This is a genomic window from Bradyrhizobium sp. SZCCHNR1002 (assembly GCF_032381435.1).
Classification (GTDB): Bacteria; Pseudomonadota; Alphaproteobacteria; order Rhizobiales; family Xanthobacteraceae; genus Bradyrhizobium; species Bradyrhizobium aeschynomenes.
Map to the genome: position 1 here is coordinate 571062 of NZ_JAUHIS010000003.1, position 55351 is coordinate 626412.

The following is a 55351-nucleotide window of genomic DNA, read 5'->3' on the forward strand; positions in this document are numbered from 1 at the left end:
CACTACGATTTTGCCGATGTCGACATCTGCCTGATGTCCGCGGGCGGCTCGGTCTCGAAGGAATGGTCGCCGAAGATCGGCGCCGCCGGGTGTGTCGTGATCGACAATTCCTCGGCCTGGCGCATGGACCCGGACGTGCCGCTGATCGTGCCGGAGGTGAATGCCGACGCGGCCGCGGGCTTCAACAAGAAGAACATCATCGCCAACCCGAACTGCTCGACTGCGCAGCTCGTGGTCGCGCTGAAGCCGCTGCACGACAAGGCCACGATCAAGCGCGTCGTGGTCTCGACCTATCAGTCGGTGTCCGGCGCCGGCAAGGATGCGATGGACGAATTGTTCTCGCAGACCAAGGCCGTCTACACCAACGACGAACTCGTCAACAACAAGTTCCCCAAGCGCATCGCCTTCAACGTCATTCCGCAGATCGACGTCTTCATGGAAGACGGCTTCACCAAGGAAGAGTGGAAGATGATGGCGGAGACCAAGAAGATCCTCGATCCGAAGATCAAGCTGACCGCGACCTGCGTGCGCGTGCCGGTGTTCGTCGGCCACTCCGAGGCGGTCAATGTCGAGTTCGAGAATCCGATCACCGCTGACGAGGCGCGCAACATCCTGCGCAACGCGCCGGGCTGTCTCGTGATCGACAAGCACGAGCCGGGCGGCTACGTGACGCCCTACGAGGCCGCCGGCGAGGACGCCACCTACATCAGCCGCATCCGCGAGGATGGCACCGTCGAGAACGGCCTCGCCTTCTGGTGCGTGTCCGACAATTTGCGCAAGGGCGCCGCGCTGAACGCGATCCAGATCGCCGAAGTGCTGATCAACCGCAAACTGATCACCGCCAAGAAGAAGGCGGCCTGAGAGACGCACGGTGCGCCGTCGCCCGGGTAAGCATCATGGCCGTCGCATATGACAATGGAAGTTTGGGGATCGTCTGTCTCTAAGTCGTCATGGCCGGGCTTGTCCCGGCCATCCACGTCGTTCGGCATACTGAGGACGACGTGGATGCCCGGGACAAGCCCGGGCATGACGGCGTAACTAATCAGAAGGGTCATTCGCCGGGACAGTCCTGGTGGGACGACCGAGCGGTTTCTGGGTGGGGTCGAAATTGGCTGAGAGCAGCAAGACCGAGCCGGCGGCGGGGCAAGTACCCGTGCCGGCCAAGCACGCGCCGGGTCCGCTCGAGCGCGGGCTCGAGGGCTTCCTGTTCAAGAGCCGCTGGCTGATGGCGCCGTTCTATGTCGGCCTCGTCGTCAGCCTCGTGGTGCTGCTGTTCAAGTTCGTGCTGCTGCTGTGGGAGAGCGTCGTGCATCTCCCCACCGCCAAGGAGAGCGACATCATCCTCGGCGTGCTCAGCCTGATCGACGTCTGCCTCACCGGCAATCTCGTGCTGATCGTGGTGTTCTCGGGCTACGAGAATTTCGTCTCGCGCATCGATCCCGGCGGCCATCCGGACTGGCCGGAATGGATGACCAAGGTCGACTTCGCCGGGCTGAAGCAGAAGCTGCTGGCCTCGATCGTCGCGATTTCGGCCATTCAGTTGCTGAAGGCCTTCATGAATCTCGACGCCGGCTACGACTCGGTCAAGCTCGGCTGGCTGGTCGGCGTGCACATGACCTTCGTGGTGTCGACGGTGATGCTGGCGCTGTCCGACCGGTGGTCGGGCGGACATTGACGAGGGGCGAATCGCGAGTAGCCAATGGCGAATGGGGTAGTCGAACTACTCGCTACTCCCTATTCGCTACTCGCCAGCGCGTGCGCTCTTGAATTCCTTGCTCGCCTTGTCGAGCACGAACAGCGAGCCCTCGGACACCCCGAAATAGGCGCCGTGCAGTTGCAGGTCGCCCGCCTCGACCCGGCTGCGCACGAACGGGAAGGTCATGAGGTTCTCGAGGCTGCGGAACACCGCGGCCTTCTCGATCCGGGTGACGAAGTCCTGAAAGCTTTCATGGTCGCGCTGCTCGACGACCTCGCCGGGCTTGATGAACATCGACATCCAGCGGCCGATGAAATCGCCCGGCGACAACGGCGCCGCCTTGTCGACGAAGGCGCGGATGCCGCCGCACTGGGCATGGCCGAGGATCACGATGTGCTTCACCTTCAGCACCGTGACCGCATATTCCAGCGCCGCCGACACGCCGTGGGCGTTGGCGTCGGGCTGATAGATCGGCACCAGATTGGCGATGTTCCGAAGCACGAACAGTTCGCCCGGCCCGACGTCGAAGATCACCTCGGGCGAGACGCGGGAATCGCAGCAGCCGATCACCATGACTTCGGGCGACTGGCCGCGCTCGGACAGCTCCAGATAGCGGCTCTGTTCGGTGGGGAGGCGCTGGGTGGTGAAGGCGCGATAGCCTTCGAGCAGACGTTGCGGAAACGAGATCATGGGCCTTGCCTAAACACATGCGGCCAGCGGGAACAAGCCTTTCGGCCCGGCGGGCGAAATGGTATCGCGGGCCGCCACCATAAACCAAGGGAAACGCCGACATGATCCGCCCGCGCCGCAGCCTCCTGTTCATGCCCGGCTCCAATGCGCGGGCGCTCGAGAAGGGGCGGAACCTGCCTGCCGACGGCCTGATCCTCGATCTCGAGGATTCGGTGGCGCCGGACGCCAAGGCTGCGGCGCGCGAGCAGATCGCCAAGGCGGTGGCCGCCGATGGCTACGGCAAGCGCGAGCTCCTCATTCGTATCAACAGCCTGGACACGTCTTGGTGGAGCGACGACGTCGCGATGGCCGGCCAGACCGCGACCGACGGCATCCTGGTTCCCAAAGTCTCGACCGTCGAGGATCTGCGCATGGTGACCAGCCGCCTTGCCGAGGTCGGCGCCGATCCGGCGCTGAAAGTGTGGGCGATGATCGAGACCGCGCGCGCCGTGCTCGATGCGGACCGCCTCGCGGCCACCGTGCATGAGGAAGGCTCACGGCTTGCCGGCTTCGTGTTCGGACCGAACGACATTTCGCGCGAGACGCGTATCCGGATGCTGCCGGGCCGCGCGACGATGCTGCCGATGATCAGCCATTGCATCCTGGCGACGCGCGCGCACGGGCTGGAAATTCTCGATGGTCCCTACAGCGATTTCGCCAATGCCGATGGCTTCTCGCAGGAATGCATCCAGGCCCGCGATCTCGGCTTTGACGGCAAGACACTGATCCACCCGGGACAGATCGACGCCTGCAACGCGATCTTCACGCCGCCGGCGGCCGAGGTCGCCGAGGCCCGCAAGATCCTCGCCGCGTTCGAGTTGCCCGAGAATGCCTCGCGCGGCGCGATCCAGATCGACGGCCGCATGGTCGAGCGGCTGCACGCCGAGATGGCCCGGCGGACGATCGCGATTGCGGACGCCATCGCGGCGGCGGGGAAGTGAAGTGATCGTCAGCTGCGCTTGAGGCTGAGGATGTAGTTGACGAGGTCGCCGCGCTGCTCGGCCGTCAGGATGACGTTGGGCATCGTCGGGTGGCTGCTCTGCAGGAAGACCTTGAGCGCCAGCTCGGTGGTCGAGGGCATGTTGGCGACGGCGACGAAATCCGGCGCCGTGGTGGTCTGGTTGCGCGCGCCGTTCGCGTCGATGGCGTGGCAGGGGCTGCACCAGGCCTCGGCCAGCCTGCGACCCGCCTGCACGCTGTCCGCGGCCGGCGTGGCGCCGTTGGCATAGTGCAGCCGGATCAGCAGCATCGCGACGAGCGCGAGCAGCAGCGCGGCGCCGATGTGGAGCCAGGTGTTGCGGTGCAGATTCGGCAGGCTCATCGCGTCGCTCCGCTGACGTAGGATGGGGAGGAGGCGATCAGTGCTTGACCGCGCCGGCACCCAGGCGGTCGATGGTCGGCGCGTTGAGGCAGTACTCCTCGTAGTGCGCGCCGCTGGTGCCCGCCGCGAGATCGCGGTGGCAGCGCGGCTTGTCCTTGCACATGGCGCAGACCCGCTCCATGTCGCGCAACACCAGCGGCTCGGCACGCCCCAGCGCGGCCTCGTCGATGCCGAGCGCCTTCAGCATCAAGGGCAGCTCATCGGCGGCGTGCTCGCCGTGGCGGACCAGCTCGTCGAGATCCGAAGGCGTGACCTGCAGGTCCATCGCGATGCGCTCGAAATCGTCGCGGTCGAGCTGCCGCAGCTCGCTGAGCTCGCGACGGTGCCGCAGCCATTGCGCGAACGTGTCGATCAGGAATTGAACGCGGGGATAGGGCTTGGCTTGGGCAGGCATGGCTCGTCTCCGATGATTGCCCGCAATCAATCACCGGGTGGCCGCGTGGACGTTGCGTTAGATCAAGCTGCGGAACAGCCCTGCCACGGCCGCAGACCGTCAGGTGCCGAACCGTTCCGTCGCCCAGGCATAGAGACTGCCCGGAATGGGCGCCTCGCCGCCGCGGCCCTTGGGCGAGATGTGCAGGCCGATGATGCCGGGATCGCTGATCAAACCGGAGAAATCCGACGGGTCGAAGAACGCCTTGGGCTCGGCATGCACGGCATAGAAGCTGCGCTTCGGCAGCGCATGGCGCAGCGAGCCGTGACGGCGGGCCAGCGCCGTCAGCGCGGCCGGGCCGAAGATGGCGACGCGGATGTCGGACAGCCGGTCGGAGTGGCCGCGCAGACGGCGGAGCGCGAAGGTGATCTGGTGGCGGAGCGAGAGCCAGTTCGGCGTCAGCACCTGCTGCGCCATCAGCGCGGTGAATTCGCCGACGATCGGGTCGTCCGGCGGCAAATACAGCACGGAATTGCCGAGCTGCCGCGGCCGCTCCCAGGCGAAAGTGGGCCGTGCGGGATCGATCTCGACCGGCCGCAGCAGCAGGACGTCGGCGTCGAGCCACAGGCCGGCGCGCTGCGCCATCAGCCGCATGCGGAAGAAGTCACTGAACTGCAAGGTGGTCCAGTCGCGCCAGCTGCCATCCGGTTGCGGCGGCCTCAGACGTTCGGAGAACGCATAAGGCAGGATCGCCTCGGCCTCGGCATTGCCGACGCCGTCGGGCAATCCGTGCAGGGGATCGAAGCTGTAGACCGTGACCTTGTGGCCGGCCGCGAGTTGCGAACGCAGGCAGGTCTGCCGCAGCCGGTCGAGCGGTCCGCGCCAGAACGTCACGACCTCGGGCAAGACGCGCGTCAATGGCAGACCTGTGCTGGGCGGGGGACTCGAAACAAGGCCCCGGACGCCTGGTCCGGGGCCCGCGAACTCTGGCGTTGAGCGCGGGATCAGGCCCAGGCGCGCTCGGCGAGCTTTGCCTCGTAGCTGTCGATCGAGGCCTTCTTCTCCAGCGTCAGGCCGATGTCGTCGAGCCCGTTGAGCAGGCAGTGCTTGCGGAACGGGTCGATCTCGAACTTGACCGTGCCGCCGTCGGGACCGCGGATTTCCTGGGCGGCGAGGTCGACCGTCAAGGTCGCGTTGGCGCCGCGCTCGGCGTCGTCGAACAGCTTGTCGAGATCGGCTTGGGACACGCGGATCGGAAGAATGCCGTTCTTGAAGCAGTTATTGTAGAAAATGTCGCCGAACGAGGTCGAGATCACGCAGCGGATGCCGAAGTCGAGCAGCGCCCAGGGGGCGTGCTCGCGGCTCGAACCGCAGCCGAAATTGTCGCCGGCGACCAGGATCTTGGAATTGCGGTAGGCCGGCTGGTTGAGCACGAAATCCGGATTCTCGCTGCCGTCGTCCTTGTAGCGCTGCTCCGAGAACAGGCCCTTGCCGAGGCCGGTGCGCTTGATGGTCTTCAGGTACTGCTTGGGGATGATCATGTCGGTGTCGACATTGATGATCTTCAGCGGCGCGGCGACGCCTTCCAGCGTGGTGAACTTGTCCATCGGGGAGCACCTTCGAGAATTCAAGCAGGCCGCTGTTTAGCCCGATTGGCCGGGCGGATAAAGTCAAAATCCCCGGGACGCCCAGTCCGGCGGCTCAGTCGGCGGCCGCCTCGATGGCTTCCATGTCGTCGTCGGACATTCCGAAATGGTGGCCGATCTCGTGAATCAGCACGTGGCGGACGATGTGGCCGAGGCTCTCGTCGTGCTCGGCCCAGTAGTCGAGGATCGGCCGGCGGTAGAGCCAGATCATGTTGGGCAGGCGCGGCAGGTCGTCATTGCTGCGGAACGGCAGCCCGGTGCCCTGGAACAGGCCGAGCAGGTCGAACTCGCTCTCGGCGTCCATCTCGTCGAGCACCTCCTCCGTGGGGAAGTCGTCGATCCGGATGATGACGCCCTCGCACATCCTGCGGAAATGCGCGGGCAGCCGCTCGAACACCTCATGTGCCATGGCTTCCATGTCGGCGAGCGAGGGGGCTTTCAGATCTGTCCACATTGCCGCCTTCTAGCCCGGCTTTGATCATCTTGCACCTTGGTTCTATGACATGTGCGGCGGCAGCCGTTGACGCGAGGGGTGAAAACGGCGCACCGTCGCGGCGCGATTTGGGTTTGGGGGACGCATGAGACAGATGTCGATGATGCTGGCCGGCACGGCGCTGGCCGCGGCGGTCGTGATCTCGATTTCGGCCGGAGCGCAGGCCGGGCAGGCGGCCGGCGCGCAGGTCCAGGCGACTCGGAGCGATCAGGTGACCGATCTCTCTGCGCAGCGACGGTCGCGCCGCATTCCCATCTATCCGCGTGACGAGGGCCATTGGCAGCCCGACGTGGTGCCGCGGTACAATCCGGGGCCGAACGCGGTGCGGGTTTGTGACGCGACCTATGTGCAGGAGCGCCGGCCCAGCGGCACCGTGATCGTCCCGCAAATGAGCTGCGTCTGGCGGCGTGGGTGAGGCGTCGCTTCGTGCACCGGCTCGCGCGAGTGGCCTCGCCAGTTCCAGCGTGACGACGCCGACACAGTGCCGATATGTCGCGCGGTGCGGCGGAACCGCGCGCGGCGTTTCGGCATTCTGCTCCGGCGCAGGTCTTCATGTCCCATTCACGTCGCTCGTTCGAGACTGATCTGCGTCGTGCCGCGGCGACCGTCATGAGTAGGCGGAGCTCGGTGCCCGACGTGATGTCAGGCGATCGAAGGAGAAGTTCATGACTGTGATGAAGCTGTTGGGCATCGCGGCGGTTGGCGCCGTGCTGGCGTTCGCCGCGCCTGCGCACCGCGCAGAGGCGCTGTCGCTGATCAATCCGGGCGCCGCGACGGCAGTGCAGCAGGGCACGGCGCAGGAGACGACTCAGGCACACTGGCATGGCCGGCGCCATTGGCATCCCCGGCGTCACTACTATCCCCGCTATCACTACTATCCGCGCCACCATTGGCGTGGCCACCATTACGGTCGCCGCCACCACCACGGCCGCTGGTGAACTGCGCTTCCCCGCAGGATCGATGGGATGATAGAAGTCAGCAGGCCCGCGATGCGGGCCTGTCTGCTGACAGGGGGCTGGCAAGAGGGTGCCAAGGGGGTGCCATGACAGCGTCAGTCACCAACGCGTCGATCGGGACACCGTCGTCGACCAAGAACGTGTCGACCAAAAAGGTCCCGATCAACAAGGCTTGGTTCAGGATCGGCATCGTCACGGCGGCGATTCTGCTCGCAAGCTCAGCGGCAACGTCTCCCGTCGCAGCGGCCAGCGACGGATGGCCATCGGGCCGCCGGACGATCGCTGCGCATGTCCTCGCGGAACCGCAATTCGGTGCGCGGAGATCTGCCAAGGCAGCAACGGTCACGCCTCGATATCACGGCCGTCCGACGGACTACGCACCGGCCTATCGGCCGGGGGCGTTCATTCTGGTCACTCCATTCTTCGACTAGAAGCACAAGCTGCGACACACATGTCGTTCGCGGCGCGGCAAGGTCGCGTGACGGAACGCTTCCGAAAGGCGTCGAAGCGAGCCTGATCAGCCAACGTCGCTGGCGCGTTCGATCATCCTCGGCGGCGAGATCACGTCGACGCTCATCCGTCATCTCCTTTGCCGCGACGCCACGCCGCAGATGCGCGCGCTGCGTGCATCATTCATGCCGCATTCACGTCGCTATCTCTACGTTCATGTCGGGGGTGCGCCAATCCACCGATCGGACGACCAGCATCGGCGCTGCACGGGTCCATCGTTGCACACAGCATTCAGGGAGAAGGGACCATGATGAGGATGAAGGACCAGCGCGCTGGTCTTGCTCGTCGCCTCAGTCTTGCGGCGGCAGCGTTGTTTGTCTTGGCGGGTGCGTCCGGTCGTCCCGCGTCAGCCATGTCTCCAATAGCGCCAGGCGCCGGACCTGCGACACAGGCGCCGTCTGACGCTCTGACCGTTCAGGTGCGTGGCCCCGGCCCCGGTGGTCATGGCGGCGGTGGCGGACATCATGGCGGCGGCTTCCATGGCGGTGGAGGTGGCGGCTTCCATGGTGGCGGCGGTGGCGGCTTCCGCGCAGGCCCGGCCTTTCACGGCGGCGGCGGTGGACCGGCCTTCCACGGTGGCGGCGCCATGTTCAGAGGCGGCGGCGCTCCGGCGTTCCATGGCGGAGGTGGTCACGCGTTCGGGGGCGGTCCACGTCCCGTGTTCCACGGTGGCGGCCCGGCGTTTCACGGCGGAGGCCCGCGACCGGTGTTCTACGGCGGCGGCTATCATCATCGCCCGCACTACGGCTATCGGCCGTACTTCCACCATCACCGCCGGCACTTCTACGGCTATCGCAGCTACTACACTCCGACCTACACGACGGCCTATTACTATCCCTATCGCCGCTGCCGTATCGTCTACACCTATTACGGCCCGCGCCGCATCTGCCACCACAGGCACTGGAACCGTCATCACTGGCGCCCGCATCACCGGTGGCATCATCGTCACCACCGGCATCACTGGCGCTACTACTGACGAACCGAGCGCCTGACGGAGACATCGAAGGACGCCCACCGGCGTCCTTCTCTCGTTTTGGGCAGCGGCTTCTACGTTGCGGTTAGAGCCAGTCCTTGAGCTGCCAGTTCTTCACCGACAATTTCCACGGCACCAACGTTTCCAGGCGCCATCTGGCGAAGCGGCCCGGAGGCCAATTCGACAGCCGTCGCTCGTCCTTTGGTGCTTCGGGCTTGGCGATGATCTTGGCGGGCGGAGTCTTGCGGCGCTGGCGCGTTGCGTCGCGGATGAGGTCGACGTATTCCGGCTTATTGGCCATGTCAAGCTCCCTCGGCACGTCCCTGCAGACGCGGTGCGTCCGACGGTAGGATTGTGCGTGAGGACATTTAAGAAGCCCTTGCGGAGCTATTTCGACGTTGAGTCAAAATGAACAACGCGGCGGCTTCTTTCGAAACCGTCGCGCTTGTTCGGAGATTGGTTGGTGCAGGATGGCCGCATACACCAACGAGGGGACGGATCAGCGCCAGTCGCGCACGTCGACGAAGTGGCCGGCGATCGCGGCGGCCGCGGCCATCGCGGGCGACACCAGATGGGTGCGGCCCTTGAAGCCCTGGCGGCCCTCGAAGTTGCGGTTCGAGGTCGAGGCGCAGCGCTCTTCCGGCGCCAGCTTGTCCGGGTTCATGGCGAGGCACATCGAGCAGCCCGGCTCGCGCCATTCGAAGCCGGCCTTGATGAAGATCTTGTCCAGACCCTCCGCCTCGGCCTGCTCCTTCACGATGCCCGAGCCCGGCACGACCATCGCGTTGACGTGGCCCGACACGGTCTTGCCCTCGGCGATCTTGGCGGCGGCGCGCAGATCCTCGATGCGGCCGTTGGTGCAGGAGCCGATGAAGACCCGGTCGAGCTTGATGTCGGTGATCTTCGTGCCCGCGGTCAGGCCCATGTATTTCAGCGCGCGATGCTTGGAGATGCGCTTGGCCTCATCAGTGATCTTGTCCGGATCCGGCACCACGCCGGTGATCGAGATCACGTCCTCGGGCGAGGTGCCCCAGGTCACGATCGGCGGCAGCTTGGCGGCGTCGAGGCGCAGCTCGTGGTCGAAATGCGCGCCCTCGTCGGAGCGCAGCGTTTCCCAGTAGCGCATCGCCGCATCCCAGGCTGCGCCCTGCGGCGCCTTGGGACGGCCGCGCAGGAAGTCGTAGGCCTTCTCGTCCGGCGCGACCAGGCCGGCGCGGGCGCCGCCCTCGATCGACATGTTGCAGACGGTCATGCGGCCTTCCATCGACAGCGCGCGGATCGCCTCGCCGGCGTATTCGAGCACGTAGCCGGTGCCGCCGGCGGTGCCGATCTCGCCGATGATGGCGAGGATGATGTCCTTGCCCGTCACGCCGTCCGGCAGCTTGCCGTCGACGGTGACGCGCATGTTCTTCGCCTTCTTCTGGATCAAGGTCTGCGTCGCCAGCACGTGCTCTACCTCGGAGGTGCCGATGCCATGCGCCAGCGCGCCGAACGCGCCGTGAGTCGAGGTGTGGCTGTCACCGCAGACGATCGTGGTGCCGGGCAGCGTAAAACCCTGCTCCGGGCCGATCACGTGGACGATGCCCTGGCGGCGGTCGAACTCGTTGTAATATTCGATGCCGAAGTCCTTGGCGTTCTCGGCCAGCGTCTTGATCTGCTCGATGCTCTCCGGATCCGGGTTCGGCTTGGAGCGGTCGGTGGTCGGCACGTTGTGATCGACCACGGCCAGCGTCTTTTCCGGCGCGTGCACCTTGCGGCCGGTCATGCGCAGGCCTTCGAAGGCCTGCGGCGAGGTGACCTCGTGGACCAGATGGCGGTCGATGTAGAGCAGGCAGGTGCCGTCCTCGGCTTCGTGCACCAGATGGTCGTTCCAGATCTTGTCGTACAGGGTGGTCGGCTTCGACATGAGCGAATGCTCCCGGGAATTGAAGGTTTGAAACTGAGCGCGTGACCGGCACGCGCGAACAATCAGGAAGAAGGCGCTGCGGCTTACAGCGCGCGCCTAAGCTCGGAGGTCGCTGACGTCGCGAACCGTCCGAAGAACCGCCCGGGCAGCCGGCTATGATCGTCGATGACGACGCGGCGGCAGGCCATGCTGGTGCGATCTAGAACCATTTCAGGGAGATATATAGCACGCACCGGACGGAGTGCGAGATGCGTTTGTCGCGGTGAGGCGTGCGCGTATCTCACCGCCGTCATTCCGGGGCGATGCGCGGCATCGAACCCGGAATCCCGAGCTGATCGTCCCATCTCGAGATTCCGGGTTCAGCCCCTTTGGGGCTGCCCCGGAATGACGGTGGGGCGAAACAAAAAAGCGCGGGGCCAGCCCGCGCTTTTCGTCAATCCATTCGAAGCAACGACTACTCGTTGACCGCGGTCTGCTGGCGGTCCTGCTTCTCGACGATGCGGGCCGACTTGCCGCGCAGCTGGCGCAGGTAATACAGCTTGGCGCGACGCACCTTGCCGCGGCGCACGACCTTGATCGAGTCGATCATCGGGGAGAGGATCGGGAACACGCGCTCCACGCCCTCGCCGTAGGAGATCTTGCGGACGGTGAAGCTCTCGTTGATGCCGCCGCCGGAGCGGCCGATGCACACGCCTTCATAGGCCTGCACGCGGGTGCGCTCGCCTTCGACCACCTTCACGTTGACGATCACGGTGTCGCCCGGGCCGAACTCCGGAATGGTCTTGTTGGCGGACAGCTTGTCGAACTGCTCTTTTTCGAGCTGCTGAATCAGGTTCACGGGTAAATCTCCATCGGCGGCGCGCCCAGCCGGGTCACGCGGGCTGCGCTTGTTCCTGCCGTCACTTGCGGAATTGGGCGCTCCTATAAGGCAAAGCGCGAGGCTTGTCACCCGTCTGTCGTGCTTTTTGGCGCTTTTTGGCTGGTCCCGCTTTGTTCCCGCGGCTGACGCGCCTGCCATTCGGCCCACAAATCCGGCCTGCGCGCCTCAGTAAGAGCCTGGGATTGCGCATGGCGCCATGCGGCGACCTTGGCGTGATCCCCTGACGTCAGCACATCCGGAATGGCACGGCCCTCGAACAATTGGGGGCGGGTATATTGCGGGTATTCAAGTAGGCCGTCGGAGAAGCTCTCGTCGGTCCCCGATTCGAGCTTGCCCATCACGCCCGGCAGCAGCCGCACACAGGCATCGATCAGCACCAGCGCCGCAATCTCGCCGCCCGACAGCACGTAGTCGCCGATCGACACCTCGATCAGCTCGCGGGCGTCGATGACGCGCTGGTCGATGCCCTCGAAGCGGCCGCAGACGATCAGCGGCCCCGGACCGTCGGCGAGCTCGCGGACGAAGGCCTGGGTCAATGGCCGACCGCGCGGACTCATCAGCAGCTTTGGTCGCTCCGGCGTAACGTCAGCCGCATCGATCGCGGCGGCCAGTACGTCGGCGCGCAGCACCATGCCGGGGCCGCCGCCAGCCGGCGTGTCGTCGACGCTGCGGTGCTTGTCGGTCGCCGAAGCCCGGATGTCGCGCGCCTCCAGCGCCCAGATGCCAGAGGCCAGCGCCCGGCCGGCCAAGCTGACGCCGAGCGGCCCGGGGAACATCTCGGGAAACAGGGTGAGCACGGTCGTGCGCCACGGCGCGGTGGGAGGGAGCGAAGCGGTCATGATGCTCTGTTACGGCACCGGCGCGACGAGATCGAGCCCCGAGATCAATGCTGCGTCCGCCGCTCGCGCGGCCCCACCACCGGTGTCGTCCCGGACAAGCCGTGACGCGCAAAGCGCGTCGCGGCGCCGATCCGGGATCCATACCGCTTGATCGTGGAAAGGGGCACGCGGCTAGTCCAGCGCAAGCCAATCAGCTGCGGTGGCTATGAATCCCCGCTTTCGCGGGGATGACGAGCTGAGTTTGGGGCGGCCACCTCGTCCTCATCGGACGCCGCTTCGTCCTCACCGTCGATCTCGCTCGGCAGCTCGACGATCACCCGGCCGCCTGCAAGATCGACCGTCGGCACCACGGCATTTGTGAACGGCAGCATCAAGGTGCTGCCGGAGGGCGGGGCGATCTCGATGATGTCGCCGGCGCCGAAATTATGGATGGCGAGCACGCGTCCGAGCGGGGCGCCCGCGGTGGTTTCCGCGGCGAGGCCGATCAGGTCGGCATGATAGTACTCATTTTCATCAGTCTCGGGCAGGCGGTCGCGCGGCACGTACAGCTCGAGCCCGTTGAGCCGCTCGGCGGCGTTGCGATCGGTGACGCCTTTGAAGCTCGCGACGAGATGATCCTTGGCCTCGCGCGCCTTTGCGACTTCGAACGAGCGGCTGCCGTCCTTGGTCGTCAGCGGGCCATAGTGCAGCACGGCCAGCGGATCCTCGGTGAAGGTCCACAAGCGAACCTCGCCGCGCACGCCGTGCGCGGCGCCGATCCTGGCGACGCAGATCAGCTTGGACATCAGGAGGCCTCGTCCTTCGAGACGCGCGCAAGGGCGCGCTCCTCAGGACGAGGAGCCAGATCCTCATGCTGAGGAGCACGGCTGAAGCCGTGCGTCTCGAAGCATGAGGCCACGATCTTCAAAGGACGACTAGCCCTTGGCGGCGGCTTCGGCCTGCGCCTTGCGCTCCTTGCGCGGCACGGCCTTGATCGGGTTCTGGCGGGCTTCGCGCTTCTTGACGCCGGCGGCATCGAGGAAGCGGGCGACGCGGTCGGACGGCTGCGCGCCCTTGGCGAGCCAGGCCTTCACCTTCTCCATGTCGAGCTTGAGGCGGGCCTCGTTGTCCTTCGGCATCAGCGGATTGAAGTGGCCGAGGCGCTCGATGAAGCGGCCGTCGCGGGGAAAGCGCGAGTCGGCGACGACGACGTGATAGACCGGGCGCTTCTTGGTGCCGGCACGGGCGAGACGAATGACGACGGACATGAAAGTTCTCCTGAGTGTCTTCTGATGAGGTGTTAGCTAAGCCGTCATTCCGGGGCACCGCGAAGCGGTGAGCCCGGAATCCATACGCACGATCGTGGTTATGGATTCCGGGCTCGCGCTTCGCGCGCCCCGGAATGACGTGGTGAGAGACGGACGAAACGTCCTCATTTCTTCTTCCCCGGCGGGAGGCCAAGGCCCGGCAGCGTTGGCTTGCCGCTGAGGCCGGTGAGGCCCGGCAGATTCGGCAGGCCACCACGCAGGCCGGCGGGAAGATCCTTCGGCAAATTCGGCAGACCGCCGGGCATGCCGCCCGGCATCTTCTCGGCCATCGCCTTGAGCTGCTCCGGCGAGGGCATGCCGCCACCGCCGCCAAAACCCATCGCCTGGGCGATGCCGGCGAGCGGGCCGCGCTTGCCGGAGCCCATGGCCTTCATCACGTCGGCCATGTTCCGGTGCATCTTGAGCAGCTTGTTGACGTGCTCGACGCTCTGGCCCGAGCCGGCGGCGATGCGCTTCTTGCGGCTCGCCTTGAGCAGGTCGGGATGCTTGCGCTCCTCGCGCGTCATCGAATCGATGATCGCGACCTGGCGCTTGAGGATCTTGTCGTCGATCCCGGCGGCCGCGATCTGGTTCTTCATCTTGGAGATGCCGGGCATCATGCCCATCAGACCGCTGATGCCGCCCATCTGCGACATCTGCAGCAGCTGCTCGCGCATGTCGTTGAGGTCGAACTGACCCTTGCGCATCTTCTCGGCGGCACGCGCGGCCTTCTCGGCGTCGATGTTCGCCGCGGCCTTCTCGACCAGCGAGACGATGTCGCCCATGCCGAGGATGCGGCCGGCGATACGCGACGGATAGAAGTCCTCCAGCGCGTCGGTCTTCTCGCCAGTGCCGAGCAGCTTGATCGGCTTGCCGGTGACCGCGCGCATCGAAAGCGCCGCGCCGCCGCGGCCGTCGCCGTCGATCCGGGTCAGCGCGATGCCGGTGAGGCCGACGCGCTGGTCGAACGAGCGGGCGAGGTTGACGGCGTCCTGGCCGGTCAGGGAGTCCGCGACCAGCAGCACCTCGTGCGGGTTGGCGACCGCCTTGATCTCGGCGGCCTCCTTCATCATGTCCTCGTCCAGCGTGGTACGGCCAGCGGTGTCGAGCAGCACGACGTCATAGCCGCCGAGCTTGGCAGCCTCGATGGCGCGGCGCGCGATCTGCGGCGGCATCTGGCCGGCGACGATCGGCAGGGTCGGAATGTCCAGATCACGGCCGAGCACCGCGAGCTGCTCCATGGCGGCCGGACGGTAGACATCGAGCGAGGCCATCAGCACCTTGCGCTTGTCGCGCTGAACCATGCGGCGCGCGAGCTTGGCCGTCGTGGTGGTCTTGCCGGAGCCCTGCAGGCCGACCATCATGATCGGCACCGGCGGCACGGCATTGAGGTCGATGGTCTGGCCGTCGTCGCCGAGCGTCTTGACCAGCTCGTCATGGACGATCTTCACGACCATCTGGCCGGGGGTGACCGACTTGACGACGGTGGCGCCGATCGCCTGCTCGCGCACGCGCTCGGTGAAGCTGCGGACAACCTCCAGCGCGACGTCGGCCTCGAGCAGCGCCCGGCGGACCTCGCGCATCGCGGCGTCGACATCGGCTTCCGAGAGCGAACCGCGCCCCGTCAGCCGATCGAGAATGCCGCCAAGCCTTTCCGACAGATTGTCGAACACTTGCTTCGTCCTTTCCTGCGCTGAGCAGGCAGTTGAATTCTCCGCAGTCATCACCCGCGAAGGCGGGTGATCCAGTACTCCGAGGCAGCGCGGCTCCATCCGAGCCGCCGCGGCGTACTGGATGCCCCGCCTGCGCGGGGCATGACGACCATTTAATGTCGCGGCAGCCCGTGCCGAAACCGTCAGTCCAAACACGTTTGCGCCCGAGGGCGCACAGCGCTGTCGGGCGGTGACCTCCGGCCTCCAGGGCCGGGCGGTGGCTCGAAAAGATGAAACTTTCCGAAATTCGGCCGGGTTAAACCCCCCGCAGCCGCAAAAGTCAAGGAAACTTGCTTCCCGGGGTCCCGTTGCCGGACCCGGTGGGGCGGCTTACCTCTTGCGCCAGTTCAGCTTTCCTTTGTCAGCTTCCCTCGCGAGGCCCCCTTGCTGCGCCGTTCCAGGACCTATTCCGGCCCCGTCACCGACCATTTCGACGGCAAGCGCTTCTACGATCCCGACGGCGTTCCGCCCAAATCCCTCGCCCAGGTGTTGCGCTGGCAGTTCGACCGCAACGGCAAGCGCTCGCGCTGGCCGGCATGGGCGCCGAGCCCGCACGCCGATACCCCGCCGCACCGGATCGACGGCGAGACGGTGCGGCTGTCCTTCATCGGCCATGCCAGCTGGCTGGTCCAGACCGGCGGGCTCAACATCCTGATCGACCCCGTCTGGTCGGAGCGGGTGTCGCCGTTCTCCTTTGCCGGTCCCCGCCGGCACAACGATCCCGGCATCGCCTTCGAGACGCTGCCGCACATCGACGTCGTGCTGGTGTCGCATGGGCACTACGATCATCTCGATATCCGCACCTTGTCGAAGCTGACGGCGCGGTTCGCGCCGCGGGTGGTCACGCCGCTCGGCAACGATCTGACGATGACCGATGCCGACGCCAAGATCCGCGCCGAAGCCTATGACTGGCACGATCGCGTGCAGCTCAACGACGAGGTCGCGGTGACGCTGGTGCCGACGCGGCACTGGTCGGCGCGCGGAGTCTTCGATCGCAACAAGGCGCTGTGGGCAAGCTTCGTGCTGGAGACGCCGCGCGGCAAGCTCTACATCGTCTGCGATTCCGGCTACGGCACCGGCAAGCACTTCCGCCGCGTCGCCGAGCTGCACGCGCCGCTGCGGCTCGCGATCCTGCCGATCGGCGCCTACGAGCCGCGCTGGTTCATGCGCGACCAGCACATGAACCCCGAGGATGCCGTGCAGGCGCTGCAGGATTGCGGCGCCGAGACCGCGCTGGCGCATCACCACGGCACGTTTCAGCTGACGGACGAAGCCATCGACGCGCCAGTCCACGCCCTGCACGCCGCGCTCGATTCCGCCGGCATCCCACGCGAGCGGTTTGGTGTGCTCAAGCCGGGGCAGGTGGTGGAGATCTAGCCAAGCTGCCGCCACAGCAACGGTGTCGTCCCGGCCTTGAGCCGGGACCCACAACCACCGAATGGAATTTTGCGAAGGCTGGCAGCTCCATCTCGCGCCATAACATCCGCTGCGGCGTATGGGTCCCGGCTCAAGGCCGGGACGACACCGAGCTTGTAGTATCGCCGTCGGCTCACATTCGCTTGCGAATGCGCCGAGCCCAAGCAAGCGCGCCTTACTGCGCCGCCTTGATCGCCCAGGTCACGCTCACCGTCACCGACAGCGTCTCCTCGCCCTGCGCCACCGGCGTCGGCGCGCCCGCGGCCATCGGTGCGGCAAACGTTTTGGCGCGGAACACGGGCGCGGGCGCCCCATCCTCGGCGATGTTGAGCGGCTGGCCGAGCGTGACGCCGGCGGCCTTGGCGTAGATCTCGGCCTTGCGGCGGGCGTCGGCGACGGCCTTCTCGCGCGCCTGGTCGAGCAGCTTCGAGGGCTCGGCCACGGTGAAATAGATGTTGCCGACATCATTGGCGCCGGCGCCGACCAGCGTGTCGATCACGCTGGCGACCTTGCTGACGTCATGCACCTTGATCGTGACGCGGTTCGAGGCGCGATAGCCGGTCACGGCTGGCTGGTTCGGCCGGTTCTGCTGATATTGCGGCTGCAGCGACAGCCGCGAGGTCTGCACATCCTTGTCGGCAATCCCGGCCGCCTTGAGCGCCTGCAGCACCTTCGCCATGGCGGCATTGTTGGCCTCGGCGGCCTCGCGCGCGGTCTTGGCGTCCGACGCCACACCAGCATCGATCTGCGCCAGATCCGGCGGTGCCGACACGCTGGCCTCGCCGCTGACGGTGATCGCCGGCGTGTCCTGCCGGGCAATGTCTTCCGCCAGGACCGGCATTGCAGTGCTGGCCGCGATCGCGGCCGCGAGGATCGGTCTCATCATGATGGCGCTCACTTCAGCGGCACATAGACGTTGATGACGAGCTTGTCCTCGGCAGTCTTCAACGGATCGGTCAGGTACTCCTCGATGAAGGTGTCCTTGGCTTCCAGCCGGCGTTCGTCGAGGTGGTTGGTGATCGCCTCGTAGGTGTTGTCCATGTTGTCGTAGGAGCCGCGATGCACGAACTTCAGCGCCCTGCCCTCAGGCGACTGGCCGATGCTCATGCCCTTGCCGAGCGTCTTCGGCTCCTGCTCGACCGGGATCTCGGCGAAGAAGGTGAAGCCGGTGTCGTCGGTCGAGGTGTAGACGATCATGCCGTTGCCGGCCGGCTTGACGCCCTGCTTATCCAAGGTGGTCGACAGCGCCTTGAACGAGTCGATCAGGGTGTCGAAAGCGTTGTCCCAATTGGCGGTGCCCTTCACGAGCACGACTTTCTTGGCCTCGAGCTTGATCTCGTCGCCGAAGGCGTCGGCCGTCTGGGCGGGCGCCGCCGCCGGCGGTGTGGCGGCTGGCGCCTGCGCGGCAGCCGGCGACGATGAGGGCGAAGGGCTGGCGCTGGCGGCCGGCGTCGGGCTGGTCGTGGGCGCCGGACTGGCCGAGGCGGCCGGTGCGGGGGACGCCGTGGGCGCGGGGATCGCGCTCGGGGCCGGCGCGGGCGAGGCTGAGGCCGCCGGAGCCGGGGAGGCCGACGGCGCCTGCGCCCGGGCGATCGGACCGCCCAGCGCCAGCGCGACCGAGCTCACGGCCAGAACGAGGCGGAAAGTGCTGAGATTCATTCGACTATTCTCCAGTGGCCGTGCTGGTTTGCCCGGTTCGTGCCGGCGAATGGACCGGTTCCTAACATGCCGGGCGGCGTGGCGTCCCATGACAGATGCGTCATGTCCCCCTGCGGACTGGTCAAGGCCACGCCTGTGGCCATATAAGACGGACACAATTTGGATATTTTGATGAGCGCGCTCGCCAACCACAGCTTCGTCAAGATGAACGGGATCGGCAACGAGATCGTCGTGCTCGATCTGCGCGATGCGAAGCATGCCGTGACGCCGGACGAGGCGCGTGCGGTTGCATCCCGCGTGCCCTACGACCAGCTGATGGTGCTGCAGCCGCCGCGGCTCGGCGGGACCGAAGCCTTCATCCGCATCTACAACAATGACGGCTCCGAATCCGGCGCCTGCGGCAACGGCATGCGCTGCGTGGTGAGCCAAGTGTTCGGCAAGACCGGCCAGACCAGCGCGACGTTCGAGACGCGTGCCGGGCTGCTGAACTGCTGGCAGGGGCCCTCGCCCGAACTCTACACGGTCGACATGGGCGTGCCGAAGTTCGGCTGGCAGGACATTCCGCTGGCCGAGGAATTCCGCGACACCCGCTACATCGAGCTGCAGATCGGTCCGATCGATGCGCCGATCCTGCATTCGCCCTCGGTGGTCAACATGGGCAATCCCCATGCCGTGTTCTGGGTCGACAACGACGTCAACTCCTATGACCTCGAGCGCTTCGGGCCGCTGTTGGAAAATCATCCGATCTTCCCGGAGCGCGCCAACATCACGCTCGCGCAGATCGTCGATCGCGACCACATCACGATGCGTACCTGGGAGCGCGGTGCGGGGCTGACCAGGGCTTGCGGCTCGGCGGCCTGCGCCACGGCAGTCGCCGCGGCGCGGCTGAAGCGCGCCAACCGCGTCGTGCAGATGACGCTGCCTGGCGGCGAGCTGACGATCGAGTGGCGCGAGCGCGACGATCACGTGCTGATGACGGGCACGGCGACGTTCGAATTCGAGGGGCGGTTCGAGCCAGACCTGTTCGCCAACGTCGCATGAGCGTCGACGTCGTCACCTTCGGCTGCCGGCTCAACGCGTTCGAATCCGAGCTGATTGCGCGGCATGCCGAGACGGCGGGCGCGGACGACACCATCGTCATCAACAGCTGCGCCGTCACCAACGAGGCCGTCGCGCAGGCACGCCAGTCGATCCGCAAGCTCAAACGCGAGCGCCCCGATGCGCGCATCGTCGTGACCGGGTGCGCGGCGCAGACGCAGGCTGCCATGTTCGCCGCCATGCCCGAGGTCGACCGCGTCATCGGCAATGACGACAAGCTGCAGCCTGCTGCGTGGCGCACCATCACCCAGGCCCTGGCGGCGCCGCGGTTCGGCATCGATGCGTCCGAGAAGATTGCCGTCTCCGACATCATGGCCGTCAAGGAGATGGCGCCGCATCTGGTCGACGGCTTCCAGCACGGCCTGCCGCGCGTGTTCGTGCAGGTGCAGAACGGCTGCGACCACCGCTGCACCTTCTGCATCATCCCGTTCGGCCGCGGCAATTCGCGCTCGGTGCCGATGGGCGCCGTGGTGGATCAGGTGCGGACACTTGCCGAGCGCGGCCATGCCGAGATCGTTCTGACCGGCGTCGATCTGACGAGCTATGGCGCTGACCTGCCGGGCGCGCCCAGGCTCGGTCGGCTGGTGCAACAGATCCTGCGTCACGTGCCGGAGCTGAATAGGTTGCGCATCTCCTCGATCGATTCAATCGAGGTTGACGCCGATCTGCTCGATGCGCTCGCCGAGGATGCCAGGCTGATGCCGCATCTGCATCTGTCGCTGCAGGCCGGCGATGACCTGATCCTGAAGCGGATGAAGCGGCGGCATTCCCGCGCCGATGCGATTGCGTTCTGCGACCAGGTGCGGCGGCTGCGGCCGGACATCGCGCTGGGCGCCGATCTGATCGCGGGCTTTCCGACCGAGACCGACGAGATGTTTTCCCGCTCGCTCGACCTGGTCGAGGAGTGCGGGCTGACATTTCTCCACGTGTTTCCCTATTCGCCGCGCCCCGGCACGCCGGCCGCGCGCATGCCGCAGGTGGACGGCGCCGAAATCCGCGACCGCGCCCGGCGACTGCGAGCGGCGGGAGAGGCGGCGTTACGGCGACGGCTGGATGCCGAGATCGGCCGCGAGCGCGAGGTGCTGATCGAGAGCGCGACGCAGGGGCGGACCGAGCATTATCTGCCGGTGGCAGTCAGCGGCGCGGTGCCGGGCACGGTGCAGCGGCTCGCGATCATCGGACATGATGATACGAAGCTGTTAGTCCCACCCTCGGTGTCATCGCCCGGCTTGACCGGGCGATCCAGTACGCCGCGGCCTCTCGGTTGACAACGACTGCCTCTGGAATACTGGATCGCCCGGTCAAGCCGGGCGATGACGGCTAAGGGTGTGGCACGAGCGCTAGGTCTCACTTGCGTTGATGGCGTCTCTCTTGGGTCGATGCGGGACTTACTCCCCATTCCACCCACACAACCGCAGCCGCTCGTGCATGTGCAGCGGCGCCGGCGCGACGGCCTGCACCGGCGGCTTGTTCTTCGACAGCGGAATCGAAATCTCGCGTGCGTGCAGATGCAGCCGCGGCTCGCCGAAGCGCGGGCCGTTGCCGTAGATGTTGTCGCCGACGATCGGCCAGCCGGAGGCTGCCGAGTGCACGCGGAGCTGGTGGGTGCGGCCGGTGATGGGTTCCATGGCGAGCCAGGTGAGCTTGGTCGCCTTGGCTGAAGCCCCGCTCTCGCCAGCCTCGCGGTCTGCTCCCTCCCCCCTTGTGGGGGAGGGTTGGGGAGGGGGGTGGCTCCGGGCGAGACTGTCCGTGGAGACGCCCACCTCCGACCCCTCAGAGCGAGCTCCGCTCGTCTCGCCCCAGCAAGGCGGAGGGGAGTCGGTGCCCGGAATGGGAGGCGTGTTCGCGGCGGGGTTAGCAGCGGAGTGGCCAGCAGGAGAATACGACCGCCCCAGCACGCGCCATTTCGTCACCGCCGGCTGCCCGTTCGGATCCGGCTTCTGCCACCAGCCGCGTTCCGCATTCAGCTTGCCGAGTGGCAACTCGATCACGCCTTCGTCAGCCTCCGGGCCGCCCTCGACCACCGCCCAATACGTCTTTGAAATCTTGCCGTGCTTGAACAAAAGCCCGAGAGAGGCCGTTGCCTTGCGATGACGGCCGAGCACCAGACAGCCCGAGGTTTCCTTGTCGAGCCGATGCGCCAGCACCGGGGGACGCGGCAGGCCGAAGCGCAGCGCGTCGAACGAGGCTTCGAGGTTGGGTCCGCCTTTCGGCCCCTTGTGCACGGGAATGCCGGCCGGCTTGTCGATCACCAGCATCAGTCCGTCGCGGTGGAGCACGCGGGCCAGCATCTCCTCGTCGGTCGGTTGGTTAATGTCCATGGAAACCGTAACGCGGCTGTGAGCTTTCGTTTGGAGTTGGAAAGGGCTAACACCACGCCATGAACGATACCACCTCCGAAACACCCAAGCTGTCGTGGTGGCGGCGGCTGTCGGCTGGCCTGAAGCGCACTTCGGGCGCGCTCGGCACGGCCGTGGCCGATCTCGTCACCAAACGCAAGCTCGACCGCGCGATGCTCGATGACATCGAGGACGTGCTGCTGCGGGCCGATCTCGGCACCAGCGTGGCGGCGCGGATTGCGGACGCCGTAGGGACCGGCCGTTACGACAAGGCGATCAGCGCCGACGAGGTCAAGGCGGTGGTCGCGACCGAGGTCGAGAAGGTGCTGTCGCCGGTGGCGAAGCCGCTGGTGGTCGAGGCCGGCCACAAGCCGTTCGTCATCCTCGTGGTCGGCGTCAACGGCTCCGGCAAGACCACCACCATCGGCAAGCTCGCGCAGAAATTCGCCTCCGAAGGCAGGCAGGTGATGCTGGCTGCGGGGGACACGTTTCGCGCCGCCGCTATCGAGCAGCTCAAGGTCTGGGGCGAGCGCACCAGGGCACCTGTCATTGCGGGCGCCCAAGGCTCCGACTCGGCAAGCCTCGCCTTCACCGCCATCACGGCGGCCAAGGAGCAGGGCCGCGACATCCTGCTGATCGACACCGCCGGCCGGCTGCAGAACAAGGCCGAGCTGATGAACGAGCTCGAGAAGGTGGTGCGTGTCATTCGCAAAGTGGACGAAACGGCTCCGCATGCGGTGCTGCTGGTGCTGGATGCCACCGTGGGACAAAATGCGCTGTCGCAGGTCGAGGCGTTTCATCGTACGGCTGGCGTCACCGGCCTGGTGATGACCAAGCTCGACGGCACGGCGCGCGGCGGCATCCTGGTGGCGCTGTCGGAGAAGTTCAAGCTGCCGGTGCACTTCATCGGCGTCGGCGAAGGCGTCGAGGATCTGCAGCCGTTCGCCGCCAAGGATTTCGCGCGGGCGATTGCCGGCATTGAGGATTGAACTCGCCGCGCGGCTCCGGTTTGCGCTTCCCTCGAAGACGACTGGATCAGCTCCGGCTGATGACAGCCAACAGGACATGGAATGGACAAGACCCAGCCGCATCCGCTGTTCAAGCTGGCCACCGAACTCGGCCCGCTCATCGTCTTCTTCGTCGTCAACGCCAAGTTCAATCTGTTCGCGGCCACCGGCGCCTTCATGGTTGCGATCATCGCGGCGCTGATCGCCTCCTATGTCGTGACGCGGCACGTGCCGCTGATGGCGCTGGTCACCGCCGTCGTCGTGCTCGTGTTCGGCACGCTGACCCTGGTGCTGCACGACGAGACCTTCATCAAGGTCAAGCCGACCATCATCTACGGCCTGTTCGCAGCCGTGCTCGGCGGCGGGCTGCTGTTCAATCGCTCCTTCATCGCGATCATGTTCGATCAGATGTTCAATCTGACATCAGCGGGCTGGCGCATTCTCACCTTCCGCTGGGCGCTGTTCTTCGCCGCCATGGCGGTGCTGAACGAGATCGTCTGGCGCACCCAGACCACCGATTTCTGGGTCGGCTTCAAGGCCTTCGGCGTGCTGCCGCTGACCATGATCTTCGCCATCGCCCAGATGCCGCTGATCAAGCGCTACCACCAGGACCCGGCCTCGCTGGCCGCCAGCGATGCGGCGGAAGGCGATGTGAGCAAGGGGTAGCTGCCCCGAACGCCGTCATTGCGAGGAGCGAAGCGACGAAGCAATCCAGGGCCGCGCGCGAAGCCCCTGGATTGCTTCGCTTCGCTCGCAATGACGAGCAACTAACGGCTTGCCTTGAGCAAACCAGCTCGTGAGAAGTTCCGCTCGCGCCTCATCCTCGCTGTCATCATCCGCGAAAGCGGATGATCCAGTACGCCGCGGCGGTCGTGAGTCTCTCGGACGTCACGGCGTACTGGATCGCCCGGTCAAGCCGGGCGATGACAGCGGGGGGTGGAACGGACAGCTCGCTCGAAATCACGAGCAACTAGCGGCTCGCCGCGAGCAAACTAACCGCCCGCCTTCAGCGCCTTCTCGATTTCCGGCTTCAGCACCGCGTCGATGTTCTGCGCCGTGATCGGGCCGACCAGCTTGTAGACGATGGTGCCCTCGCGCCCCACCACGAAGGTCTCGGGCACGCCGTAGACGCCCCATTCGATGCCGGCGCGGCCGTTGCCGTCGACGCCGACGACGTCATACGGGTTGCCGTAACGGCCGAGGAAACGGCGGGCGTTGTCGGCGCCGTCCTTGTAGTTGATGCCGATGATCTGGAAGCGCTTGTCTCGGCCGAGATCGACCAGCAGCGGCGCCTCGTCGTGACACGGTACGCACCACGACGCCCAGACGTTGACGATGCTGACCTTGCCCTTGAGCACGGCCGGGTCGAGCCCGGGCACCGGGGAGCCGTCCTTGGCCAGTTCGGGCAGAGCCGGAAGCGGGGTGCTCGGTGCGGGTCGTCCAATCAGTGCGGAGGGAATCCGCGAGGGATCGCCATTGCCGAGCCGGAACCAGAACAGCGCCGCCAGCCCGAGAAACACCGCGAGCGGCAGCAGCATCAACAGCGAGCGCCGACGTGGCGCCCCGTCAGGATCTTTCTGGTCGGTCATTGCATGTCCGTGGCGGCGCGGCCGGAGCGCCGGCTGATGCCGCTGTCCTCGAGCGCGCGCAGTCGCGCCTTCTGGGTGCGGTAGTCGATCGCGATCCAGGCGATCAGCAGCACCACGACCAGGGCCGCGGCGAGATAGGAGGTGGCGATGAAGGAGGTGTAGGGGCCGAGGTCCATCTCAGGCGGCTCCCGCGATCTGGCCGGTCGCGCCGCCGGCCGGCGCGCTGCCGCTGTAGGCCCGCGCCTGCAGCATCTGCAGGCTGCGCACGCGGCGGCGCAGGATCTCGTTGCGCATCGCCGCAACATGCAAGGTGACGAACAGGAACGAGAAGCCGATCGCCATCACCAGCAGCGGAATCAGGAACGACTTGTCGAGCGCCGGCCCGCCCATCCGCATCACCGATGCCGGCTGGTGCAGCGTATTCCACCAGTCGACGGAGAACTTGATGATCGGCAGGTTGATGGCGCCGACCAGCGTCAGCACCGCCGCAGCGCGCGCGGCGCGGGTCGGGTCTTCAACAGAGCGCCACAGCGCCATCAGGCCGAGATACATCAGGAACAGGATCAGCACCGAAGTCAGCCGCGCATCCCACTCCCAATAGGTGCCCCACATCGGCCGGCCCCACAGCGAGCCGGTGAGGAGGGCCAGGAAGGTGAAGCTGGCGCCGATCGGCGCGGCGGCCTTGGCGGCGACGTCGGCGAGCGGGTGCCGCCACACCAGCGTGCCCAGCGAGGCGATGCTCATGACGCCCCAGACGAACATCGACAGCCACGCATTGGGCACGTGGATGAACATGATCTTGACGGTCGCGCCCTGCTGGTAGTCGTCCGGCGCCAACGCCGACAGGTACAGGCCGGCGGCCAGCAGCACGACGGTGACCACGGCCAGCCACGGCAAGAGGCGCGCGGCCAGCGCGAGGAATCTGGTGGGATTGGCGAGGTCGATCAGCGACATGAGACCCTTGTTAAAGGCGGAAACGGTTGCAGTCCATCAGCACGGCGCGGCTCGGCAAGAGTTGATCATGGTCAAACCCCGCCGGTGTTCCGTTAGTCCAGGCCGTTGCGCAGGCTGGTTGCAGCCGCGAACGGGCCGATCACGAAGCTGACCAGCGAGAGCGCGCAGAGGATCGAGAACGGCGCGCCGAACGGCAGCGGGCCGACGATGGCCGCCTGCGACGCCGCGACGCCGAAGATCAGCACCGGGATCGATAGCGGCAGCACCAGGACGGCGAGCAGCAGGCCGCCGCGGTGCATGGTCACCGCCAGCGCCGCCCCGATCATGCCGATGAAGGTCAGCGCCGGTGTGCCAGCCAATAGTGTCAGCGCAACGGCGCCAGTCGCGGTCGCGTCGAGGTTCAGCAGCAGGCCGAGCACGGGCGTCGCGATCACCAGCGGCAGGCCGGCGGCGAGCCAGTGCGCCAGCGCCTTGGCAGCGCAGGCGAGTTCCAGCGGTGTCCGGCTCATGACGATCAGGTCGAGCGAGCCGTCGTCGTGGTCGGCGGTGAAGAGACGGTCGAGCGTGAGCAGGCTGGACAGCAGGGCGCCGAGCCAGAGAATGGCCGGGCCGAGCCGGGTGAGCAGGGCGAGGTCGGGGCCGACCGCGAACGGCATCAGCACGACCACGGTGAGGAAGAACAGCACGCCGATCAGCGCGCCGCCGCCGATGCGCAGCGCGATCTTGATGTCGCGGCGGATGAGGGCACCGAGGGCGGTCATGCGGGTTGGCTCTGGGATGTCGACGCTGCCCTGCCTAGGTGTGAGGCGCGCTCTCTCCCTGCGCACACCGCTTTCCCTCCCCCCTTGTGGGGGAGGGCTAGGGAGGGGGGTGGCTCCGGGTGAGACTGCCCGTGTGGACCCCCACCCCCGACCCCTCCCCGCAAGGGGGAGGGGAGCCGAGGGGCCGGTGTTTGTCGCAGTTGGTTCTTTGCGAACAAATCAGAGCGCGTCGTGGGGCACCCCCCTCCCTGACCCTCCCCCACAAGGGGGGAGGGAACGGAGAGGGCGGCGGGTGGGATGGTGACGCAGCGAGGGAGGGTCATTGAGCGCCTCCAATCCGCAGCTCAAGCGTATCGATGCCCAGCGGCCCGTGCGTGGCGGCGACGATCAGCCCGCCCCCGGCGAGATGCTCGCGCATCAGCCCCGCGAACATGGTCTGGCCCGCGACGTCGAGCGCGGCGGTCGGCTCGTCGAGCAGCCACAGCAGGCGCGGCACCGCGAGCAGGCGCGCGAGCGACAGCCGGCGGCGCTGGCCGGCGGAGAGGTAGCCGGCCGGCAGGTCGATCGCGTGCGCGATGCCGACGGCGGCGAGGCAATCGGGGATCGGCCTGATCATTCCGCCGCCGAGGAAGTCGGCCCAGAACGTGAGATTCTCGCGCACGCTGAGCGCCGGCTTCAGCGCGTCGCGGTGGCCGAGATAATGCGCCTGCTCCGGCACCGTCAGCTCGCCCTCACCGCCCTCGATGACGATGGTGCCGCCGGCCGGCAGCAGCAGCCCCGCGATCAGCCGCAGCAGCGAGGTCTTGCCCGCGCCGTTGTGCCCGGTCACGGCCAGCGCCTCGCCCGCGCGCGCCTCGAAGGCAAGGCTGGAGAACACCTCGCGGCCGCCGCGCACGCATCTGACGTCTTGTCCGAACAGCCTCGGAGACGGTGGTGAAGACAGCTGCATGGCTCGTCGTGACAGCCCTTACGAAATTGATGGCTAGCGTGTGAGAATTTGTGGGTGATGCCACGCCGGGACTTGATTGTCTCTGTAGCGACGCAGTTAGAAAGCTTCTATAAGCCCGACCTTGATGCAGCACACAATCGCCCGCTGCAAGCCATCCGGCGCCTCGCGCTGACGGTTCGAAAATACCCCCTCGGGGTATACAGATCAATTGGGATTCCCACGCATGACCTCGCTCGACAGCTTCAAGTGTCGCAAGACCCTCAAGGTCGGAACGAAGAGCTACATCTATTACAGCTTGCCCACAGCCGAGAAGAACGGTCTCAAGGACATCTCGAAGCTGCCGTACTCGATGAAGGTGCTGCTCGAGAACCTCTTGCGCAACGAGGACGGCCGCACCGTCACCAAGGACGACATCGTCGCGGTGTCGAAGTGGCTGCGCAAGAAGTCGCTGGAGCATGAGATCGCCTTCCGCCCGGCGCGCGTGCTGATGCAGGATTTCACCGGCGTGCCCGCCGTGGTCGACCTCGCGGCGATGCGCAACGCCATGCAGGCGCTCGGCGGCGATGCCGAGAAGATCAACCCGCTGGTCCCGGTCGACCTCGTCATCGACCACTCGGTGATCGTGAACTACTTCGGTGACAACAAGGCGTTCGGCAAGAACGTCGCCGAGGAGTACAAGCAGAACCAGGAGCGCTACGAATTCCTGAAGTGGGGCCAGAAGGCGTTCTCGAACTTCTCCGTCGTGCCGCCCGGCACCGGCATCTGCCACCAGGTCAACCTCGAATACCTGGCGCAGACGGTCTGGACCAAGAAGGAGAAGATGACGATCGGCCGCACCAAGGGCACCTTCGAGGTCGCCTATCCGGATTCGCTGGTCGGCACCGATTCGCACACCACCATGGTCAACGGTCTCGCCGTGCTCGGCTGGGGCGTCGGCGGCATCGAGGCCGAGGCCTGCATGCTCGGCCAGCCACTGTCGATGCTGCTGCCTGACGTCGTCGGCTTCAAGCTGACCGGTGCGCTGAAGGAAGGCGTCACCGCGACCGACCTCGTGCTGACCGTCACCCAGATGCTGCGCAAGCTCGGCGTGGTCGGCAAGTTCGTCGAGTTCTTCGGCCCCGGCCTCGACCATCTCTCGGTCGCCGACAAGTCGACCATCGCCAACATGGCCCCGGAATACGGCGCGACCTGCGGCTTCTTCCCCGTGGACACCGCGACCATCGACTATCTCAAGACCTCGGGCCGCAAGGGCCCGCGCGTCGCGCTGGTCGAGGCCTATGCCAAGGCGCAAGGCCTGTTCCGCACCGCCAAGTCGCCTGACCCGGTGTTCACGGAGACGCTGAACCTCGATCTCGGCGACGTCGTGCCGTCGATGGCCGGTCCGAAGCGTCCCGAGGGCCGCATCGCGCTCCCCGCGGTGGCCGAAGGTTTCGCGACCGCGCTGGCCGGTGAGTACAAGAAGCCGGACGCCGCGGAGCAGCGCTTCCCGGTCGAGGGCAAGGATTTCGACATCGGCCATGGCGACGTCGTCATTGCCGCGATCACCTCATGCACCAACACCTCGAACCCGAGCGTGCTGATCGGCGCCGGCCTCTTGGCCCGCAACGCCGCGGCCAAGGGCCTCAAGGCCAAGCCGTGGGTGAAGACATCGCTGGCTCCGGGTAGCCAGGTGGTTGCCGAATACCTCGCGAACTCCGGCCTGCAGAAGGACCTCGACAAGGTCGGCTTCAACCTGGTCGGCTTCGGCTGCACCACCTGCATCGGCAATTCGGGTCCGCTGCCGGAGGAGATCTCGAAGTCGATCAACGAAAATGGCGTCGTCGCAGCGGCGGTGCTGTCGGGCAACCGCAACTTCGAAGGCCGCGTCTCGCCGGACGTGCAGGCCAACTACCTGGCCTCGCCGCCGCTGGTCGTCGCCTACGCGCTGGCGGGCACCGTGACCAAGGACCTCGCTGTCGAGCCGATCGGGATCGGCAAGGACAAGAAGCCGGTCTACCTGAAGGACATCTGGCCGACGACCAAGGAAGTCAATGACTTCGTCAAGAAGTTCGTGAAGGCCTCGATCTTCAAGAAGCGCTACGCCGACGTGTTCAAGGGCGACACCAACTGGCGCAAGATCAAGACCGTCGAGAGCGAGACCTATCGCTGGAACATGTCGTCGACCTACGTGCAGAACCCGCCGTATTTCGAGGGCATGAAGAAGGAGCCGGAGCCGATCAAGGACATCGTCGAGGCTCGCGTGCTGGCGCTGTTCGGCGACAAGATCACCACCGACCACATCTCGCCGGCCGGTTCGATCAAGCTGACCTCGCCCGCCGGCAAGTTCCTCAGCGAGCACCAGGTCCGTCCGGCCGACTTCAACCAGTACGGCACCCGCCGCGGCAATCACGAGATCATGATGCGCGGCACCTTCGCCAACATCCGCATCAAGAACTTCATGCTCAAGGGCGCCGACGGCAACATCCCCGAGGGCGGCCTGACCAAGCACTGGCCCGACGGCGAGCAGATGTCGATCTACGACGCCGCCATGAAGTACCAGGAAGAGGGCGTGCCGCTGGTGGTGTTCGCCGGCGCCGAATACGGCAACGGCTCGTCGCGCGACTGGGCCGCCAAAGGTACCCGGCTGCTTGGCGTTCGCGCCGTGATCTGCCAGAGCTTCGAGCGCATCCACCGCTCGAACCTGGTCGGCATGGGCGTGCTGCCGCTCACCTTCCACGAGGGCACGTCGTGGTCCTCGCTCGGCCTGAAGGGTGACGAGAAGGTCACCATCAAGGGTCTCCAAGGTGATCTCAAGCCGCGCCAGACCCTGACCGCCGAGATCATCTCGTCCAACGGTGCGGCGCAGCAGGTGCCGCTGCTCTGCCGGATCGATACGCTGGACGAGCTGGACTACTACCGGAACGGCGGTATCCTGCACTACGTGCTGCGCAAGCTGGCTGCTTAACCAAAGCGCGATGCGACAGTTTGGCTCACTCTGAAGTGAGTAGCGGGTGATGAAGGAGGCGGCCTATGACAAAGGCCGCCTCCTTTGCATTTTCGGTTTGTTAACTACGAGGACGGCATCGCGGATATGGTGATGCGCTAGGGCGCAGCGGACGGTGGTCCAGACGGGACAGTGGCGATGAGTGGACAGATGACGTGGTGGTCGCGCGCGGCGCTGGGTGTCTGTGCGGTCATCGCTTTCGTCCGGCCGGCGGCTGCTGATCCGCGTGCGGTGATCGAACTATTCACGTCGCAGGGCTGCTCATCCTGCCCGCCCGCCGACAAGTTGCTCGGCGACCTCGCCCGCGACCCCTCCGTCATCGCCCTGTCCCTGCCGATCGATTATTGGGATTATCTGGGCTGGAAGGACACCCTGGCAGACTCGCGGTTTACGGCGCGGCAGCGGGCCTATTCGCGAGCCCGCGGGGATCGTGAGGTCTACACCCCGCAGGCCGTGGTGAATGGCTCGCTGCATGTGATCGGCAGCGATCGCGACGCGATCGAAGGCGCCATCGAGGAGACTGCTCGGGGCGGTGCCGTGATGTCGGTCCCGGTCAGCCTGTCGATCGAAGGCCAGGAGCTGACGGTGTCGGTGGCCGCGGCGGACCAGCATGCGGCGCGCAAGCACGGCGAGGTCTGGGTGTGCTCGATCGCGCGCGTCGTTCCGATCCAGGTCGCGCGCGGCGAGAATGGCGGCCGGGAGCTGACCTATTACAACGTCGTTCGCGGTGTGATGAAGCTGGGCGACTGGAATGGCTCGTCGGCGAGCTGGAGCGTGCCGCTGGAGAAGATCGTCCGCGAGGGCGTCGATGGTGCCGTCGTCTATGTGCAGGACGGCAGCCGCGACCGGCCAGGCCTGATGCTCGGCGCGGCCCATTCAGACCTGCCATTGGTCAGCCGAGCCGCCGCAACGGTGCGCGCTCCCGAGCGCTGAGCCCGCTCGCCGCTTACCGCTCGCGCGCTGCTCTGCGGCTCGTCCGCGGCGTCGTCCCAATGGGCGCGTTGCAAGATCCCTGCGCAAGCTCACCGCCCAAAAAGCAAAAGGACCAACTTGCGTTGGCCCTTTGCCTTACTTGTGAATAGACCCGATCCTGACGACCCCGGGGGGCTGGGGGCTGAGGAATCCGGAACCGAAAGGACCGGGCCAACGCACATGAATCTTATGCCTAACGTCGGGGGCAGTCCCTGGGCGGAAACGCGGCGCGATTATGATTCCGCTAACGATCCCGTGACGCTTGCGTGTTCGGGGAACTCGCGTGCGAGCCGGATGCTGCCAAGTTCGATAATGAAAACCGCCCCTTGCGGCTTCCGTCGGTTGGCGCGATCATGTCACACAGATGACAGGAGGACGCTCATGAACCTCACCCCGGAGGACGCCGATCCCAGCGAGAACCGCGCGGCGGCGCGCAATGCGGCCGCAGCGCCTAACCGGGTGACGTTCGATCGTCTCGAGCTGAACCGCATCCTCAATCTCTACGGCCGGATGGTCGCCGACGGCGAGTGGCGCGACTACTCGATCGATTTCCTGCGCGACCGCGCTGTGTTCTCGGTCTTCCGCCGCGCCTCCGAGGTGCCGCTGTACCGAATCGAGAAGGATCCGCGGCTGGCGCGCAAGCAGGGCATGTACAGCGTGATCTCGGCCACCGGCCTGATCCTGCGCCGCGGCCACGAGCTGGAGCGCGTGCTGCTGGTGATCGCGCCGAAGCCGGCGCTGGTCTGAGCCGGCGCCCACGCTAGCCGCGCCGTTTATGCCGGGATGTTGCTGCTGCCCGGTCCAAGCGCTCGCTGCATCATGACGGTATCCAGCCAGCGGCCGAATTTCAGGCCGACGCTCGGATGGGTGCCGATCATCTCGAAGCCGCAGGCGGTATGCAGCCCGACCGAGCCGGCATTGGCGGAGTCGCCGATGACCGCGACCATCTGCCGAAATCCTCGCTCCTCGCAGGCTGCGATCAGCGTCCGCATCAGCCGCATCCCGATGCCGCGGCGCTGGCTGGCGGGGGCGAGATACACAGAGTTCTCGACCGTGAAGCGATAGGCGGGCCGCGGCCGGTAAGGGCCAGCATAGGCGTAGCCCACGATCTGCCCATCCAGCAGGGCAGCGAAGTAAGGGAAGCCGCCGTCGCTGAGCGTCCGGAAGCGGCGGGTCATCTCCGCAAGGTCGGGCGCGTCGAGCTCGAAGGTGGCCGTGCCCTCGCGGACGGCCTGGCTGTAGATGGCGGTGATGGCGGGAAGGTCGGCCTCCTGGGTGGGCCGGATCTCGATGTCGGACATGGGTGGAACAATACCAGGGCGAAGCGGCCGATCAACATCGTCGCGGCATGGCTGCCGTTCCCGGCGCGCGGCATGCTCTCAGCCGCCTCGACAAACGAAAAGCCCCGGCGCTGAGGCCGGGGCTTTGGTTGATCGCTCGTCTTGCGAGCAATCGGATCAGTCGCGCTGTCCGAGCAGCTGCAGCAGCAGCGTGAACAGGTTGATGAAGTTCAGGTACAGCGACAGGGCTCCGGTGATCGCTGCGCGCTCGGCGACGTCGCCGCCCGCGGAGGCGTAGCCGTAGATGTACTCGTTCTTCAGGCGCTGCGTGTCCCAGGCGGTGAGGCCGGCGAACACGAACACACCGATGACCGAGACGATGAACTGCAGCATCGAGCTCGCCAGGAACAGGTTCACGAGGCTCGCCAGCACGATGCCGATCAGGCCCATGAACAGGAACGAACCCATTCCCGTCATGTCACGCTTGGTCGTGTAGCCGTACAGGCTGAGCGCACCGAACGTCGCCGCGGTGATGAAGAACACCCGCACGATCGAGGTGTGGGTGTACACCAGGAAGATCGACGACAGCGAGATGCCCATCAAGGCCGAGAACACCCAGAACAGGATCTGTGCGGTCGACGGCGCGAGGCGGTTGATGCCAGCGGAGATGGCAAACACCATGACCAGCGGGGCCAGGATGAACAGCCACTTCAGCGGGCTCACGAACATCGCGTAGCCGAACTGCGTCAGATAGGCGTTGCCGATCTTGGATACGCCGGCCGCCGGATCGCCGGTCACCGACGCCATGTAGACGCCGAGCGCCGCGAGGCCGGTGATGGCCAGGCCGATGCTCATGTAATTGTAGATGCGCAGCATGTAGGCGCGCAGACCGGCGTCGACGGTCGCGGCATCGGCGCGCCCGGCCACCCGGCCAAAGGGTGAAGCATAGTTGCGGTCTAGGTCCGACATGGTCGAATTCCCGTTGGTTGCCCGGCAGTCCGATCCTGGCAGGACCTTTAGCCGGTTCTCGAAAAACCCTATCTCATACCCGCTACCATCGATATTAAATTTGCGTCATCGGCAAATTCGCCATCTTTAGGCGGGTCTCTTGGCGGCTCTCTGAGCCCGATACTTAAATGGGAAACTAGCATAATCGCTGCAAGCTTCCACGCGCGGCTGAATGTCGCTCCGCACGCGTTTGCGCCGTGAAAAACCCGTTAACCGTGCGGCATGAGCGCGCAATTCCCCGCGCGCAATTCCTCAAAGGTTCCTAAGAACCGTTGCCGGCTTCTGGTTGAGCGCCAACAGCGTCCCGGCGAGACCGAGGCCCACGGTCACCACCAGCGCCGCGAGCACGACCAGCGCGGCGCTGCCGGCCTGCCAGGCGAAGCTCAAGGTCATCAGCCGGGTCACGATCAGCCAGGCGGAGATGGAGCCCGCGATCACGCCGAACGCCGCGGTGGCAAAACCGATCATCAGATATTCGAGCGCGTAGGCGCCGAGCAGCCGCAGCCGGGTGGCGCCCAGCGTCTTCAGGATGACCGCATCGTAGACCCGGTGGCGGTGGCCGGCAGCCAGCGCCCCGCCCAGCACCAGGATGGCCGAGATCAGCGTCACCGCGCTGGCGCCGCGGATCGCGAGCGCGAGGTTGGACACGACCGAGCCGACCGTCTCCATCACCTCGCGGACGCGCACACTCGTCACCATCGGGAAGGCGTCGGCCACCTTGCGAATGACGCGGGCGTCCTCCACGGCGTCGGAGTGCGCCTCGGTCAGGGTGGCGACGTGGGTGTGGGGCGCGCCCTTGAAGGCGTTCGGGGAGAACACCAGCACGAAATTGATGCCGAGCCCCTGCCAGTCGATCGTGCGCATGTTGCCGATCCGCGCCGCGATGTCGCGTCCGAGCACGTTGACGACGATGTCGTCGCCGAGCTTGAGGCCCAGACCATCGGCGATCCGCTTCTCGATCGAGACCAGCGGCGGGCCGCTGTAATTCTCGCCCCACCATTCGCCCTCGACCACCTTGGAGCCCTTCGGGATCTCGCCGGTGTAGGTCAGGCCGCGGTCGCTCTGCAGTACCCATTCGGTGTCGTGTGTCGCCTTGAGATCCTCGGCGCGGACGCCGCCGGCCGAGACGATCCGTCCGCGCAGCATCGGCACGTTGTCGACCGTGGATTGCGGCGCCAGCTCCTTGAGGAAGCCGCGGAAGCGGTCGGCCTCGCCTGAGGGCACGTCGATGAAGAAGAATGACGGCGCCTGCTCCGGCAGCTGCGCCAGGAATTGCCGCCGCAGATTGCCGTCGATCTGGGTGATCGTGACCAGCACCGCCAGTCCCAATCCCAGCGACAGCACCACTGACGGCGTCAGCGCGCCCGGGCGATAGATGTTGCTGACCGCGAGCCGGAGCATCGGGAAACGGCTGCGCGGCAGCCCGCGCGCCATCGCCATCACCCCGGCGGCAATGCCCCGCAGCAGCACGAACACCAAAGCGGCCGCGACGACGAACACGGCGGCGATGCGCTTGTCGTAGGACAGGCCGATGACGACGGCGATCAGCAGCACCACGGTGGCCGAAATCAAAGCCAGATAGCTCCAGCGCGGCCGGTGCCATTCGGCAATCACCGCCTCGCGGAACAGCGCGGCCACAGGCACGTCACGCACCCGCCCGAGCGGCCACAGACCGAACGCCAGGGCGGTCAGCAGGCCGTAGAGGAAGGACAGCGCCAGCTCGTCCGGGTGCACCGCCGGGATCACCGGCAGCGGCAGGATCTTGCCGAACAGCCCGACGATGGCGAAGGGCAGGGCGGCGCCGGCGCAGAGTCCGATGATCGAACCGATCATGGCGAGCACCATCACCTGCACCAGATAGATGCCGAACACATCGCGGCTGGTGGCGCCGAGCGCCTTGAACGCCGCGATGACTTCAGTGCGGCGATCGACATGGCTCTTGACCGCATTGGCGACGCCGACACCGCCGACCAGCAGCGCGGCAAGGCCGACCAGGGTCAGGAACTGGGTGAAGCGGCCGATCGTCCGCTCCAGCTGCGGCGAGGCATTGCTGCGGCTGCGGATCTCCCAGCCGGCCGAGGGCAGCGTCAGGCGCGTATCGGCGATGAAGGAGGCCGCGGCGCGATCGTCGGTGGCATTGTCGGGCAGCCGGACCCGGTAGGTCCAGCGCACCAGGCTGCCGGGCTGCAGCAGCGGCGTGGCTCGCAGGCCCGCTTCGCTGACCAGGAAGCGCGGCCCGAGGCCGATGCCGCCGGACAGCTTGTCCGGCTCGGCAGCAAGCGCGCTGCGGATCTGGAAACGCACGGTGTCGATGGTGACGATGTCGCCGATCTTCAGGTCCAGCCGTGCCAGCAGCGCCGGGTCGGCGGCCGCGCCGAACGCGCCGTCGCGCTCGGCCAGGATGTCGCTGAGCGGCAGGTCGGGCTGGAGCTCGGCCTTGCCGAGCAGCGGGTAGGCGTTGTCGACGGCCTTGAGCTCGACCAGCGCCAGCTTGGCGTCGCTGGCGCGCACCATGGCCCGCAAGGTGGCCGCAACCGAGACTTGGCCGCGCGAGCGGAGGAATGCGACCTCCTCGGGCTTGGCCTCGCGCTGAAACAGCGAGAACGCCACGTCGCCCCCGAGCAGGGTACGGCCCTCGCGCACCAATCCGTCATTGAGGCTTGCCGCCACCGAGCCGACGCCGGCGATGGCCAGCACGCCGAGCGCGATGCAGGCGATGAAGACGTAGAAGCCGCGCAGTCCGCCGCGCAGCTCGCGCAAGGCGTAGCGCACCGGCAGAGCCGCCATGCGCCGGCCGGAGATCGGTTCCGCCATCGTGCTCATGCGTCGGCAGGCTCGTGCGTGCCGCCGTCGGCCTCGATCCGCCCCGAGCGCAGCCGCACGACGCGATCGCAGCGATGCGCAAGGCCGCTGTCGTGGGTCACCAGCACCAGCGTCATGCCGCGCTCGGCATGCTTGGTGAACAGCAGGTCGACGATCTGCCGCCCGGTGGTCTCGTCGAGATTGCCGGTCGGCTCGTCCGCGACCAGGATCGCCGGATCTGGCGCGAGGGCGCGGGCCAGTGCCACCCGCTGCTGCTCGCCGCCGGACAGCTGGGTCGGATAGTGGTTCAGCCGGTGGCCGAGGCCGACCTGCTCGAGCTCGCGGGCGGCGCGCTCCGCGGCGCCAGAATGGCCGGCCAATTCCAGCGGCACCGCCACGTTCTCCAGCGCGGTCATGGTCGGGATCAGATGAAAGGACTGGAAAACGATGCCGACTTGGCGGCCGCGGAACCGGGCCAGGGCGTCCTCGTCCAGGGCATTGAAAGCGGTGCCGCCGACCACCACCTCACCGCTGTCAGGACGTTCCAACCCCGCCATCACCATCAGCAGCGTGGACTTCCCCGATCCCGAGGGGCCGATCAGGCCGATCGTCTCGCCCTGTCCCACCCGCAGGCTGATATCCTTGAGGATGTGAACCCGCGCCGCGCCGGTGCCGAGCGAGAGGTTGACGTTGGAGATGGTAATGGTGTCCGGCGCTGTGCCGGCCAAACGCGAGGTTTCGATGAGACTGTCCATGGCTCGGTCATATGGCAACTCCGCAAGCCGGGTCGAGGGGCGCGGACGCATCTTCGTGCACATACTCGTGTTGATGCTCGCCTTGATGACAGTCGGACCCGCCTTCGCCGGCGCTGACCCCGCCAGGCCGATCAAGCTCGTCGTGCTCGGCGACTCCTTGAGCGCCGGGCTCGGCCTGTCCGCGTCGGATGCGTTTCCGGCCAAGCTGCAAAAGGCATTGAATGACAAGGGGCTGAAGGTCGACATGACCAATGCCGGGGTGTCCGGCGACACCTCCTCCGGCGGCCGCGACCGGCTCGACTGGTCAGTGGCCGACGGCACCGAGGCGGTCATCGTCGAGCTCGGCGCCAATGATGCGCTGCGCGGCATCGACCCCGCCGTCACCCGCAAGGCGCTGACCGAGATCGTGACCAAGCTGAAGGCGCGCGGCATCGCCGTGATGTTGTGCGGCATGCTGGCGCCGCCGAATTACGGCAGCGACTACGCCGCCAAGTTCAATGCGATCTATCCCGATCTCGCCAAGGAATTCGGCGTGCCGCTGTACCCTTTCTTCCTGGACGGCGTCGCCGCCGACGCCAAGCTCAATCAAGCGGACGGCATCCATCCCACCGCTGCGGGCGTCGACATCATCGTCGCCCGGATGCTGCCTACGGCGGAAGCATTCCTGCGTCCGCTTCGTGGGCAATGACGGAACGAAGCCGCCGGCCGGACATTTGCGATAACCTTAAGGACCGGGTTTTCCGCAGGTTTTCACGGCGTTAACGCTGCTTCCGTCGCGGAGTCATATAAGTTCGGTAGGAATGTTGCATCGGCGATTCGTCGTCGATCATCTCGTCAAGGCATGATCTCGTCACCTTTCGAGATCAGCCTCCAGCATCGGGAGTCCTGAAACGATGCCGCGTCTGTTTACTGGACTGGAGATCCCGGCCGAAGTCGGCCAGACCCTCTCCACTCTGCGGGGTGGCCTTCCCGGCGCCCGCTGGATCGATCCTGAAAATTATCACGTGACCTTGCGCTTCATCGGCGACATCGACGGCGCCTCCGCCAACGAGATCGCCGCGATGCTGTGGCGGGTGAACCGCAAGCCGTTCGAGGTGACGGTGCAGGGCCTCTCCAGCTTCGGCGGCCGCAAGCCGCGCGCGGTGGTTGCCAACATCGCGCCGAGCCGGCCGCTGATCGAGCTGCAGGCCGAGCTGGAGCGGATGATGCAGCGGATCGGGCTCGACCCGGAGGGCCGCAAGTTCGTGCCTCATGTGACGCTGGCGCGGCTGCACGATGCCTCCAGCCAGGATGTCGCCGACTATCTCTCGGTCCGCGGCTATTTCCCGAGCCGGGTGTTCATGGCCGAGCGTTTCGTGCTGTTCTCGTCCCGTGCTTCCACGGGAGGCGGGCCCTATGTCGTCGAGGACGCCTACGATCTGTGCGCCGCCTGAGGTTGCGGCTGACGCGAGCCAGATTGACGGAAGCCAGACGTCGTTAGCCGCGGACTAACTCCCGCGGCGGCGTTTGCGTGCCATATACCACGATCCCACGGCCCGGCTGCATGGCGGCTTCCACCATTTGCGGATTGCATTTTCCGTTAGTCTCATGACCTAGAGTGGGCTCATGCTGTCCACTCCCTCAGACGCGTTCCGCGCGCAATATCAGTCGCTGGTCGACACCGGCGCGATCGAAGCCGATCCGGCCCAGGCCGAGGTCGCCGATGCCCTGGCGGCGCTGGAGCGGCGCCTCTCCACCTATAAGCCGGCGCGAAAGCAGAGCCTGTTCGGTCGCCTCTTTTCCGACAAGAGCGAGCCGCCGAGCGGCCTCTATGTCCATGGCGAGGTCGGCCGCGGCAAGACCATGCTGATGGACCTGTTCTTCCAGAACTGTCCGGTCGAGCACAAGCGCCGCGCGCATTTCCACGAATTCATGGCCGAGGTGCACGAGCGCATCTACGGCTATCGCCAGAACATCGCGCGCGGCGAACTTGCCGACGCCGATGTCATCGCGCTCACCGCACAGGCGATCTTCGACCAGGCCTGGCTGCTCTGCTTCGACGAATTCCACGTCACTGACATCGCCGACGCGATGATCCTCGGCCGTCTCTTCGCAAAACTGTTCGAGCTCGGCACGGTTGTGGTGGCGACGTCCAACGTCGCGCCGGAGGACCTCTACAAAGGCGGCCTCAACCGCGCGCTGTTCCTGCCCTTCATCAAGCAGATCGCCGACCACATGGATGTGGTGCGGCTGGATGCGCGCACGGATTTCCGGCTCGAGAAGCTGGCGGGCGTGAAGATGTGGCTGATGCCGGCGGACGCCGATGCGCGCGCCGCGCTCGACAAGGCGTGGGGCCGGCTGACCGGCAACGCCCGCTGCAAGTCGCGCGACATGACGATCAAGGGTCGCATCCTGCACGTTCCGTGCTCGGCCAACGGCGTCGCCCGCTTCGGCTTTGCCGATCTGTGCGAGAAGCCGCTCGCCGCGTCCGATTATCTGCGGCTGGCGCACGACTATCATACGATCCTGATCGACCATGTCCCGGTGATGGATCTGGCCGAGCGCAATGCCGCCAAGCGCTTCATTACCCTGATCGACACGCTGTACGACAATGCCGTCAAGCTGATCGCCTCGGCCGAGGCCGATCCGATCTCGCTCTACGTCGCCAGCGATGGCATCGAGGCGATGGAGTTCAAGCGCACGTCGTCGCGCCTGATCGAGATGGGCTCGGAGTCCTACCTCGCGCTGCCGCACGGCCGGAAGGATTCGGCCGCATCCGGGACTTCTACGGGCCTGGTCGAAACCTGACAAACACCTGATCTTTCGGGCAGCGCCCGCCGCCGGGCACACAGCCGCGAAAAGGCCACGTCAATCATGCTGAAAGGATCATCAGCAGCCGCCGCCCGGTCCTGATCGAAATCAAGGCACGCCCGTCAATTGGCCATAGCGTGACTTGAACGGCCCGGGCGAAAGGGATAACCACCCACTCGACTTTTCAACCTCCCTCACCCCTTCGGGTTCAAAGGAAAATTTGCCATGGCGCGCGACAAGATTGCTTTGATTGGCTCCGGTCAGATCGGCGGAACGCTGGCTCACCTCGTCGGCCTCAAGGAGCTCGGCGACGTCGTGATGTTCGACATTGCCGAAGGCGTTCCGCAGGGCAAGGCGCTCGACATCGCGCAGTCGTCGCCGGTCGACGGCTTCGACGCCCACTACACCGGCGCCAACTCCTACGAAGCGCTCGACAACGCCAAGGTGTGCATCGTCACCGCGGGCGTGCCGCGCAAGCCCGGCATGAGCCGCGACGATCTGCTGTCGATCAACCTGAAGGTTATGGAGCAGGTCGGCGCCGGCATCAAGAAGTACGCCCCCGACGCGTTCGTCATCTGCATCACCAACCCGCTCGATGCAATGGTCTGGGCGCTGCAGAAGGCCTCGGGCCTGCCGGCCAAGAAGGTCGTCGGCATGGCCGGCGTGCTCGACTCGGCCCGCTTCCGCTACTTCCTGGCCGATGAGTTCAACGTCTCGGTCGAGGACGTCACCGCCTTCGTGCTCGGCGGCCATGGCGACACGATGGTGCCGCTGACCAAGTACTCGACCGTCGCCGGCATTCCGCTGCCCGACCTCGTCAAGATGGGCTGGACCTCACAGGCCCGCATCGACGAGATCGTCGACCGCACCCGCAATGGCGGCGCCGAGATCGTCAACCTGCTCAAGACCGGCTCGGCCTACTACGCTCCGGCGGCGTCGGCGATCGCGATGGCCGAGAGCTATCTGCGCGACAAGAAGCGCGTGCTGCCCTGCGCGGCCTACCTCAATGGCGAGTTCGGCGTGAAGGACATGTATGTCGGCGTGCCCGTCGTCATCGGCTCGAAGGGTGTCGAGCGTATCGTCGAGATCGAGCTGGCCGGCAAGGATCGCGAGGCGTTCGACAAGTCGGTCGGCGCTGTCCAGGGCCTGGTCGACGCCTGCAAGAAGATCGCGCCCGACCTGCTCGGCCGCTGAAGGTAGCAGAGCGGGCGATTAGCCCGTTCCGATGAGTTGCAGGATGCTTGGTATATGGTATACCAAGCATCCGCAAAACACTTATAGACGTCACCACCCCAGCGGGGGTTCGGGGAGCAAGCGCTTATGAACATTCACGAATATCAGGCCAAGGCACTGCTGCACGAGTTCGGCGTGCCGATTTCCAAGGGCGTGCCGGTTCTCCGTCCGGAGGATGCGGATGCGGCGGCGAAGACGCTCGGCGGTCCGGTCTGGGTCGTGAAGAGCCAGATCCACGCCGGTGGCCGTGGCAAAGGCAAGTTCAAGGAGGCCTCGGCCGGCGACAAGGGCGGCGTCCGCCTCGCCAAGTCGATCGACGAGGTCAACACCTTCGCCAAGCAGATGCTCGGCGCGACACTGGTGACGGTCCAGACCGGTCCGGACGGCAAGCAGGTCAACCGCCTCTACATCGAGGACGGCTCCGACATCGACAAGGAATTCTATCTGTCGCTGCTGGTCGATCGCGAGACCTCGAAGGTCGCGTTCGTGGTGTCGACCGAAGGCGGCGTCAACATCGAGGACGTCGCGCACAGCACGCCTGAGAAGATCATCACCTTCTCGGTCGATCCGGCCACCGGCGTCATGGGCCATCACGGCCGTGCCGTCGCCAAGGCGCTGAAGCTCTCCGGCGACCTCGCCAAGCAGGCCGAGAAGCTGACGACGCAGCTCTACAATGCGTTCGTCGCCAAGGACATGGCGATGCTCGAGATCAACCCGCTGGTCGTCACCAAGCAGGGCCAGCTGCGCGTGCTCGACGCCAAGGTGTCGTTCGACTCCAACGCGCTGTTCAAGCACCCCGAGGTCGTCGCGCTGCGCGACGAGACCGAGGAGGATGCCAAGGAGATCGAGGCGTCGAAGTACGACCTCAACTACGTCGCGCTCGACGGCACCATCGGCTGCATGGTCAACGGTGCGGGCCTTGCCATGGCGACGATGGACATCATCAAGCTCTATGGCATGGAGCCCGCCAACTTCCTTGACGTCGGCGGCGGCGCCAGCAAGGAGAAGGTCGCGGCGGCCTTCAAGATCATCACCGCCGACCCGAACGTGAAGGGCATCCTGGTCAACATCTTCGGCGGCATCATGAAGTGCGATGTCATCGCCGAGGGCGTCGTGGCCGCGGTGAAGGAAGTCGGTCTGAAGGTGCCGCTGGTGGTGCGCCTCGAAGGCACCAATGTCGATCTCGGCAAGAAGATCATCAGCGAGTCCGGTCTGAACGTGCTGCCCGCCGACAATCTCGACGACGCCGCGCAGAAGATCGTCAAGGCCGTCAAGGGAGGCTGAGCGCCGGTTCAGGCGCTCGCTTCACCCTCACCGCAACGCTCTTAGAGAAAGCACGATGTCCATCCTCATCGACAAGAACACCAAGGTCATCTGCCAGGGCTTCACTGGCAAGAACGGCACCTTCCACTCCGAGGCGGCGATCGCCTACGGCACCAAGATGGTCGGCGGCACCTCGCCGGGCAAAGGCGGCTCGACCCATCTCGGCCTGCCCGTCTTCGACACCGTCAAGGAGGCCCGCGAAGCCACCGGCGCCGACGCGTCGGTGATCTACGTGCCGCCGCCGGGCGCAGCCGATGCGATCTGCGAGGCGATCGACGCGGAAGTCCCGCTGATCGTCTGCATCACCGAGGGCATCCCGGTGCTGGACATGGTCCGCGTCAAGCGCTCGCTTGTGGGCTCCAAGTCGCGGCTGATCGGGCCGAACTGCCCGGGCGTCATGACCGCCGGCGAGTGCAAGATCGGCATCATGCCGGCCAACATCTTCAAGCCCGGCTCGGTCGGCATCGTGTCGCGCTCCGGCACGCTGACCTATGAGGCGGTGTTCCAGACCACCTCCGAAGGCCTCGGCCAGACCACCGCGGTCGGCATCGGCGGCGACCCGGTCAAGGGCACCGAGTTCATCGACATGCTGGAGATGTTCCTGGCCGACCCCAAGACCACCTCGATCATCATGATCGGCGAGATCGGCGGCTCGGCTGAGGAGGACGCGGCGCAGTTCATCAAGGACGAAGCCAAGCGCGGCCGCAAGAAACCGATGGTCGGGTTCATTGCCGGCGTCACGGCCCCTCCCGGCCGGCGCATGGGTCATGCCGGAGCCATCATCTCGGGCGGCAAGGGCGATGCCGGCTCGAAGACCGCGGCGATGGAAGCTGCAGGTATTACAGTCTCTCCGTCGCCCGCGCGCCTCGGCAAGACGCTTGTCGAAAAGTTGAAATCCTGATTCAGGACTTAGTGCTTTTCGGCGCGAATATTTACAAAGAATAAGGTAAACCGTCCTAACCCGAGCCTGACCCGCGTCTCACGTGGGTCAGGCATTGCGCCGTTTTCATTGGGCGCATCGAAATTACCAGGACGCTACCATGTCTCGCCAAGATGCGAACGCTGCCTTCGCCCTGTCGTCTTTTCTGCAGGGCACCAATGCCACCTACATCGATGAGATCTACGCCCGCTACGAGAAGGACCCCGCTTCGGTCGATCCGGAGTGGCAGGAGTTCTTCAAGAGCCTGAAGGACGCGCCGGCCGACGTGCAGAAGAATGCGTCGGGCCCCTCCTGGGCGCGCAGCAACTGGCCGGTCTCCCCCCGCGACGAATTGACCTCCGCGCTCGACGGCAACTGGGCCGTGGTCGAGAAGAAGGTCGGCGAGAAGATCGCCGCCAAGGCCCAGACCAAGGGCGTCGAACTGTCGGTCGCCGACGTCAACCAGGCCACCCGTGACTCGGTCCGCGCGTTGATGCTGATCCGCGCCTACCGCATGCGCGGCCACTTCCACGCCAAGCTCGATCCCCTGGGCATCGAGGCGCCGAAGAACCGCGAGGAGCTCGACCCGCGCTCCTACGGCTTCACGGAAGCCGACTACGACCGCAAGATCTTCCTCGATCACGTCCTTGGCCTCGAATACGGCTCCCTGCGCGAGATCGTCGCGATTTGCGAGCGCACCTACTGCCAGACGCTCGGCGTCGAGTTCATGCACATCAGCAATGCGGCGCAGAAGGCCTGGATCCAGGAGCGAATCGAGGGTCCGGACAAGGAAATCTCGTTCACCCGCGAGGGACGCCGCGCCATCCTGCAGAAGCTCGTCGAGTCCGAGGGCTTCGAGAAGTTCTGCGACGTCAAGTTCACGGGCACCAAGCGCTTCGGCCTCGACGGCGGCGAGTCGCTGATCCCGGCGCTGGAGCAGATCATCAAGCGCGGCGGCAATCTCGGTGTGAAGGAGATCGTGCTGGGCATGCCGCATCGCGGCCGCCTGAACGTGCTGACCCAGGTGATGGGCAAGCCGCACCGGGCGCTGTTCCATGAGTTCAAGGGCGGCTCGGCCAACCCGGACGCGGTCGAAGGTTCGGGCGACGTCAAGTATCACCTCGGCGCCTCCTCGGACCGCGAGTTCGACGGCAACCGCATCCATCTGTCGCTGACCGCCAACCCCTCGCATCTCGAGATCGTCGACCCCGTGGTGCTCGGCAAGGTCCGCGCCAAGCAGGACCAGCACGGCGATCCGCCGGACATGCGCATCTCGGTGCTGCCGCTGCTGATGCATGGCGACGCGGCGTTTGCCGGCCAGGGCGTCGTCGCGGAATGCTTCGCGCTGTCGGACCTCAAGGGTTACCGCACTGGTGGCTCGATTCATTTCATCGTGAACAACCAGATCGGCTTCACGACCTATCCGCGCTATTCGCGCTCGTCGCCGTATCCGTCCGACGTCGCCAAGATGATCGATGCGCCGATCTTCCACGTGAACGGCGATGACCCGGAGGCCGTGGTGTTCGCGGCCAAGGTCGCAATCGAGTTCCGGCAGAAATTCCACAAGCCTGTCGTCATCGACATGTTCTGCTACCGCAGGCATGGCCACAACGAAGGTGACGAGCCCGCGTTCACCCAGCCGGTGATGTACAAGAAGATCGCCGGCCACCCGTCGACCCTGGAGATCTATTCCAAGCGTCTGGTCGCCGAGGGCGTGATGACCGAGGGCGAGCTCGACAAGGCCAAGGCCGATTGGCGCGCCCGTCTCGACGCCGAGTTCGAGGCCGGCACCTCCTATCGTCCGAACAAGGCCGACTGGCTCGACGGCAAGTGGGCGGGCCTGAAGTCCGCCGACCAGGAAGAGGAAGCGCGTCGCGGCGTCACCGGCGTCGAGATCGACCGCCTCAAGGAGATCGGCCGCAAGATCACCAAGGTGCCGGACGGCTTCCGCCTGCACCGCACGATCCAGCGCTTCCTGGAAAACCGTGCCAAGGCGATCGACAGCGGCATCGGGCTGGACTGGGCGACCGGCGAGGCGCTGGCGTTCTGCTCGCTGCTGCTCGAAGGCCACAAGGTGCGCCTGTCGGGTCAGGATTGCGAGCGCGGCACCTTCTCGCAGCGCCACTCGGTGCTGATCGACCAGGAGGACGAGAGCCGCTACACGCCGTTCAACCATCTGGCGGGCGAGCAGGGCCACTTCGAGGTCATCAACTCGCTGCTGTCGGAAGAGGCCGTGCTCGGCTTCGAATACGGCTACTCGCTGGCCGAGCCGAGCGCGCTGACCTTGTGGGAGGCGCAGTTCGGCGACTTCGCCAACGGTGCGCAGGTGCTGTTCGACCAGTTCATCTCCTCGGGCGAGCGCAAATGGCTGCGCATGTCCGGCCTGGTCTGCCTGCTGCCGCACGGCTATGAGGGACAGGGGCCGGAGCATTCGTCGGCCCGCCTCGAACGCTATCTGCAGATGTGCGCCGAGGACAACATGCAGGTGGTCTACCCGACCACCCCGGCGAACTACTTCCACGTCATGCGCCGCCAGCTGCATCGCGAGATCCGCAAGCCGCTGATCGTGATGACGCCGAAGTCGCTGCTGCGCCACAAGCGCGCGGTGTCGCGGCTGGAAGAGCTGGCCAAGGGCACGACCTTCCACCGCATCCTGTATGATGACGCCCAGATGCAGGCGGACGACAAGACCAAGCTGGTGCCGGACGATCAGATCCGCCGCATCGTGCTGTGCTCGGGCAAGGTCTATTACGACCTCTACGACGAGCGCGAGAAGCGCGGGCTGAACGACGTCTATCTGATGCGCATCGAGCAGCTCTATCCGGTGCCGCTCAAGGCGCTGGTCGCCGAGCTCGGCCGCTTCAAGAACGCCGAGGTGGTGTGGTGCCAGGAAGAGCCGCGCAACATGGGCGCCTGGCACTTCATCGAGCCGTATATCGAGTGGGTGCTGAACCAGACCGGGGCTAAGAGCAAGCGTCCGCGCTATGCCGGCCGCGCCGCGTCGGCGGCGACCGCCACGGGCCTGATGTCCAAGCATCTCGCCCAGCTCAAGGCGTTGCTCGACGAAGCCCTGAACTGAACCTGCCTTTGAAGGGCGCCCCGCGGTCTGCGGGGCGCAAGTACAAGTCCATCGCGTTGATTGTCCGTCCCGCATCGCTTGCTCGCCGCAAGGCGATGGCGGACGGACTTTATGACCGCACGGGTTATTGAGGATAAAGATCATGACTGAAATTCGCGTTCCGACGCTGGGTGAATCCGTCACCGAAGCCACCATCGGCCGCTGGTTCAAGAAGGCCGGCGACGCCGTTGCGGTCGACGAGCCGCTCGTCGAGCTCGAGACCGACAAGGTGACGATCGAGGTGCCCGCGCCGTCAGCCGGGACTCTGGGCGAGATCATCGCCAAGGATGGTGAGACCGTTGCCGTCGGTGCGCTGCTCGGCCAGATCACCGATGGCGCTGCCGCTGCAAAGCCGGCGGCTGCTGCATCCGCTGCGGCTCCGGCGAAGCCTGCTGCTGCTCCGTCTGCCGCTCCCGCCCCGGCCAAGGCGCTGCCGGCCGATACGCCGCAGGCCCCGTCCGTGCGGAAGCTGTCCGCCGAGAGCGGCGTCGATGCCACCACCGTTCCCGGCTCCGGCAAGGACGGCCGCGTCACCAAGGGCGACATGCTGGCCGCGATCGAGCGCGCCGCCTCGGCGCCGACCCCGGTCAATCAGCCCGCCGCCTCCGTGCAGGTCCGCGCGCCGTCGCCGGCCGACGATGCCGCCCGCGAGGAGCGCGTCAAGATGACCCGGCTGCGCCAGACCATCGCGCGCCGCCTGAAGGACGTGCAGAACACCGCGGCGATGCTGACGACCTTCAACGAGGTCGACATGACCAACGTCATGGCGCTGCGCAGCCAGTACAAGGACGTGTTCGAGAAGAAGCACGGCTCGAAGCTCGGCTTCATGGGCTTCTTCACCAAGGCCGTCGTGCAGGCGCTGAAGGACATCCCGGCCGTCAACGCCGAGATCGACGGCAGCGACCTGATCTACAAGAACTACTACCACATCGGCGTCGCCGTCGGCACCGACAAGGGCCTGGTCGTGCCGGTGGTGCGCGACTGCGACCACAAGTCGATCGCGGACATCGAGAAGGGCATCGCTGATTTCGGCCGCCGCGCCCGTGACGGCCAGCTCAAGATCGACGAGATGCAGGGCGGCACCTTCACGATCACCAATGGCGGCATCTACGGCTCGCTGATGTCGACCCCGATCCTGAACGCGCCGCAGTCCGGCATCCTCGGCATGCACAAGATCCAGGAGCGTCCGGTCGTGGTCGGCGGCAAGATCGAGGTCCGCCCGATGATGTATCTGGCGCTGTCCTACGACCACCGCGTCATCGACGGCAAGGAAGCCGTGACCTTCCTGGTGCGCGTCAAGGAAAGCCTGGAAGATCCGGCGCGGCTCGTGCTGGATCTCTGACGGACGGCGCGCTGTGTCAGACGATGCCACGGCGCGTCCCCCTTGGATGCCGTCGGATATTCCCGACGGCAGCCAGCCTCCACCCTGGGACCAGGACGAGGCAGATGGCCTTGTCGGACTGCTGGTGCTGGCAGGCATCACGTATCTTGCTGCCGACGGAGAGACCGTGACGTCACAGGTTCAATGTTGGGGACGGATCACTGGCGCGACGCCGGCAGGCATCGAGATCGTCTGCGAAGGCAAGCGATGGACAGGTCAGACCATGACGCTGCCACCGCATCTGCCGGCATTTCGCGTCGCCAGCCGCGGACGCTACACACTGCGTTCGACTGGCGAGACGATCGAGGACCCCGATCTGACCACCAACTGGACGTTCATCGATCGCGCGAGTTCTTGAGGTCAAAGCGGACTGGGACGTTGAGGAGCGAGGACTGATATGACCGACAAGGTAGCAGTCATCACCGGCGGAAGCCGTGGCATCGGGCGCGCCACCGCCATTGCGGCCGCGTCGCGCGGCTTCAAGATCGTGGTCGGCTATGCGTCAAACGAAGCCGCGGCGCAGAGCACGGTGGCCGCGATCGAGGCCAAGAACGGCAAGGCGATCGCGGTGAAATGCGACGTCGGCCGCGAGCACGACATCCTCGCTCTGTTCAAGGCGGCGGATAAATTCGGGACGCTCGGCGCCCTCATCAACAATGCCGGCATCGTCGGCCCCACGACGCGCGTCGACGAGATGAGCGCCGAGCGCATCGAGCGCTTGATGGCGGTCAATGTCACCGGCAGCATCCTGTGCGCACGTGAAGCCGTGAAGCGGATGTCGACGCGGCATGGCGGGCAGGGCGGGGTGATCATCAACCTGTCGTCGGTCGCCGCCAAGCTCGGCTCGCCGAATACCTATGTCGACTACGCGGCGTCGAAGGGCGCGATCGACTCCTTCACCGTCGGCCTCGGCCACGAGGTCGCCAATGAAGGCATCCGCGTCGCCGCCATTCGTCCCGGCCTGATCGACACTGAGATTCACGCCTCCGGCGGTGAGCCCGATCGCGCCCATCGCCTCGCCCCGCTGGTGCCGATGAAGCGCGTCGGCACCTCCGAGGAAATCGCCAATGCCATCGTCTGGCTGTTGTCGGACGAAGCTTCTTACGTCACTTCGGCCATTCTCGACGTGTCGGGCGGACGCTGACGACCGTCATCATCTCTGACTACAAGCTTACGGAACATTCGATCATGGCTAACTACGATCTCGTCGTCATCGGCACCGGCCCCGGTGGTTATGTCTGCGCCATCCGCGCGGCGCAGCTCGGCATGAAGGTGGCGGTGGTCGAGAAGAACGCGACCCTCGGCGGCACCTGCCTCAACGTCGGCTGCATGCCCTCGAAGGCGCTGCTGCACGCCTCCGAGCTGTTCGAGGAGGCCGGGCACTCCTTCGCCAAGATGGGCATCAAGGTGTCGAAGCCCGAGGTCGATCTGCCTTCGATGATGAACTTCAAGCAGCAGGGCATCGACGGCAACACCAAGGGCGTCGAGTTCCTGATGAAGAAGAACAAGATCGACGTCCTCCAGGGCAAGGGCAAGATCCTCGGCACCGGCAAGGTTCAGGTCACCGCCAATGACGGCGCGGTGCAGACCGTCGAGACCAAGAACATCGTCATCGCGACCGGCTCGGACATCGCGCGGCTCAAGGGCATCGAGATCGACGAGAAGCGCATCGTGTCCTCGACCGGCGCGCTGGCGCTGGAGAAGGTGCCGTCGAGCCTGCTCGTGGTCGGCGCCGGCGTGATCGGCCTCGAGCTCGGCTCGGTGTGGCGCCGGCTCGGCGCCAAGGTCACGGTGGTCGAATTCCTCGACCGGATTCTTCCGGGCATGGACGGCGAGATCGCCAAGCAGTTCCAGCGCATCCTCGAGAAGCAGGGTTTTGCGTTCAAGCTCGGCGCCAAGGTCACCGGCGTCGACACCTCCGGCGCGACTCTCTCCGCGACAATCGAGCCGGCAGCCGGCGGCGCTGCCGAGAAGATCGAGGCCGATGTCGTGCTCGTCGCTATCGGCCGCGTGCCCTATACGGACGGCCTCGGCCTGCAAGAAGCCGGCGTCGTGCTCGACAATCGCGGCCGCGTCCAGATCGATCATCATTTCGCGACCAGCGTGCCCGGCGTCTATGCCATCGGCGACGTCGTCGCCGGCCCGATGCTCGCGCACAAGGCCGAGGATGAAGGCGTCGCGTGCGCCGAGATCCTCGCCGGCCAGGCCGGCCACGTGAACTACGACGTCATTCCGGGCGTGGTCTACACCACGCCGGAAGTCGCTTCCGTCGGCAAGACCGAGGACGAGCTGAAGCAGGCCGGAGTTGCTTATACCGTCGGCAAGTTTCCGTTTACCGCGAACGGCCGTTCCAAGGTCAACCAGACCACTGACGGCTTCGTAAAGATCCTCGCGGATGCGAAGACCGACCGCGTGCTCGGCGCTCACATCATCGGCCGCGAGGCCGGCGAGATGATCCACGAAGCCGCCGTATTGATGGAGTTCGGTGGCTCGGCCGAGGATCTGGCACGCACCTGCCACGCGCATCCGACCCGCTCGGAGGCCGTCAAGGAAGCCGCCCTTGCAGTGGGCAAGCGTGCCATCCACATGTGACCGGTGCCCGGCGGCGTGATCGGCAGGTGCGACAAAACGCCTGCCTGACACGTTGAACCAATTGGCAAGACGCGAGGTCGCAATGTCATGGCGGCCTCGATGCTGAGGCCGGGGCCGAGATGGAGTGCCATGCTGCGCCGCCTGCTTCAGCCGTTCTGGGTCCTGCTCGCGATCATCTTCCTGATCGAAGCGTGGCTGTGGGACCATCTCGAGCCGATCGTGGCGCGGATCGTCGCCGCCCTTCCGCTGCGCAGCCTCAAGCACTGGCTCGCCGCGCGCATCGAGACGCTGTCTCCGATGCTGACCCTGGTCGTCTTCCTCGTGCCGGTGGTGCTGCTGTTTCCGCTCAAGCTGCTCGGCATGTGGCTGTTGATGCACCACCAGTGGAAGCTGGCGCTGGTGACGATCGTGTTCGGCAAGATGGCCGGCGTCGGCATCACCGCGTTCATCTTTGATGTCACGCGAGCCAAGCTGCTGCAGATGGGCTGGTTCGCCTGGCTCTATGAATCCGTGCTGACGCTGCGCCGGAAGGCGGCCGAGCTGGTCGATCCGATCAAGCAGCGCATCCGGGGTGTCATCAGCGATCTGTTTCGCGGCAACACCAGCGGCTGGTCGTCCCGCGTCGTTCGCCAGATCCTCCGCTTCCGCCGCAGTGTGCAGGCGCGCTGAGGTCGGTCGCCGTCACGAGGTTCGACGGCCTTCACCACCTTGGTCATTCCGGGGCAATCGTCGGTGCGCGCAGCGCGCTGGCGGTTGAACCCGGAATCTCGATATTGTTGAAAAAGAAGGCCACGCCACATCGTCATTCCGGGTTCAAGGCCTTTCGGCCTTGCCCCGGAATGACGGTGCTAGCGGCTCTGGGAAAGCAACTGCCTGCCGACCTCAGTGCAGATGCAGCAGATGCGGCTGGAACAGCCCAAGCATCGTCATGGCGATGCCGACAAGCGCGAGCGCGCCCGAGGCCCAGGCAAGCACCAACATACCGGTGATGATCGTCGCCGACGCCAGCACGATGCCGATCTGGAAGGCCGCCGAGGCCAGCTCGTAGTGGTGATATTTCGCCGTGGCGAGGTCGCGCTCCTCCTCGGCATGCTTGGCGCGGGCGGCGAGCTGCTCGCTGCCTTCGCCGGTCTCCGGCTCCGAGCGATAGCGCGCCGCGTTCTTCTGCCAGTCGTCGATCTGCTTCTGCAAGCTGGCCTTCGTGGCCTCGTCGGGCAGAGCGGGCAGGTTGAGCTTGCCCTGCTCGGCCGCGGTCTGCACCACCGTGCGGCGCACCGTCTTGGCCTGGAAGAACGCCCAGAGATTGGACGCCTCGACGTTCTTGCTGATCGATTCGGTCTGCGCGCCCTTGCCGAGCGTCTCGGACAACGCCAGGAACAGCGCGATCACCGAGATCAGCAGCGCGATCTTCTTGTTCGAGCCCGACGCGTGCTCGGCATGCTCGGCATGCTCCATGCTCTCATGTGCGCCCATCTGTTCCCCTCCGGATCAAGCGACGGAACGATTGCCGGAACGGCGGAGGCGGCGCAAGGGAAACGATGTGACGAAACCGTGTCACCGCCGCGGATGCGCCGACGCGTAGACCTGAAGCAGCCGTTCAGAATCGATGCCGGTATAGACCTGCGTCGTCGACAACGAGGCGTGGCCGAGCAGCTCCTGGATCGCCCGCAGGTCGCCGCCGCGCGACAACAGATGCGTCGCGAACGAATGGCGCAGCGCGTGGGGCGTGGCGCTGTCGGGCAGGCCGAGCGCGCCGCGCAGCCGCTCCATCGCGAGCTGGATGATGCGCGGGCTTAAGGGGCCGCCCTTGGCGCCGAGGAACATCGGGCCTTCGGCGGGCAGCGGGTAGGGGCACAGCCGGGCGTAGTCGTCGATCAGCTGCAGCACGTTCTGCAGCACCGGCACCATGCGGGTCTTGTTGCCCTTGCCGGTCACGATCAGCACGTCGCCTTCGCCGGGGCGTGGCACCTCGCGCCGCTTGAGGCCGAGCGCCTCGGAGATGCGCAGGCCCGAGCCGTAGAGCAGGGCCATCACGGCGGCGTCGCGCGCCAGCACCCACGTCTCCCGCGTTTCGCCGGCGCGCTCGTCGGCGTCGGTGAGCCGCTTGGCGGAGTCCATCGGCAGCGGCTTCGGCAGGCTCTTGGCGATCTTCGGCGCGCGCACGCCGGAGAGGGCGCCGACCTTGCCCTGGCCCTCGCGCTCGAGGAAACGGCCGAACGAACGCAGGCCGGCCAAGGTCCGCATCAGCGAGCGCCCGGCGATGTCGTCGGCGCGGCGCATCGCCAGGAAGGCTCTGACGTCGGCGGCCTCCAGCGCGGCGAAGCGCGCCAGCGTGACCGGCTCGCCCCAATGGGTGCAGAGGAATTGCAGGCACTGCCGGAGGTCGCGGGCGTAAGCCTCGACCGTCTTCGGCGATAGCCGCCGCTCGCTCTTCAGATGCGCCAGCCACTGCATCATCGCGCGGACGACGCCGTCGTCGGCGCCGATGAGGTCGGGAAGTTCGGACGCGTTGTCAGTCGCTTTTGCCGTCTTTGCCATTGATCGCGCTCACCTGCCGACTCATCGTCCCTGATGATGTCGATCGAACGGGCGGCGGCATGCGCGGTGTACCCTCTCCCCTTGTGGGAGAGGGTGGCTTCGATGCGGAAGCATCGAAGCCGGGTGAGGGGTCTCTATCCGCGGAGACAGACCCCTCACCCGGCGCGAATTTCGCTCCGCTCATTCGCGCCACCCTCTCCCACAAGGGGAGAGGGTGCACCGCCGGCGCCGAAAGTGCTCGACCTCATCTGGTGACCATCCCATATATCCCACCCTCGCCTTTACCGTTCGCTAACTTTGCCGGGCGGCTTTCGCTTCAGCCCGAGCAAGGCTATCTCCGCCGCATGGACCGCCCGACCGATCTCTTCCCAGGTGCAGCCAGCGCGGCCGGCGTGGTCGACGTGCTGGTTCCGGTCGCGCTCGATCACACTTATTCCTATCGCGTGCCGCGCGGCATGGCGCTGAAGCCGGGCGACGTCGTCGGCGTGCCGCTGGGCCCGCGCGAGGTGCTGGCGGTGGTGTGGGCGGAGAACGCCAATCCGGATCCGCGGCTGCACAACCGGCTCAAGGACGTCAGCGAGAAGCTCGACGTGCCGCCGCTCAAGCCGGAGCTGCGGTCGCTGGTCGACTGGGTCGCCAATTACACGCTGTCGCCGCGCGGCATGGTGCTGCGGATGTGTCTGCGCATGGGCGAGCATCTTGGCCCGGAGCGGGTCCGTCTCGGCGTCCGCCTGGTCGGCGAGCCGCCGAAGCGGCTGACGCCGGCGCGGCGGCGGGTGATCGAGGCGGTGTCGGATGGGCTGCTGCACGGCAAGTCCGACCTCGTTCGAGAGATCGGCGTGTCCAGCAGCGTGATCGACGGCCTGGTCGACGAGGGCACCCTGACGGTCGAGGCGATGCCGCGCGCGCTGCCGCCGCCGGCGCCGGACCCGTTGTTCGCGCAGCCCGAGTTCTTCGACGCGCAGCTGGCCGGCGTGAAGGCGATGCGTGAGCTGGCCGCCGATGGCGGCTTCCAGGTCGCGTTGCTCGACGGCGTCACCGGCTCCGGCAAGACCGAGGTGTATTTCGAGGCGATTGCCGAGACGGTGCGCCGTGGCCGGCAGTCGCTGATCCTGATGCCTGAGATTTCGCTCACCGGCCAGTTTCTCGACCGCTTCTCGCGCCGCTTCGGCGTCCGTCCCCTGGAATGGCACTCGGAGCTGACGCCGCGCACGCGCCAGCGCAATTGGGCGGCGATCGCCGCCGGCGAGGCCCCGGTCGTGGTCGGCGCGCGCTCGGCGCTGTTTTTGCCCTATGCCGATCTCGGCCTCGTCGTGGTCGATGAGGAGCACGACCAGGCCTACAAGCAGGACGAGGGCGCGCACTATCACGCCCGCGACATGGCCGTGGTGCGCGGACACATCGCCAAGTTTCCCGTCGTGCTGGCGTCAGCGACCCCCTCGGTCGAGACCGAGGTCAATGCCCGCAAGGGCCGCTACCAGCGCGTGGCGCTGCCGTCGCGCTTCGGCGGCCAGCACATGCCGCATATCGAGGCGATCGACCTGCGCCGCGAGCCGCCGCCGCGCGGCCGCTACATCTCGCCGCGGCTGGCCGGCCATATCCGCACCGCGATCGAACGCGGCGAGCAGGCGCTGCTGTTCTTGAACCGCCGCGGCTATGCGCCGCTGACCCTGTGCCGCGCCTGCGGCCACCGCTTCGCCTGCACCATCTGCGACGCCTGGCTGGTCGACCACCGCTTCCGCCAGCGGCTGGTCTGTCATCACTGCGGGTTCTCGATGGCGAGGCCGCCGACTTGTCCGCATTGCGCAGCCGAGGAATCCCTGGTCGCCGTCGGGCCCGGCGTCGAGCGGCTGCAGGAGGAAGCGGCGGCGCTGTTTCCGGACGCCCGCAGCATGGTGCTGTCGAGCGACCTGATCACCTCGATCGAGACCATGCGCGCCGAGCTGACCGAGATTGCGGAAGGCAAGGTCGATCTGATCATCGGCACCCAGCTGGTCGCCAAGGGCCACAACTTTCCGCGGCTCAATCTGGTTGGCGTGGTTGATGCCGATCTCGGCCTCGGCAATGGCGATCCGCGCGCCGCCGAGCGCACCTGGCAGCTCCTCAACCAGGTGATCGGCCGCGCCGGCCGCGAGCAGGGCCGAGGTCGCGGCTATCTGCAGACCCACCAGCCCGAGCATCCCGTCATGAAGGCGCTGATCGCCTGCGACAGCGAGGCCTTCTACACCAGCGAGATCGAGGCCCGCGAACGCACCGGCTATCCGCCGTTCGGGAGGCTGGCGAGCCTGATCATTTCGGCGGGGGACAGGCCCACGGCGGAAGGCTTCGCCCGCCGGTTGGTGGCCTCGGCGCCGAAAGAGGAGGGCGTGCTGCTGCTCGGCCCGGCCGAGGCGCCGCTGGCCGTGATCAAGGGCCGCTACCGTTTCCGGCTGCTGCTCAAATCGGCGCGCAATTTCGATCTGTCGGATTATCTGCGCCACTGGCTGGCGCATGCCGAGAAGCCCA

General features: G+C 66.2%; 55 protein-coding genes (2 of these 55 only partly in view). 28 read left to right on the forward strand and 27 right to left on the reverse strand.

Annotation, left to right across the window (positions count from 1 at the left end; all coding sequences use genetic code 11):
• Positions 1 to 861 carry the 3' portion of an aspartate-semialdehyde dehydrogenase gene (locus tag QX108_RS18880; protein ID WP_315781240.1) on the forward strand. It extends 174 nt beyond the left edge of the window, so only the last 861 of its 1035 coding nucleotides appear in the window; the start codon falls outside the window, past its left edge; its stop codon occupies positions 859 to 861.
• A 247-nt stretch (positions 862 to 1108) separates the two neighbouring features.
• Entirely contained in the window at positions 1109 to 1675 is a 567-nt protein-coding gene (locus QX108_RS18885; RefSeq protein WP_315781242.1) for a TIGR00645 family protein, read from the forward strand.
• Between the two features lie 66 nt (positions 1676 to 1741).
• On the opposite strand, the gene QX108_RS18890 is transcribed toward QX108_RS18885, so the two are convergent.
• Positions 1742 to 2386, reverse strand: coding sequence for a carbonic anhydrase (locus QX108_RS18890; RefSeq protein ID WP_315723546.1), 645 nt, complete (start codon positions 2384 to 2386; stop codon positions 1742 to 1744).
• A gap of 101 nt (positions 2387 to 2487) precedes the next feature.
• On the opposite strand from QX108_RS18890, the gene QX108_RS18895 reads away from it, so the two are divergent.
• Entirely contained in the window at positions 2488 to 3366 is an 879-nt protein-coding gene (locus QX108_RS18895) for a CoA ester lyase (protein ID WP_315781244.1), read from the forward strand.
• An 8-nt stretch (positions 3367 to 3374) separates the two neighbouring features.
• Here QX108_RS18895 and QX108_RS18900 read toward each other — a convergent pair whose 3' ends face one another.
• From QX108_RS18900 to QX108_RS18920, 5 genes are all read right to left on the reverse strand, one after another.
• Positions 3375 to 3746: a cytochrome c gene (locus tag QX108_RS18900; protein WP_315723550.1), complete on the reverse strand. Its 372-nt coding sequence runs from the start codon at positions 3744 to 3746 to the stop codon at positions 3375 to 3377.
• Between the two features lie 37 nt (positions 3747 to 3783).
• Positions 3784 to 4200: a hypothetical protein gene (locus QX108_RS18905; protein ID WP_315723552.1), complete on the reverse strand. Its 417-nt coding sequence runs from the start codon at positions 4198 to 4200 to the stop codon at positions 3784 to 3786.
• 99 nt (positions 4201 to 4299) lie between these two features.
• Complete coding sequence (locus tag QX108_RS18910) at positions 4300 to 5097, reverse strand: hypothetical protein (protein WP_315781247.1); 798 nt, start codon at positions 5095 to 5097, stop codon at positions 4300 to 4302.
• A gap of 86 nt (positions 5098 to 5183) precedes the next feature.
• The gene (gene leuD, locus QX108_RS18915) at positions 5184 to 5786 is read right to left on the reverse strand and encodes a 3-isopropylmalate dehydratase small subunit (RefSeq protein WP_172112948.1); all 603 of its coding nucleotides are present in this window, start codon (positions 5784 to 5786) and stop codon (positions 5184 to 5186) included.
• Positions 5787 to 5880: 94 nt separating this feature from the next.
• Positions 5881 to 6279, reverse strand: coding sequence for a metallopeptidase family protein (locus QX108_RS18920; RefSeq protein WP_315723558.1), 399 nt, complete (start codon positions 6277 to 6279; stop codon positions 5881 to 5883).
• 142 nt (positions 6280 to 6421) lie between these two features.
• Between QX108_RS18920 and QX108_RS18925 the strand changes: the two genes are divergently transcribed.
• The 4 genes from QX108_RS18925 to QX108_RS18940 all read left to right on the forward strand — a co-directional run bounded on the left by QX108_RS18925 (position 6422) and on the right by QX108_RS18940 (position 8760).
• Positions 6422 to 6733 (forward strand): hypothetical protein, encoded by a 312-nt coding sequence (locus tag QX108_RS18925; RefSeq protein ID WP_315726542.1) that lies wholly within the window; start codon positions 6422 to 6424, stop codon positions 6731 to 6733.
• Positions 6734 to 6983: 250 nt separating this feature from the next.
• A complete protein-coding gene (locus QX108_RS18930; RefSeq protein WP_315723560.1) occupies positions 6984 to 7256 on the forward strand; it encodes a hypothetical protein in 273 nt (90 codons plus the stop codon).
• Positions 7257 to 7360: 104 nt separating this feature from the next.
• Positions 7361 to 7705, forward strand: a complete 345-nt coding sequence (locus QX108_RS18935; protein WP_315781250.1) for a hypothetical protein — start codon at positions 7361 to 7363, stop codon at positions 7703 to 7705.
• Between the two features lie 326 nt (positions 7706 to 8031).
• Positions 8032 to 8760, forward strand: a complete 729-nt coding sequence (locus tag QX108_RS18940) for a hypothetical protein (RefSeq protein WP_315723564.1) — start codon at positions 8032 to 8034, stop codon at positions 8758 to 8760.
• Positions 8761 to 8842: 82 nt separating this feature from the next.
• On the opposite strand, the gene QX108_RS18945 is transcribed toward QX108_RS18940, so the two are convergent.
• From QX108_RS18945 to ffh, 7 genes are all read right to left on the reverse strand, one after another.
• Positions 8843 to 9058 carry a hypothetical protein gene (locus tag QX108_RS18945; protein WP_172112943.1) on the reverse strand — a complete coding sequence of 72 codons (216 nt, stop codon included), beginning with the start codon at positions 9056 to 9058 and terminating at the stop codon, positions 8843 to 8845.
• A 198-nt stretch (positions 9059 to 9256) separates the two neighbouring features.
• Positions 9257 to 10663, reverse strand: coding sequence for a 3-isopropylmalate dehydratase large subunit (leuC, locus tag QX108_RS18950; RefSeq protein ID WP_009025886.1), 1407 nt, complete (start codon positions 10661 to 10663; stop codon positions 9257 to 9259).
• A gap of 454 nt (positions 10664 to 11117) precedes the next feature.
• Complete coding sequence (gene rplS, locus QX108_RS18955; protein WP_015663536.1) at positions 11118 to 11501, reverse strand: 50S ribosomal protein L19; 384 nt, start codon at positions 11499 to 11501, stop codon at positions 11118 to 11120.
• 107 nt (positions 11502 to 11608) lie between these two features.
• On the reverse strand, positions 11609 to 12382 hold the full coding sequence (trmD, locus tag QX108_RS18960; RefSeq protein WP_315781254.1) for a tRNA (guanosine(37)-N1)-methyltransferase TrmD: 774 nt from the start codon (positions 12380 to 12382) through the stop codon (positions 11609 to 11611).
• A 203-nt stretch (positions 12383 to 12585) separates the two neighbouring features.
• On the reverse strand, positions 12586 to 13167 hold the full coding sequence (gene rimM / locus QX108_RS18965) for a ribosome maturation factor RimM (protein WP_315781256.1): 582 nt from the start codon (positions 13165 to 13167) through the stop codon (positions 12586 to 12588).
• 129 nt (positions 13168 to 13296) lie between these two features.
• Entirely contained in the window at positions 13297 to 13629 is a 333-nt protein-coding gene (gene rpsP / locus QX108_RS18970; protein WP_015663540.1) for a 30S ribosomal protein S16, read from the reverse strand.
• 164 nt (positions 13630 to 13793) lie between these two features.
• Positions 13794 to 15341, reverse strand: coding sequence for a signal recognition particle protein (gene ffh / locus QX108_RS18975; RefSeq protein ID WP_315781258.1), 1548 nt, complete (start codon positions 15339 to 15341; stop codon positions 13794 to 13796).
• A gap of 423 nt (positions 15342 to 15764) precedes the next feature.
• On the opposite strand from ffh, the gene QX108_RS18980 reads away from it, so the two are divergent.
• Entirely contained in the window at positions 15765 to 16757 is a 993-nt protein-coding gene (locus QX108_RS18980; protein ID WP_315723568.1) for an MBL fold metallo-hydrolase, read from the forward strand.
• Positions 16758 to 16971: 214 nt separating this feature from the next.
• Here QX108_RS18980 and QX108_RS18985 read toward each other — a convergent pair whose 3' ends face one another.
• Together QX108_RS18985 and QX108_RS18990 are read right to left on the reverse strand one after the other, a co-directional pair.
• Positions 16972 to 17682 (reverse strand): SIMPL domain-containing protein, encoded by a 711-nt coding sequence (locus tag QX108_RS18985; protein ID WP_409998529.1) that lies wholly within the window; start codon positions 17680 to 17682, stop codon positions 16972 to 16974.
• 8 nt (positions 17683 to 17690) lie between these two features.
• Positions 17691 to 18455 (reverse strand): GyrI-like domain-containing protein, encoded by a 765-nt coding sequence (locus QX108_RS18990; protein ID WP_315781260.1) that lies wholly within the window; start codon positions 18453 to 18455, stop codon positions 17691 to 17693.
• A 171-nt stretch (positions 18456 to 18626) separates the two neighbouring features.
• On the opposite strand from QX108_RS18990, the gene dapF reads away from it, so the two are divergent.
• Both dapF and mtaB read left to right on the forward strand, forming a co-directional pair.
• Positions 18627 to 19496 carry a diaminopimelate epimerase gene (gene dapF / locus QX108_RS18995; RefSeq protein ID WP_315781262.1) on the forward strand — a complete coding sequence of 290 codons (870 nt, stop codon included), beginning with the start codon at positions 18627 to 18629 and terminating at the stop codon, positions 19494 to 19496.
• Positions 19493 to 20821, forward strand: coding sequence for a tRNA (N(6)-L-threonylcarbamoyladenosine(37)-C(2))-methylthiotransferase MtaB (gene mtaB, locus QX108_RS19000; protein WP_315781264.1), 1329 nt, complete (start codon positions 19493 to 19495; stop codon positions 20819 to 20821). The genes dapF and mtaB overlap by 4 nt, the downstream gene beginning before the upstream one ends.
• Positions 20822 to 20941: 120 nt before the next feature.
• Here the strand turns inward: mtaB and QX108_RS19005 are convergent, their stop codons facing one another.
• Positions 20942 to 21874 carry an RNA pseudouridine synthase gene (locus QX108_RS19005; protein ID WP_315781266.1) on the reverse strand — a complete coding sequence of 311 codons (933 nt, stop codon included), beginning with the start codon at positions 21872 to 21874 and terminating at the stop codon, positions 20942 to 20944.
• 59 nt (positions 21875 to 21933) lie between these two features.
• Between QX108_RS19005 and ftsY the strand changes: the two genes are divergently transcribed.
• Together ftsY and QX108_RS19015 are read left to right on the forward strand one after the other, a co-directional pair.
• Positions 21934 to 22881, forward strand: coding sequence for a signal recognition particle-docking protein FtsY (ftsY, locus tag QX108_RS19010; RefSeq protein ID WP_315723576.1), 948 nt, complete (start codon positions 21934 to 21936; stop codon positions 22879 to 22881).
• 81 nt (positions 22882 to 22962) lie between these two features.
• The gene (locus QX108_RS19015; protein ID WP_315723578.1) at positions 22963 to 23565 is read left to right on the forward strand and encodes a septation protein A; all 603 of its coding nucleotides are present in this window, start codon (positions 22963 to 22965) and stop codon (positions 23563 to 23565) included.
• 326 nt (positions 23566 to 23891) lie between these two features.
• On the opposite strand, the gene QX108_RS19020 is transcribed toward QX108_RS19015, so the two are convergent.
• From QX108_RS19020 to ccmA, 5 genes are all read right to left on the reverse strand, one after another.
• The gene (locus tag QX108_RS19020) at positions 23892 to 24488 is read right to left on the reverse strand and encodes a DsbE family thiol:disulfide interchange protein (RefSeq protein ID WP_315781269.1); all 597 of its coding nucleotides are present in this window, start codon (positions 24486 to 24488) and stop codon (positions 23892 to 23894) included.
• Positions 24485 to 24664, reverse strand: a complete 180-nt coding sequence (ccmD, locus tag QX108_RS19025) for a heme exporter protein CcmD (protein WP_011923618.1) — start codon at positions 24662 to 24664, stop codon at positions 24485 to 24487. The genes QX108_RS19020 and ccmD overlap by 4 nt, the downstream gene beginning before the upstream one ends.
• A gap of 1 nt (position 24665) precedes the next feature.
• Positions 24666 to 25442: a heme ABC transporter permease gene (locus tag QX108_RS19030; protein ID WP_315781272.1), complete on the reverse strand. Its 777-nt coding sequence runs from the start codon at positions 25440 to 25442 to the stop codon at positions 24666 to 24668.
• 92 nt (positions 25443 to 25534) lie between these two features.
• Complete coding sequence (gene ccmB, locus QX108_RS19035) at positions 25535 to 26203, reverse strand: heme exporter protein CcmB (protein WP_315723587.1); 669 nt, start codon at positions 26201 to 26203, stop codon at positions 25535 to 25537.
• A 319-nt stretch (positions 26204 to 26522) separates the two neighbouring features.
• Entirely contained in the window at positions 26523 to 27152 is a 630-nt protein-coding gene (gene ccmA, locus QX108_RS19040) for a heme ABC exporter ATP-binding protein CcmA (protein ID WP_315723589.1), read from the reverse strand.
• Between the two features lie 223 nt (positions 27153 to 27375).
• Here ccmA and acnA point away from each other — a divergent pair, with 223 nt between their 5' ends.
• The 3 genes from acnA to QX108_RS19055 all read left to right on the forward strand — a co-directional run bounded on the left by acnA (position 27376) and on the right by QX108_RS19055 (position 31854).
• The gene (gene acnA / locus QX108_RS19045; RefSeq protein ID WP_315781273.1) at positions 27376 to 30096 is read left to right on the forward strand and encodes an aconitate hydratase AcnA; all 2721 of its coding nucleotides are present in this window, start codon (positions 27376 to 27378) and stop codon (positions 30094 to 30096) included.
• A gap of 189 nt (positions 30097 to 30285) precedes the next feature.
• Positions 30286 to 31068, forward strand: coding sequence for a DUF1223 domain-containing protein (locus tag QX108_RS19050; RefSeq protein WP_315726548.1), 783 nt, complete (start codon positions 30286 to 30288; stop codon positions 31066 to 31068).
• 420 nt (positions 31069 to 31488) lie between these two features.
• Positions 31489 to 31854, forward strand: a complete 366-nt coding sequence (locus tag QX108_RS19055; RefSeq protein ID WP_315723593.1) for a DUF2794 domain-containing protein — start codon at positions 31489 to 31491, stop codon at positions 31852 to 31854.
• A gap of 26 nt (positions 31855 to 31880) precedes the next feature.
• Here QX108_RS19055 and QX108_RS19060 read toward each other — a convergent pair whose 3' ends face one another.
• The 4 genes from QX108_RS19060 to QX108_RS19075 all read right to left on the reverse strand — a co-directional run bounded on the left by QX108_RS19060 (position 31881) and on the right by QX108_RS19075 (position 36952).
• Positions 31881 to 32408: a GNAT family N-acetyltransferase gene (locus tag QX108_RS19060; RefSeq protein WP_315781275.1), complete on the reverse strand. Its 528-nt coding sequence runs from the start codon at positions 32406 to 32408 to the stop codon at positions 31881 to 31883.
• A 156-nt stretch (positions 32409 to 32564) separates the two neighbouring features.
• The gene (locus QX108_RS19065; RefSeq protein WP_172133649.1) at positions 32565 to 33356 is read right to left on the reverse strand and encodes a Bax inhibitor-1/YccA family protein; all 792 of its coding nucleotides are present in this window, start codon (positions 33354 to 33356) and stop codon (positions 32565 to 32567) included.
• Between the two features lie 291 nt (positions 33357 to 33647).
• Positions 33648 to 36218, reverse strand: a complete 2571-nt coding sequence (locus tag QX108_RS19070) for an ABC transporter permease (protein WP_315781276.1) — start codon at positions 36216 to 36218, stop codon at positions 33648 to 33650.
• Positions 36215 to 36952: an ABC transporter ATP-binding protein gene (locus QX108_RS19075; protein WP_315723599.1), complete on the reverse strand. Its 738-nt coding sequence runs from the start codon at positions 36950 to 36952 to the stop codon at positions 36215 to 36217. The genes QX108_RS19070 and QX108_RS19075 overlap by 4 nt, the downstream gene beginning before the upstream one ends.
• 55 nt (positions 36953 to 37007) lie before the next feature.
• Here QX108_RS19075 and QX108_RS19080 point away from each other — a divergent pair, with 55 nt between their 5' ends.
• The 12 genes from QX108_RS19080 to QX108_RS19135 all read left to right on the forward strand — a co-directional run bounded on the left by QX108_RS19080 (position 37008) and on the right by QX108_RS19135 (position 50977).
• On the forward strand, positions 37008 to 37640 hold the full coding sequence (locus tag QX108_RS19080) for an arylesterase (RefSeq protein ID WP_315781373.1): 633 nt from the start codon (positions 37008 to 37010) through the stop codon (positions 37638 to 37640).
• 205 nt (positions 37641 to 37845) lie between these two features.
• Complete coding sequence (thpR, locus tag QX108_RS19085) at positions 37846 to 38385, forward strand: RNA 2',3'-cyclic phosphodiesterase (RefSeq protein ID WP_008964385.1); 540 nt, start codon at positions 37846 to 37848, stop codon at positions 38383 to 38385.
• Positions 38386 to 38557: 172 nt separating this feature from the next.
• Positions 38558 to 39739: a cell division protein ZapE gene (zapE, locus tag QX108_RS19090; RefSeq protein WP_315781281.1), complete on the forward strand. Its 1182-nt coding sequence runs from the start codon at positions 38558 to 38560 to the stop codon at positions 39737 to 39739.
• Positions 39740 to 39967: 228 nt separating this feature from the next.
• Positions 39968 to 40936, forward strand: a complete 969-nt coding sequence (gene mdh / locus QX108_RS19095; protein ID WP_172112917.1) for a malate dehydrogenase — start codon at positions 39968 to 39970, stop codon at positions 40934 to 40936.
• A gap of 126 nt (positions 40937 to 41062) precedes the next feature.
• Complete coding sequence (gene sucC / locus QX108_RS19100; protein WP_172112916.1) at positions 41063 to 42259, forward strand: ADP-forming succinate--CoA ligase subunit beta; 1197 nt, start codon at positions 41063 to 41065, stop codon at positions 42257 to 42259.
• Between the two features lie 55 nt (positions 42260 to 42314).
• The gene (gene sucD, locus QX108_RS19105) at positions 42315 to 43199 is read left to right on the forward strand and encodes a succinate--CoA ligase subunit alpha (RefSeq protein WP_172112915.1); all 885 of its coding nucleotides are present in this window, start codon (positions 42315 to 42317) and stop codon (positions 43197 to 43199) included.
• Between the two features lie 139 nt (positions 43200 to 43338).
• Positions 43339 to 46296, forward strand: coding sequence for a 2-oxoglutarate dehydrogenase E1 component (locus QX108_RS19110; RefSeq protein ID WP_315781283.1), 2958 nt, complete (start codon positions 43339 to 43341; stop codon positions 46294 to 46296).
• Positions 46297 to 46438: 142 nt separating this feature from the next.
• Positions 46439 to 47677, forward strand: a complete 1239-nt coding sequence (odhB, locus tag QX108_RS19115) for a 2-oxoglutarate dehydrogenase complex dihydrolipoyllysine-residue succinyltransferase (protein WP_315781285.1) — start codon at positions 46439 to 46441, stop codon at positions 47675 to 47677.
• A gap of 13 nt (positions 47678 to 47690) precedes the next feature.
• The gene (locus QX108_RS19120; protein ID WP_315781288.1) at positions 47691 to 48074 is read left to right on the forward strand and encodes a hypothetical protein; all 384 of its coding nucleotides are present in this window, start codon (positions 47691 to 47693) and stop codon (positions 48072 to 48074) included.
• A 39-nt stretch (positions 48075 to 48113) separates the two neighbouring features.
• Positions 48114 to 48860, forward strand: coding sequence for an SDR family oxidoreductase (locus QX108_RS19125; protein WP_315781290.1), 747 nt, complete (start codon positions 48114 to 48116; stop codon positions 48858 to 48860).
• A gap of 44 nt (positions 48861 to 48904) precedes the next feature.
• Complete coding sequence (gene lpdA, locus QX108_RS19130) at positions 48905 to 50308, forward strand: dihydrolipoyl dehydrogenase (protein WP_315781292.1); 1404 nt, start codon at positions 48905 to 48907, stop codon at positions 50306 to 50308.
• A gap of 129 nt (positions 50309 to 50437) precedes the next feature.
• On the forward strand, positions 50438 to 50977 hold the full coding sequence (locus QX108_RS19135) for a hypothetical protein (RefSeq protein WP_315723613.1): 540 nt from the start codon (positions 50438 to 50440) through the stop codon (positions 50975 to 50977).
• 213 nt (positions 50978 to 51190) lie between these two features.
• Here the strand turns inward: QX108_RS19135 and QX108_RS19140 are convergent, their stop codons facing one another.
• Positions 51191 to 51781 (reverse strand): DUF4337 domain-containing protein, encoded by a 591-nt coding sequence (locus QX108_RS19140; protein ID WP_172184327.1) that lies wholly within the window; start codon positions 51779 to 51781, stop codon positions 51191 to 51193.
• A gap of 81 nt (positions 51782 to 51862) precedes the next feature.
• Positions 51863 to 52765 (reverse strand): tyrosine recombinase XerC, encoded by a 903-nt coding sequence (locus QX108_RS19145; RefSeq protein ID WP_409998531.1) that lies wholly within the window; start codon positions 52763 to 52765, stop codon positions 51863 to 51865.
• Between the two features lie 425 nt (positions 52766 to 53190).
• Here QX108_RS19145 and QX108_RS19150 point away from each other — a divergent pair, with 425 nt between their 5' ends.
• Positions 53191 to 55351: the 5' portion of a primosomal protein N' gene (locus tag QX108_RS19150; RefSeq protein ID WP_315781298.1), read on the forward strand. The gene runs 50 nt beyond the window's last position; the window shows 2161 of its 2211 coding nt (coding positions 1-2161); the start codon lies at positions 53191 to 53193; its stop codon lies beyond the right edge, outside the window.

Excerpts from the sequence above, each read along its gene's own strand:
- QX108_RS18890 (WP_315723546.1), bottom strand. The coding sequence starts at position 2,386 with ATGATCTCGTTTCCGCAACGTCTGCTCGAAGGCTATCGCGCCTTCACC.
- QX108_RS18895 (WP_315781244.1), top strand. The coding sequence starts at position 2,488 with ATGATCCGCCCGCGCCGCAGCCTCCTGTTCATGCCCGGCTCCAATGCG.
- QX108_RS18900 (WP_315723550.1), bottom strand. The coding sequence starts at position 3,746 with ATGAGCCTGCCGAATCTGCACCGCAACACCTGGCTCCACATCGGCGCC.
- QX108_RS18905 (WP_315723552.1), bottom strand. The coding sequence starts at position 4,200 with ATGCCTGCCCAAGCCAAGCCCTATCCCCGCGTTCAATTCCTGATCGAC.
- leuD (WP_172112948.1), bottom strand. The coding sequence starts at position 5,786 with ATGGACAAGTTCACCACGCTGGAAGGCGTCGCCGCGCCGCTGAAGATC.
- QX108_RS18920 (WP_315723558.1), bottom strand. The coding sequence starts at position 6,279 with ATGTGGACAGATCTGAAAGCCCCCTCGCTCGCCGACATGGAAGCCATG.
- QX108_RS18925 (WP_315726542.1), top strand. The coding sequence starts at position 6,422 with ATGCTGGCCGGCACGGCGCTGGCCGCGGCGGTCGTGATCTCGATTTCG.
- QX108_RS18930 (WP_315723560.1), top strand. The coding sequence starts at position 6,984 with ATGACTGTGATGAAGCTGTTGGGCATCGCGGCGGTTGGCGCCGTGCTG.
- QX108_RS18935 (WP_315781250.1), top strand. The coding sequence starts at position 7,361 with ATGACAGCGTCAGTCACCAACGCGTCGATCGGGACACCGTCGTCGACC.
- QX108_RS18940 (WP_315723564.1), top strand. The coding sequence starts at position 8,032 with ATGATGAGGATGAAGGACCAGCGCGCTGGTCTTGCTCGTCGCCTCAGT.
- QX108_RS18945 (WP_172112943.1), bottom strand. The coding sequence starts at position 9,058 with ATGGCCAATAAGCCGGAATACGTCGACCTCATCCGCGACGCAACGCGC.
- leuC (WP_009025886.1), bottom strand. The coding sequence starts at position 10,663 with ATGTCGAAGCCGACCACCCTGTACGACAAGATCTGGAACGACCATCTG.
- trmD (WP_315781254.1), bottom strand. The coding sequence starts at position 12,382 with ATGACCGCTTCGCTCCCTCCCACCGCGCCGTGGCGCACGACCGTGCTC.
- rimM (WP_315781256.1), bottom strand. The coding sequence starts at position 13,167 with ATGTCCAAGCTGATCTGCGTCGCCAGGATCGGCGCCGCGCACGGCGTG.
- rpsP (WP_015663540.1), bottom strand. The coding sequence starts at position 13,629 with ATGTCCGTCGTCATTCGTCTCGCCCGTGCCGGCACCAAGAAGCGCCCG.
- QX108_RS18985 (WP_409998529.1), bottom strand. The coding sequence starts at position 17,682 with ATGATGAGACCGATCCTCGCGGCCGCGATCGCGGCCAGCACTGCAATG.
- QX108_RS18990 (WP_315781260.1), bottom strand. The coding sequence starts at position 18,455 with ATGAATCTCAGCACTTTCCGCCTCGTTCTGGCCGTGAGCTCGGTCGCG.
- dapF (WP_315781262.1), top strand. The coding sequence starts at position 18,627 with ATGAGCGCGCTCGCCAACCACAGCTTCGTCAAGATGAACGGGATCGGC.
- mtaB (WP_315781264.1), top strand. The coding sequence starts at position 19,493 with ATGAGCGTCGACGTCGTCACCTTCGGCTGCCGGCTCAACGCGTTCGAA.
- QX108_RS19005 (WP_315781266.1), bottom strand. The coding sequence starts at position 21,874 with ATGGACATTAACCAACCGACCGACGAGGAGATGCTGGCCCGCGTGCTC.
- ftsY (WP_315723576.1), top strand. The coding sequence starts at position 21,934 with ATGAACGATACCACCTCCGAAACACCCAAGCTGTCGTGGTGGCGGCGG.
- QX108_RS19015 (WP_315723578.1), top strand. The coding sequence starts at position 22,963 with ATGGACAAGACCCAGCCGCATCCGCTGTTCAAGCTGGCCACCGAACTC.
- QX108_RS19020 (WP_315781269.1), bottom strand. The coding sequence starts at position 24,488 with ATGACCGACCAGAAAGATCCTGACGGGGCGCCACGTCGGCGCTCGCTG.
- ccmD (WP_011923618.1), bottom strand. The coding sequence starts at position 24,664 with ATGGACCTCGGCCCCTACACCTCCTTCATCGCCACCTCCTATCTCGCC.
- QX108_RS19030 (WP_315781272.1), bottom strand. The coding sequence starts at position 25,442 with ATGTCGCTGATCGACCTCGCCAATCCCACCAGATTCCTCGCGCTGGCC.
- ccmB (WP_315723587.1), bottom strand. The coding sequence starts at position 26,203 with ATGACCGCCCTCGGTGCCCTCATCCGCCGCGACATCAAGATCGCGCTG.
- ccmA (WP_315723589.1), bottom strand. The coding sequence starts at position 27,152 with ATGCAGCTGTCTTCACCACCGTCTCCGAGGCTGTTCGGACAAGACGTC.
- acnA (WP_315781273.1), top strand. The coding sequence starts at position 27,376 with ATGACCTCGCTCGACAGCTTCAAGTGTCGCAAGACCCTCAAGGTCGGA.
- QX108_RS19050 (WP_315726548.1), top strand. The coding sequence starts at position 30,286 with ATGACGTGGTGGTCGCGCGCGGCGCTGGGTGTCTGTGCGGTCATCGCT.
- QX108_RS19055 (WP_315723593.1), top strand. The coding sequence starts at position 31,489 with ATGAACCTCACCCCGGAGGACGCCGATCCCAGCGAGAACCGCGCGGCG.
- QX108_RS19060 (WP_315781275.1), bottom strand. The coding sequence starts at position 32,408 with ATGTCCGACATCGAGATCCGGCCCACCCAGGAGGCCGACCTTCCCGCC.
- QX108_RS19065 (WP_172133649.1), bottom strand. The coding sequence starts at position 33,356 with ATGTCGGACCTAGACCGCAACTATGCTTCACCCTTTGGCCGGGTGGCC.
- QX108_RS19070 (WP_315781276.1), bottom strand. The coding sequence starts at position 36,218 with ATGAGCACGATGGCGGAACCGATCTCCGGCCGGCGCATGGCGGCTCTG.
- QX108_RS19075 (WP_315723599.1), bottom strand. The coding sequence starts at position 36,952 with ATGGACAGTCTCATCGAAACCTCGCGTTTGGCCGGCACAGCGCCGGAC.
- thpR (WP_008964385.1), top strand. The coding sequence starts at position 37,846 with ATGCCGCGTCTGTTTACTGGACTGGAGATCCCGGCCGAAGTCGGCCAG.
- zapE (WP_315781281.1), top strand. The coding sequence starts at position 38,558 with ATGCTGTCCACTCCCTCAGACGCGTTCCGCGCGCAATATCAGTCGCTG.
- mdh (WP_172112917.1), top strand. The coding sequence starts at position 39,968 with ATGGCGCGCGACAAGATTGCTTTGATTGGCTCCGGTCAGATCGGCGGA.
- sucC (WP_172112916.1), top strand. The coding sequence starts at position 41,063 with ATGAACATTCACGAATATCAGGCCAAGGCACTGCTGCACGAGTTCGGC.
- sucD (WP_172112915.1), top strand. The coding sequence starts at position 42,315 with ATGTCCATCCTCATCGACAAGAACACCAAGGTCATCTGCCAGGGCTTC.
- QX108_RS19110 (WP_315781283.1), top strand. The coding sequence starts at position 43,339 with ATGTCTCGCCAAGATGCGAACGCTGCCTTCGCCCTGTCGTCTTTTCTG.
- odhB (WP_315781285.1), top strand. The coding sequence starts at position 46,439 with ATGACTGAAATTCGCGTTCCGACGCTGGGTGAATCCGTCACCGAAGCC.
- QX108_RS19125 (WP_315781290.1), top strand. The coding sequence starts at position 48,114 with ATGACCGACAAGGTAGCAGTCATCACCGGCGGAAGCCGTGGCATCGGG.
- lpdA (WP_315781292.1), top strand. The coding sequence starts at position 48,905 with ATGGCTAACTACGATCTCGTCGTCATCGGCACCGGCCCCGGTGGTTAT.
- QX108_RS19135 (WP_315723613.1), top strand. The coding sequence starts at position 50,438 with ATGCTGCGCCGCCTGCTTCAGCCGTTCTGGGTCCTGCTCGCGATCATC.
- QX108_RS19140 (WP_172184327.1), bottom strand. The coding sequence starts at position 51,781 with ATGGGCGCACATGAGAGCATGGAGCATGCCGAGCATGCCGAGCACGCG.
- QX108_RS19145 (WP_409998531.1), bottom strand. The coding sequence starts at position 52,765 with ATGATGCAGTGGCTGGCGCATCTGAAGAGCGAGCGGCGGCTATCGCCG.